The organism is Rhizobium albus, from assembly GCA_030160035.1.
Classification (GTDB): Bacteria; Pseudomonadota; Alphaproteobacteria; order Rhizobiales; family Rhizobiaceae; genus Georhizobium; species Georhizobium albus.
Genome location: BSNO01000003.1, coordinates 54,784 through 112,454 on the forward strand (window position 1 = coordinate 54,784; position 57,671 = coordinate 112,454).

Here is a 57,671-nt window from a genome sequence, read left to right on the forward strand (position 1 = left end):
TGTTTTGAGAGACGTTGATGTCTTATCCGGCCGCGAAGATCAATGAAGCGAAAGTTCATGCGCGATTTGGAGAACTGGACGGGCTGCAAGACCCCTGAGAACGTGCGGCTCAAGGGCCGGTTCGTGACGCTTGAGCCCTTCAGCGCGGCGTCCCATGGACAAGCGCTTTGGGATGCCTTGGGTGGTGCCGATGCGATCAACGACCGCCTCCACTACTTCCCGAACCCGGCCTATCATTCCGTCGCGGACTTCATCGGCTGGCTCGAAAGCGTGCAGGAAAACTGGCGCACGCTCGTGGCTGTCGATGCGGCGACGGGAAGCGTCCTCGGCATGGCAAGTTACATGCGCATCGATGCCGCGAACGGCTCGATCGAGGTGGGGGCAGTCGCCCATGGTGCGGCAATGGCGCGAACACCCGCAGCCACCGAACTGCACTATCTCATGGCGCGGCACGTCTTCGACGATCTTGGTTATCGGCGCTATGAATGGAAGTGCCACAACGACAATCAGCCCTCCAAGCGCGCGGCCGAGCGTCTCGGCTTCACATTCGAGGGCGTTTTTCGCCAGCACATGATCTCGAAGGGCAGGAACCGCGACACTGCATGGTATGCCATGATCGACAAGGAATGGCCGGTGATCGGTCGGGCCCTGGAAGCCTGGCTTAGTCCTGACAACTTTGATCCAACCGGACATCAGCGGCAGACGCTGGAAGACATACGCGCCGCTCTCATCGCGGGCGAAAGGACAGAACCTTGAACAAGTCGGACCGCAATTCGGCACTAGCCGCCGCCGCTTTCCTCGCATTCGTAGGCCTCGGCTTTTTCGTGATGCCGCCATTGATGATCCAGTTGTCGGAAATCTCGACCTGGTTGGCCTATGGCGTGGCGGTCGTGTTCGTCCTCGCCTTCTTTGCGATATTCTGGCTGCGTGCCCGGCAGCAGCGCCGCAACGAACGTTCGGGCCCAAGCCGCTAGACCTGGCCGCTAAAGGAACCCGACGAAATCAGGCGGCAAGTGCGGCCGTGAGCAACAGCGCGCCGATGACGAATACGCAGAGCGCGCCGAAAATCTCAATGCCGTTCGTCACCCGCACGGCGCTGCCGCTGCCGGAATAGCGGATCGCGACGTCTTTCGCGCCGACCGCGAGGCACGCAAGCACCGAAACGGTGATGGCGGTTCCGATCGACATGGCGAAGACCGAGAGAATGCCGCCGAGATAGAGGCCGTTTAAAAGCGCAAACGTCAGGACGATCAGAGCGCCGGAGCAGGGCCGCAGACCGACGGCCAGCACGGCGGACCAGGCCTCGCGCGTGGAAAGGCGCTCCTTTGCAAGCAGGGCCGGATCGGGCGCATGGGAATGACCGCAGACCGAGCACGCGTCGCCGACGGCATGTGCATGATCCTGATAATGGCTATGCGAACCGTGATCATGATGGTGATGACCATGATGATGGTCGTGATGCCCATGATCATGGTGATGATGGTCATGCTGGTGATGGCCTTGGGCGGGCGCAACCGCTGCGGCCGACAGCGTCGCCGGGCGTCGGCGGGCGGGGGCGAGCTTGCGGTAGAGCAGCCACGCGCCGAAGGCAGTGATGACGGCAAAGCTTGCGATTTCGAGACTGCGGGTCGCGTCCGTCATGGAAATCGCCGTGCCGCGCAGCACGAGATAGGTGAGTCCCACCACCAGAACCGCCATGACGCCCTGAAGCAGAGCCGACGCGAAGGACAGGAAGATGCCGCGACGCAGCGCAACCTCGTTGGCGACCATGTAAGCGGAAATGACCGCCTTGCCGTGCCCCGGTCCGGCCGCGTGGAAGACGCCATAGGCAAACGACAGGCCGATCAGGCCGGAGAGCTTCCACGGATCTTCCCGCATGTCGCGCAGCGCGCTCGTCAGCGAGCGATAGAAATCCTGCTGCAGCGCGTTGATCCAGCCGAAGAAGCCGCTCATGAAACCGCCGGTGTTGATCGATGGTTCGGCGGTGCCGATACCGAGCGGCGATTGCGCGAGCGCCGGCGCGATCAGCAGGCCTGCAGCAATGCACGCGAGGCACACAGGCAAGGCAATTCTGGTCGAGACCTTCAGCATGTCACCTCCAGCCGTGTCGCGAAGAGCTGCGAGATGTCGTAGCCCTCGGGATCGTTGAAGAAGGCTTCCGTCAGGCTGCCCTGCATTTCGGCAAGCACCTGATCGGGATCGGGCCGCACCACGGCGCTCTCGCATCCGCCGGCATTGCCCATGACGACCATGTCGCCGTCATTCGCGAAGTCGATCGCGGCATACATGGTCGGATCGTAGACGCCGAAGGTCAGCTTGCCATCGAGCGGCGCGTCTTCCTTGGGCTTCACCGCGAAGAACATCAGAAGCTGCCCATTCTCGAAATTGGCGAAGATACGATCTGGCGCCTGGACGCCGAGATCAACGCCATTTCGGTGAATGGCAGTGTAATAGTCGAAATCGCCCAGCGATTGGCGCACGGTTTCGCCGATCGCCTCCAACTCCTCCTGCTCGAGTTGGAGGTTGGAGTTCGCGTCGAATTCCAGCATCACGGTGGAGGAAAAGAACTCGTCGAAACGCCAGACATGGCGAAGCTCTTCCACCTTGTCATCGTCGCCGAGCATGACCTCGAGCCGTGCTTCGGCAAAGATGTGAGGATGAGCGCCGGCAGACGTCGGCAGGGCCAGCAGGCAGATCCCGGCAAACGCCAGGCGCGCCAATCCGCTTTTCCGTGTCGTTTTCATCGATGCCCCTGACACTGTCCCGAATCCCGATAGCCACCGCTTGCCTTGAAAAGGCGGCTGAAATTCGACCGTGGCACCGCAAGCTTTCGCGAAACAGGCCTCTCAGCCCTGATGCAGCTTCCTGAACCATGCGGTCTGATGGTCGACGAAGGCGCGAACTTTGGCCGGCAGATAGCGGCGGTGGGGATAGATCGCGTAGATGCCGCGATCGTCGATGCCGTTTTCCTCGAAGAGCGAGACGAGTTCGCCGCTGTCGAGCGCGGCCTTCGCCACGAAGTCCGGCAGCATCGTCACGCCAAGCCCGCCGATCGCGGCGCGCATGGCCATCATCGGGCTGTTGACCTCCATGCGGACATTCACGTTGACCGTGAACTGGCTGCCATCGGCGCGCTGGAACCGCCAGTTGCTGAGCGAGCGACCATTGGTGTCGAGAATGCAGGGCAGACGCGCGAGATCCGTCGGGTCGTTCAACGGTCCATGTTCTTCGATGAACGCGGGCGAGGCGCAAACGAGGATGCGGAAGGGCCCAAGCTTTCGGGCGATCAGTCCGGAATCCTCAAGCCGGGTGATGCGGATCGCGATGTCGAAGCCTTCCTCCACCAGATCGACGAATCGATCGTCGGCGACGACATCGAGCGTCAGGTCGGGATGATCGACGGCGAAATCGACCAGCGATGCGCCGATATCCGCGTCGGCGAAGGTGCGAGGGGCCGAAATCCGCAATCGGCCTTTCAGATCGCTGTTGTTCTCGCGAACCAGGTCCGCGAGGCTGTCGATTTCCTTCAGGATTTCAGACGCGCTCTTGTAATAGGTGTGACCCGCTTCGGTAAGGGAGAATTGCCGCGTCGTGCGGTTCAAGAGAAGGGCGCCGAGCTCGTCTTCCAACTCCCGGACATATTTTGAAAGCAGCGCCTTAGACCGGCCGATCTTGCGCGATGCTGCGGAAAAGCCCTCTGCCTCGACCACGTCTATGAAGGCTCGAATGCGCGTCAATGTATCCAATGTAAGGAGGTCCTTGCTTTAGTTCAGCCGCATATGTTGTCGGATACCGCGATCGCAAGAGGCAGAACGGCATTCTGGGGCCGAATGACGCTTACGTGTTCGACGCGATCCGATGAAAAACCTCTTGATTGTGACAGCGCGACTCACTATTTCCGGTGCTGCCCAAAGTCGCACGTGCCTGTGGGTGTCCGCCGAACCCTCGAATGGTGAGGAAATTCGGTAAGGTACCTGGAACTAACCCCTCCAGTCGCTTCTCCGGCCAACCGGAAAGAGCGAGGACATCTTGAAGCAACGACGGTGCGGGCCTTTCTGGTGTCTGCCGGCTGTCCAAATGCCGGGGTTACTGAAGAGGCACACCCTCATTGCCGAAAGTGCGGTTGGGTCACCCCCATCCAATCCAAGGCAGACAAAGTCCGAATCATCGCCCGGGCGGGCGCTGGTTCAGCCATTGCGTCGCAAGTCTTGCGGAACTGCGGTCCTCCATCGGCCGTCGTCCTTCGGGCTGGCGTCGTCCTTTGTCATCCGGCTTTTCAAGCCGGGCATGGAAATGGGAGCGACCCCGATGACCACTGACCGTATCCGCGATTTCCTCGCAACCCGACGTCCCGAAGGCCCTTGCCTCGTCGTCGATCTCGACATCGTGCGCGACAATTACCGCGCCTTCGAGAAGGCGTTGCCCGACAGCTCCATCTATTATGCCGTCAAGGCCAACCCCGCGCCCGAAATCCTGAAGCTTCTCGCTTCCATGGGCTCCAACTTCGATTGCGCCTCCGTGGCCGAAATCGAAATGGCCCTGGATGCTGGTGCAACCGCACGCCGTATCTCCTTCGGCAACACGATCAAGAAGGAGCGCGACGTGGCGCGTGCCCATGCGCTCGGCGTCAACCTCTTTGCTGTCGATAGCCATGAGGAAGTCGAGAAGGTCGCCCGTGCCGCCCCCGGCGCACGCGTGTTCTGCCGCGTCCTGACCGATGGCGAAGGCGCCGAATGGCCGCTGTCGCGCAAGTTCGGCTGCGTGCCGCAGATGGCCGTCGATGTGCTCGTCTACGCCCACCAGCTCGGTCTCGTCTCCTATGGCGTCTCGTTCCATGTCGGTTCGCAGATGACCAAGCTCGACGCCTGGGATGCAGCATTGTCGGACGCGCGCCGTGTGTTCGAAAAGCTCGCCCAGCAGGGCATCGAGCTCAAGATGGTCAATATGGGTGGCGGTTTCCCGACCAAGTACCTGAAGGACGTGCCGACGGCTGAAGCCTACGGCCAGGCGATCTTTGGTGCGCTGCGCAAGCATTTCGGCAACAACCTGCCGGAGACGATCATCGAGCCGGGTCGCGGCATGGTCGGCAATGCCGGCGTGATCAAGGCTGAAGTCGTGCTCGTCTCCAAGAAGGCCGACACCGATCAGCTGCGCTGGGTCTTCCTCGACATCGGCAAGTTTGGCGGGCTCGCCGAGACGATGGACGAGGCGATCCGCTACCCGATCCGCACGGCCCGCGACGCGGACGACATGGAAAACTGCGTGATCGCCGGCCCGACCTGCGATAGCGCCGACGTGCTCTATGAAAAGGCGCCTTATCCGCTGCCCGTCTCCCTGACGATCGGCGACGAGGTTCTGATCGAAGGCACCGGCGCGTACACGACGACCTACGCGTCCGTGGCCTTCAACGGCTTCGAACCGCTCCGATCCTACGTCATCTGACCGCCGGGGGCTGGGTTCCAGCCCTCGACAGGTCTGCCACTGGCTGCAGCGTTCGCTTGACGTGGACGCGCGGCTGCGTGCTCTCCATTCGTCCCGAAAGTCATGCCCATGACCACGCTGTCCCACCAGATCGACACCGCTAAAGCCGGCCTCGCCGCTGAGGATCTGATCACCATCCGCGCGGAAGCTGCGTATGAAATCGACGAGCGCAATGCGTTGCTTGCGCGCGCCATGGCGCCCGACTGGCGCACGAAGACGTCGGAGAAGCTGCGCCACGGCCGCCTTCCGGCCGCCGGCCTTGCGTTTGTCGCCAAGAACCGTGCGGGCCACATCCTCGGTACGGTGCGGCTTTGGGATATCCATGCCGGCATCGACCGGGAAGGCCGCGCCGTGCCGGCGCTTCTGCTCGGCCCGCTCGCTGTCGATCCATCGGCCAAGGCAGCCGGCATCGGCACGGGCCTGATGTTGCGCGCGATTGAAAAGGCGCGGCGCTACGGCCATGGCGCGATCCTGCTCGTTGGCGACGCGCCCTATTACGAGCGCTTTGGCTTCACGGGCGAAAAGACGGCGACGCTGATGCTGCCTGGCCCGTTCCAGCGCGACCGGTTCCTCGCGCTGGAACTCAAGCGCGGTCATCTGGACGGTGCTGCAGGCTTCGTCAGCGCTTCCGGCAGCAAGGCCTGAGAATATCTTACAATCGATAATGCGTAGGGCCGCTCCCTCCCGGGGCGGCTCTTTCGTTTTGGCGCTTCAGGCCGCGTTCATCAGGTCCCGCACGGCGGCAAGATCCTCCGCAAACAGGCGGCGCTCGCGCGCCGCGGTCTCCTTGTCCGGAATGCGCAGCAGGAAGGACGGGTGCACGGTGACGAACACGCGCAGCCCGCTCTCGGTCGTCACGATCTGCCGCCGGTTCTTCGTCACCGGCATCGTCTTGCCGGACAAGGCGGTGAGCGCTGTTGCGCCAAGCGCCACGGTGAGCTTGGGTTGGATCAGCGTCAGTTCCTGGTCGAGCCACCAGCGGCAGGCCTGTACTTCCCCCGAATTGGGCTTGGAGTGGATGCGCCGCTTGCCGCGCGGCTCGAACTTGAAGTGCTTCACCGCATTGGTGACATAGACGCGCTGACGATCGATGCCGACCTCTTCCAGCGTGGCGTTAAACATCTGTCCGGCCGGCCCGACGAAGGGTTTTCCCGCCAGATCCTCCTGGTCGCCAGGCTGCTCGCCGACGAAGACAACATCCGCATCGCGTGGACCCTCGCCAAAGACGGTCTGCGTCGCATCCTTCCAGAGCGGGCAACGTCGGCAGCCCTCGGCCTGTTTCTCCAGCGCATCGAGCGTCGCGGCGATCTCTTCCTCGGCCATGCCGCCCATCTTTTTCGGCTCCCAATACTGTTCCTGGATGCGGGCGTGGTGCGGCGCGGAGAGGGTCGGCGCGCGCGCCACCATCTCTTCCGCTGCCTTGCCGGCGCCGGCGATCATGCCAGGAATGAGCGGCGCCTCGGGCAGGTTCCGCCAGTATTTCTTCGGCATTTCGGCCTGCATGGCCTTCACCTTCAACCGGGCGGGATTGAAGATGGATGTGAAATAGGTGCGCCAGAGATCCTCGGCCGCATCGTCTGCGGGTGCATCTTCCTTGCTTGCGCCCGGCATGACCGTGATGTCCGCGCCGTCCCAGGAGATCGAGCGCCAGGGTGTCAGGATCGTCCATTTCATGCCGGTGAAGCGCGCCCGAAAGAACCCCGCTTCGCGTTCTGCGATATAATGCTCCGGCTCGAACCAGGCGACGAACCATTCTTCGCCCGCCACGTCGATCTTCCGGAAGCGCACGAAGGCATGCATCTTGTGGGCATCGCGCCGGATCGATTTTTCCATCCGTTCGAGCCGCTGGATGTCTGGGTCGGATGCGATGCGGAGCAGGTTTTTCTCGCGCGAAACCCTCAGGAGCAGCCGGTACATGAAGGAGAAGCGATCCGGATCGCGATGATGGATCACCTGTTCCAGCCGTTTGACAACCTCGCGCGGCACGGTGAATTCCGCACCGGCCGGCGGCTCGGGCAGAAGCGATGACGCATTCTCGAAAAGGTCTTCCGCCGTCTGCCCAACCACGCTGAACCGGACGTCGCCGGGCTTGACGCCGGCCAGCGCCAGCTGCCGCGCCGCATGGCGCCACCCGTCGAAATCCGTCTGATCGGCGAGGGTAACCGAGTACATGGTTAGAACAGCGACAACTGCGCCGGTTGCGGCGTCATGCGTGCTTTGAGCGAAGGACTATCGGTCAGTCCGCCCGGTTGCCAATCGAGCGCGGTGATGAACGGCCGAACCTTGTTGACCGACTGACAAAGCCGGCCGACATCCTCGAGCCTGAGCGTTCGATAGCGCCGCACCTGCAGGATCTTCGCCACGGCCTTGGTGCCGAGCCCCGGCACGCGCAGCAGCGATTCCCGATCGCCCCGGTTGACGTCGACTGGAAAACGCTGGCGATTGGCAAGCGCCCAAGCAAGCTTGGGGTCGACGGCGAGATCGAGCATCCCGTCGCTCTGGCCCGCCAGGATCTCGTTCTGCTCGAAGCCATAGAAGCGCATCAGCCAGTCGGCCTGGTACAGCCGATGCTCGCGCATCAGCGGCGGCTGGATGAGCGGCAGCGATGATTTCGCATCCGGTATCGGACTGAAGGCGGAGTAGTACACGCGCTTCAGATGATAGCTCGAATAGAGCCGGGCGCTGGTTTTCAGGATCGTGTCATCATTGGCGGCATCGGCGCCGATGATCATCTGCGTCGACTGCCCGCCCGGCGCAAAGCGTTCTTTTCTCTTGGTGCGCAGCGTCGGCTCGGATTTCTCCTCGATCTTCATCCGCAAATTGCCCATCGCCTTACGGATTTCCGCAGGACGCTTCTCCGGCGCTAGGCGCGAAACGCCGTCATCGGTCGGCAATTCCACATTGATCGACAGTCGGTCGGCAAAGCGACCCGCTTCCTCGAGCAGCAGCGGGTCGCAATCCGGAATGGTCTTCAAATGAATGTAGCCGGCAAAGCGGTGCGTCACGCGAAGCTGCCGTGCCACTTCGACCAACTGCATCATCGTTTCGTCCGGCGAACGGATGATCCCGGAGGAGAGGAACAGCCCCTCAATGTAGTTCCGCTTGTAGAAATCGAGCGTCAGGTAGACGACTTCCTGCACCGTGAAGCGGGCCCGACGCACATTCGACGACGACCGGTTGATGCAATAGGCGCAATCGTAAATGCAGAAATTCGTGAGCAGGATTTTCAGAAGCGAAATGCATCGCCCGTCCGGCGCATAGGAATGACAAATGCCGGCCCCGGTGGTCGACCCGATGCCACCCGTGGCGAGCGAGTTGCGCTTCGTCGAACCGGAGGAAGCACAAGAAGCGTCGTATTTCGCAGCGTCCGAAAGGATCGCCAGTTTTTCCATCGTCGATAGCTGAGCCATGCGTTCATGCTATGTTCGCAGGAGGCTGGCGTCTATGTCTTTTATTGTATAGATACCGAGGGATTTGGGAGCCCTGCCGATCGGTTCTCACGAAAGTCCAATCCACCTCATCCTGAGCCTGTCGAAGGACGAGGTGGCCCCGATCATGCCCGCCTCGTGGTTCGGCAGGCTCACCATGAGGGGCGCGAGAGATGCCGCCACGCCCTCGCCCTTCGACAGGCTCAGGATGAGGGCTGGGGGAGATCATGGAGGGCCGCAAGGCAGCGCCGCAATGTTCAAGCAGTGATATCCACCACGCCGCAATCGCCGGCCTCGGAGCCGAAAACAAGCTGGTGGCCATCGCGGCTCCAGTCGAGCGAGGAGAGGGCGCCCTTGCCGGGGCGGCGCAAGAGCACCTCCTTGCCGTCTTCCATGCGTGCAGCGAGGATCATGCCGTCATTGAAACCGATGGCGACCACATCCTGTGCAGGATGGCAGGCGACGACGGTGACGAGCGCGTCGCCCCGCGTGCCGAGTTCGAGCGGCGGCTTGCCCATCGGGCCATCCTTGCCGACGAAGGGCCACACGATCGCGGCCGGCGCGCCGGATGAGGCGAGCCATTTGCCCTTGAAGCTCCAGGATAGCGACTTCACCTTGGCGGGATAGCCGGACATTCGCATGTCGTGCAGGTCGGACATGCGCCAGCCATGCAGTGCCTGTTCCTGCATCGTGGTGACGAGATACTTGCCATCGGGCGAGAAGGTGATGCCCGTGTGGCTGCCCTTCCATTCAAGTTCCGCAGGCTTGGAATCCATGCCGGCCCAGACGAGGGTCACGCCGTTGTAGCGGGCAAGCGCCACCCTCAGGCCCTTCGGCGCGAAGGCTATGCCCTCGACCGTTCGCTCGCAGGCGATCTCCTTGAGCGTTCCGTCTGCCAGCCGCACATAGGCAGTGCGCCCGGAGGAAAAACCGATCACCCCTTGAGGCCCGGACGCGATCTGGCCAATCCATTTGCGACCGATCTCGGCGAGCGTCTCGATCTCGCCCGTGGCGGAGATGCGGCTTACCTTACCATCCTCGCCGCCCGTCAGAAGGGCCTTGGCGTCACCGGTAAGCGTCGCCACCAGCAGCCCGTCATGCGCTGCCACGGTCTTGTGGCCATGATAGAGCCGATGGACGGTGCCGTCCGCCATCGCGAAGGTCGGAATACCTGAAACGAAGCGCGCGGCGACGCAATACCCGTCAAGGTCGAGAGGAGCGACTGTCGGCATCCGTTCAGCCGGCCTGGCAGGCGAGGAAGGTGCGTTCCAACTTTTCGCGATCGAGCTCGCGGCCGATAAAGACGATGCGGCTCTCGCGCTTCTCGCCGTCCTTCCAGGCCCGCTGGTGATCGCCTTCGATCAGCATGTGGATTCCTTGGATGACATAGCGATCCTCGTCGCCCTCGAAGGCGATGATGCCCTTGAGCCTAAGGATGTTCGGTCCATCCATCTGGGTGATCTTCTCGATCCACGGGAAGAACTTCTTCGGGTCCATGGAACCCGCGCGCAGCGACACCGACTGCACCGTCGCATCGTGGATGTCGGATGCTTCGCCGTGGTGATGATGATCGTGCCCATGGTGGTCGTGCCCATGGTGCTCGTGTCCGTGGTGATCATGGTCATGATGGGCGTGATCGTGATGATCATGATCGCAGTCCGGGCCACAAACATGATCGTGGTCGTGATCATGGTCCTTTTGGTCGAGGAAGTGCGGGTCGCTCTCCAGCGCCCGCTGCAGATCGAACGCGGCGCGGTTGAGCACCTGGGTCACATCGATCTTGGCGCGCTCGGCGCGGTGGATGCGTGCTGAGGGATTGATGGCGCGCACCGTCGCCTCGATCTTGCGCAGTTCGGCTTCGTCGACGAGGTCGGTCTTGTTGAGGATGACGACGTCGGCAAAGGCGATCTGGTCTTCGGCCTCGCGCGAATCCTTGAGCCTCAGCGGCAGGTGCTTGGCGTCGACGAGCGCGACGACGGCGTCGAGCTGCGTCTTGGAACGCACGTCCTCGTCCATGAAGAAGGTCTGGGCGACCGGGGCCGGATCGGCAAGGCCGGTCGTTTCCACGATGATCGCGTCGAAGCGGCCGGGGCGGCGCATCAGGCCTTCCACGACACGGATCAGGTCGCCGCGCACCGTGCAGCAGACGCAGCCATTGTTCATTTCGTAGATCTCTTCGTCGCTCTCGACGATCAGATCGTTGTCGATGCCGATCTCGCCGAACTCGTTGACGATGACCGCGTATTTCTGGCCGTGGTTTTCCGACAGGATGCGGTTGAGGAGCGTGGTCTTGCCGGCACCGAGATAGCCCGTCAGCACAGTGACGGGGATCGGCTTGGCGTCGGTGGATGTGGCAGGGTTCGGGACGGATTGCGTCGCTGCGTCGCTCATGGCGGGAACCTTTCATTCGTTGCTCGGGATATAGGCCCTCCGAGCGGGCTCTGCCAAGGGTACCAGGACGGAAGTGCTGCCCCGGCGCCTTTCCTTTCCCGCCTTGCCATCTATCTCCCGCTCGTCTGGACAAGGGAGCACGGCGAGATGGCGGCATTGGTGGCGACGAGAGAGGCCGGATTGCAGCGCCTGGCGGAATTCGTCGATGACGCCGGCGAACGCTACGCCCGCGACCGCAACACCGATTTCGGCGATCCTGCGCGAAATGCCGTTTCGATGCTGTCGCCCTATCTGCGCCACCGCCTTGTCTCTGAAGAAGAAGTCGTGACGGCAGTTCTTGAACGGCATTCTGCGCGTGATGCCGAGAAGTTCATCCAGGAAGTTTACTGGCGCACATACTTCAAGGGTTGGCTGGAGCAGCGCCCGCAGGTCTGGCGCGACTATGAGACGGCGCGTGACCGATCCCTCGCCGCGCTCGCGGCGAATAAGGGGCTTGCCACCGCTTACAATCAGGCCGTTGCGGGCACCACCGGGATCGACGCTTTCGATGCTTTTGCTCTGGAACTGGTGGAAACCGGCTATCTCCACAACCACGCGCGCATGTGGTTCGCATCGATCTGGATTTTCACGCTCCGGCTGCCCTGGGAACTGGGAGCCGACTTCTTCATGCGCCATCTGATGGATGGCGACCCGGCCTCCAACACGCTCTCCTGGCGCTGGGTCGGGGGCCTGCACACCCGCGGCAAGAATTATCTCGCCACGCGCGACAACATTCGCCGATATACGAATGGGCGTTTCAACCCCAAGGGTCTCAACGAAAACGCGCCACCGCTCGATGGCCCGGAGCCGCCGCGCCCGTCGAAACTGCCGGTTGGTGGAAATCCCGCGGCCGTTCCGAGCGTCCTTCTTCTCCACGACGACGATTGCATCGCGCCACCCTTTGACGCGCTGCCGGACGACATTGTTGATGTAATTGCACTCGATGCATCCGCTGGACGTTCGCCAGGCGAGAAGGGCAATTTGGCAGCGGCATTCACGCGCGGCGCGCTTGTGGATGCCCTTGCCACTCATGCCGCTGGGCGCGATGGTTCGCTCGAGACGGATCCGGAGCGTATCGCTGCCCGCGTTGTGCAATCAGGCGCCCGCCAGGTCGTCGCGCCTCATGCTCCAGTCGGCCCGGTCAACGATGCCCTGAACCGCATCGCGAAAGCGCTGCAAAGCCAGGAGATCGCGATGGTCCGGCCGATCCGCGCCTATGACCGCGAAGCCTGGCCGCATGCGACGAAGGGCTTCTTTGCGTTGAAAACGGTCATCGCGGACATGCTAGCCTTGATGGCGAGGCGCAGCGTCTGATCTTTACGTCAGGCGGGCCGCGTCGAAGCGGTGGACGTCGTCCAGAAGCTCGATGAACTGCGCCGCCGCATGGTCGATGATGCGCCGACCCGTCTCGGCATCGGCGCTCGCAGCATCGCCCACCACGCCCTGCGGATTGAGATCGCTCGCCTTCCAGCCAAAGGCGTGCGGGCCGTAGGCGCGCAGATGGCGCATGTTTCCGGCCAATTCGCGCTGGAAGGATGGAAAATTCTCCGCCTTGTCCATCGCTACCGTTTCGGGTTTCAGCGCCAGGATCATCGACGTTTCGATCAGCCCGCCATGGATATCGAAGGGCTTGTCGGCTGGCGAGATCACACCTTCCGGCAGGGGAAACCGCGTCCAACTTGTCGCCACGGCAAGCATGTTGAAGCGCACCCTGGCTTCCGTGGCGATCACCGTCATCAGCGGCGCGTTGCCGCCATGGGCATTGAGCATCACGAATTTGCGGATACCCGCAGCATTGAGATCGGCGGCGATGCCGAGCCATCGCTCGATGGCTTCCTGATAGCCGAGCGTGCGCGTCCCCGCCACGTCCATGTGCTCGATCGAGTAACCGACCGGCTCGACGGGAAGCATGGTGACGGGAAGGCCATCCGGCAAAAGCGCCACGATGCGCTGCGCAAGCCCATCCGCGATGATCGTATCCGTCTCGAACGGCAGATGCGGCCCATGCTGTTCATGCGCCCCAAGCGGCAGAACGGCAATCCAGTCCGCACGATCGGCCGGCTCCGTTGCGCGACCTTCGATGTCACGCAGATCGGCGCTGAGGAAACGCTCGGGAAGGGCCCCAGGGGTGCCCCCAGGAGTGCCCAAAGGAATGCCAACAGGAATGCCCATTGTCTCGCCTTCGCGCCTTGATAACATAAGCCGGCAAAAGAATGCCTGCTCGCTTGCCCTGCAATAAAGGGCCAAAGGGAGAGGATGCAAGCGGCTGAGGGGAGATCGCCGAAGATGGCGAAGAAGGACAAGCCTGAAAAGGGCAAGAAAAAGCGCGACCAGGAGACAGTGGCCGATGGCACGCTGTCGACCACATTGATCCAGACGGCCCGCGCCATGCGCACCTTGCTCGCCCGCGATCTCGTCGACCACGGTCTCTATGCCGGGCAGGAAATGGTGATCCTGTCGCTGGCGGAAGCCGACGGGAAATCGCCGGGCGTCATCGCTGCCGAACTCGGTGTGCGGGCACCGACCATCACCAAGACGGTCAATCGCTTGATGGCGCAGGGTTTTGTGGAAAAGCGCGACAATGGAAGCGACGGCCGCCGCACCGAAATTACCCTGACTGCGCGCGGCCAGGAGACGCTGGCCTCGATCAGGCAGGCGACGGCGGGTGTCGAGCAGGCTCTTTTGGCGGGCCTTAGCGGCAAGGAGACCCGCCAGCTGGCAAAGCTTCTGAAGAAGCTGGAGGAAAACATCTCTGAGACGACTGCGCCGCAGGCTTGATCGCCACGCGAGTGCAACGCCATTGTCGCCGCGCGTTCAATCTGTTTATTTAAACGCTTTAAATCATGTCACAGGGGTGGAGACCGGTTGGCCCAGAAGATCAAACTCTCGACGATCGCTGAATCGCTGGGCGTATCGACGGCAACCGTTTCGCTTGCCTTGCGCGACAGTCCCCTCGTCGCCGACACGACGCGCGAGAAGATCAAGGACCAGGCCCGCGCGCTCGGCTACATCTACAACCGCCGTGCGGCGAGCCTGCGCACATCGCGCTCCGGGATCATCGGCGTCGTCGTCCACGACATCATGAACCCGTTCTACGCGGAAATTCTGCGCGCCATCGAAAGCGAGCTCGATCGCAACCGTCAGACCTTCATCCTGTCGAACCACTACGACTCGGTCGAAAAGCAGCGCACCTTCCTGGAAACGCTGCTGCAGCTCGGCAGCGATGGCGTGATCATGTCGCCTGCCATCGGCACCCCGCGTGACGATCTGCTGCTAGCGGAAAACAATGGCATGCCGACGATCCTCATTGCGCGCTCGGTGCCGGATATCGACGTGCCGACCTTCCGCGGCGACGATGCCTACGGGATCGCGCTTGCCACGAACCATCTCATCGGCCTCGGTCATCGCGTCATCGCCATGATCGGCGGCACGGACCAGACCTCGACCGGCCGCGACCGCTATCAGGGCTATGTAGATGCGTTGAAGAAGGCCGGCATCGAAGTAGATCCGGTGCTGCGCATACCCGGTCCGCGCACGAAGCAGGGCGGCTTCGAAGCGGCGGTGAATTTCCTCTCAATGCCGCAAAAACCCACTGCCGCCGTCTGCTGGAACGACCTCGTCGCCATCGGCCTGATGAATGGCATCCAGCGCGCTGGTCTCGTTCCGGGGCGCGATATCTCGGTCACTGGCTATGACGATCTCGAGGAAGCATCGATCGCAACGCCGGCGCTGACGACCGTCTGGAACGGCCAGTCCGAGGTTGGGCGCATGGCGGCGCGTGCACTGCTCGACAAGCTAGCCGGCAGCCATGCCGAAGATTACCTCCACCTCATCAAGCCGGAAATGCGCATCCGGCAATCGACGGCTCCTCTCCATCCACGCTGACATCAGACAAGAAGGAACCTGGTCCATGACACGGTCCGCCCATCGCATCCTCGTGCCCTCGCACATGCTCGATCACCTGAAGGCGCGCGTCTCCGAGCGGTTCGATGTCGTCTATGCCGACAGGATCGACGGGATCTCGGACGAGGAAGCGGCAAGCCTCGACGGGTTCGCAGGCTGGGGCCGGATCGACCGCAAACTGATCGACCGGATGGCGAACTTGAAGATCATCGCTTCCTACGGCGTCGGCTACGACACGATCGATGCCGCCTATGCCGCAGAGAAAGGGATCGTCGTCACCCACACGCCGGATGTGCTGTCCGAAGAGGTAGCCGACGTGACGATCGGGCTTCTCCTCAACACGCTGCGCGAACTGCCGCGTGCAGAAGCCTATCTGCGCGAAGGCCGGTGGGCGAAGGAGGGTCCGTTCCACCTGTCACCGCTCACGCTTCGCGGCCGTCATGTCGGCATCTATGGCCTCGGCCGTATCGGGCTCGAAATCGCCAAGCGTCTGGAAGGCTTCGGTGTCGAGATCAGCTATCACGCCCGCTCGCAAAAGACGGGTGTGCGCTACGGCTACGCACCGACGCTGAAGGTTCTGGCCGAAGCCGTCGACACGCTGGTGATCGCGGTGCCCGGCGGGCCGGAAACGGAGAAATCGGTGGATGCGGAGATCCTCAGGGCGCTCGGCGCAAAGGGCGTCGTCATCAATATTGGCCGCGGCTCGGTGATCGATGAGGATGCGTTGATTGCGGCGCTTCAAGACAAGACGATCGCTGCCGCCGGCCTCGACGTCTTTGCCCATGAACCGAACGTGCCGGATGCGCTTCTTGCGCTGCCGAACGTTTCGGTGCTGCCGCACATCGCATCGGGCTCGGTCGCGACGCGCAACGCCATGGCCGATCTCGTCGCCGACAATCTCATTGCCTGGTTCGATGAGGGCAGGGCGCTGACGCCAGTGCCGGAATGCGCCGACGTTGCTGCCAGCGCGTCAGCGAAAAACGATTAAGCCGAAACCTTGAGCCGGTGCGCGCCGGAAAGCCGTGCGCGCACAGCCTCGCCGAATGCCCGGAAGATCGCGCCGGATGGCTGGTCCGTGCGGAACCAATATTCCGGATGCCACTGCACGCCCACCGCAAAGGCCTTGGCGTCGATGACCGAAACGGCCTCGATCGTGCCGTCGTCGGCCACCGCTTCGACCGTCAGCCGGGGCGCCAGCGCACTGATTGCCTGCCGGTGCAGCGAATTGACCGATACGGCACCGGCACCGACGATACCGGCCAGGCACGAGCCTTCTTTCACTTGCACCGGGTGGCGCACCGCAAAGGCCTCGTCCGCGATCTCTGTCACCGGCTTGCGGTGGTCCATGCGCTCCGGCAGCGTCTGGATCTCGGTGGCGAGCGTTCCGCCGAGCGCGACGTTGAGCTCCTGAATGCCCCGGCAGATCGCGAGCAGCGGCAGGCCCCGGTCGATGGCACCGCGAATGAGCGCAAGGCTTACCGTGTCACGTGCGGGATCGAACGGCCCGTGCTCCGGCGTTTCCCTCTCACCATAGAGGCTCGGATGCACATTGGTGCGCGAACCGGTGATCAGCACGCCGTCGACCCGGTCGAGCACGGTCTCCACATCGATATGGGCGTCGAGCGCGGGCACGATGAGGGGGATCACGCCGGCGCCTTCTGCCGCCGCCGATATGTACTGGTTCGGCGAGGCATGCCAGTCATAGCCTTCGAAATGGCGGTTGTCGGCCGGCACGGCAACGATGGGCATCATGGTGCGGATCTGTCTCGCTGAAATTCGGATGATTGACGATTGGCGCGAATTTTTCTTTGGCGCAAGAGCCTTGTCCGGGCAAGCATAACGGGTACAACGAAAGCCACGCGCGCAAGGCCGGTTTGGCCGTTTTGAGTACGGAGAAGACATGGAACGGCGCCGGTTCATCCAGATTGCAGCACTGACGGGCGGTGTCAGCTTTGCCGCACCCGCGATTGCGCAGACTATGCCGTCGGTGCGCTGGCGATGTGTATCGGGCTTCCCGGCAACGCTCGAAACGCTGTTCGGTGCTGCGCAGATGCTGGCCGATGCGGTAGCCGAAGCAACGGGCGGTCGTTTCGAAATCACCGTCGAAGAGGCCAGTTCGCCTGCGCTGGAACAACTGGATGCGCTTTCGGCCGGCTCGGTCGAGATGCTCCACACCGCGCCCCATTATTTCTCGGAGCGCGATACGGCTTTTGCTTTCGGTTCGGGTCTGCCTTTCGGGCTCAACCAGCGCCTGACCAATGCCTGGCTGCTGGAAGGCGGCGGGCTCGACATCTTCAATTCCTATCTTGGCGGAAGGTCCATAGTGGCGTTTCCAGCCGGAAACACCGGTGCGCAGATGGGCGGCTGGTTCAATCGCGAGATCAATGCGCTGGCGGACCTCGCCGGTATCCGCTTCCGCATCGGTGGTTTCGGGCGTCGCATCGTCCAGGACATCGGCGTCATTCCGCAGGACACACCGCCGGAAGGACTAGTCGCGGCTTTCGAAGCCAATGAGATCGACGCCGCGGAATTTGCCGGTCCTGCCGAGGACACCGTGCTCGGCCTGCCGCGGGTGGCACGCTATCTCTATTATCCGGGTTGGTGGGAAGGCGGCGTGGCGTTGATGGCGATGATCAATCTCGACGCTTTCAATGCCTTGCCGGCTGAATACCAAGTCGCTCTTCGCCACGCATCGGCGGTGGTGAACACGCGGATCATGGCCCGCTACGACATCCTCAACCCGCCGGCACTGGCGGCACTCGAGAATGCGGGCACCATCGTCCGGCCCTACAGCAACGACATCATGGACGCCTGCTTCTCGGCCGCCGAACAGGCTTACCGCACCTTTTCGCGCGAGAATGAAGCCTTCGCGGAGCTCTGGGAGAGCTATTCCGCTTATCGCCGCACTGCCTATTCCTGGATGCGCCGATCGGATTACGCGTTCGACACCTACATGATGATCCTCGACCGCGGCGGCCGCCTCTGATGGCCGACATCGACCTTTCAACCGCATCGCGCCTGAAGGCTGCGCAGCTGTTCGATCTCTCAGGCCGCGTCGCGATCGTGACCGGTGGCACGAGCGGGCTCGGGCGCGACATCGCAGCAGCGTTGCTTGCCAATGGCGCTCGCGTTCTCGTTGCAGGTCGTCATGCGGCGGAAGTGGACAGCGCGCCCTGCAGGCTGGGGGCCTGTCAGAGCGTTCTCGAAGTGGCGCGGGCAGACATCACGGACCCGCAAGATGTCACCGCGATGTTTGAGCGATGCGAGGCCCGCTTCGGCCCGGCCACCATCCTCGTCAACGCCGCCGGGATCGGCCTCCGCAAGCCGGCTCTGGAGACGGCGGCGTCGGAATGGACCGATATCGCCGCCATCAATACGCAGGCAACCTTCGCGGTGAGCCAAGAGGCCGCGCGGCGCATGATCGATGCCGGCACCGGCGGTTCGATCATCGGCCTGTCGAGCTTCCTTGCCGAAAAAGCGGTGCGCAACACCATCGCCTATGCGGCGTCCAAGGCCGCGCTTGAACAGATGACCCGATGCCTCGCGCTTGAATGGGCGCGTCATGGCATCCGGGTGAACGCGATCGCACCCGGCTGGTTTCCAACGCCCATGACGGAGCCTTTCCTCGGCGGCCGTGCAGGTGCCGTGCTGGCGGAAACGAACCCCATGCGGCGGCTCGGGCGGGATACTGATCTCGCTGGAGCAGTGCTCCTTCTCGCTTCAGACGCTGGCAGCTACATTACTGGCACGACGATCACCGTCGATGGCGGCCAATCCATCACCTAATCTTGCTTGCGCCTCTCGGCGCTCAGGCGATGCTTCCTGTCGTTCGATAACGTGTCTGCGACAGGAAGTTGCACCGCTGCAGCGCACAATCGAAAGCGTTTGACCCCAGGCCTTCTAGCTTCACAATGCAGGATTAAGGCGTGTCGCAGGAGGGCGGCACGCTGGGGAGGACCTGAATGACGCTGCATGATGTGTCGCTCGACGACAAATACGACCTGACCAAATCGCGCATCTTCGTCACGGGGACCCAGGCGATCGTTCGGGTTCTTCTGACCCGCAAGGAGCTCGACCGGCGGGCTGGGCTGAATACGGGCGGCTTCGTCTCGGGCTATCGCGGATCGCCGCTCGGAGGCCTCGATCAGCAGCTGTTCGGCGCAAACCGCCTCCTGCAGGCAAACGACATTGTCTTTCAGCCGGGTCTCAACGAAGAGCTAGCCGCCACGGCAATCTGGGGCACGCAGCAGACTGAACTCGATGGGTTCGGGAAGCACGACGGCGTCTTCGCGCTCTGGTACGGCAAGGGTCCGGGCGTCGATCGTTCCGGCGACGTGTTCCGGCATGCCAATCTCGCCGGTTCGTCGCGCCATGGCGGCGTTCTGGCGCTGATGGGCGACGACCACACCGCCGAAAGCTCCACCAATGCGCACCAGACCGAATTCCAGTTCGTCGACACGATGATCCCGATCCTCAATCCCGCCGGCGTGCAGGAGATGATCGACTACGGCGTCATCGGCTACGAACTGTCACGCTTTGCCGGCACATGGACGGCGCTGAAATGCGTGAAGGACAATGTGGAATCCACCGCTTCCGTCGAAGCGGGGCTCGACCGCTTCCAGGTCGTGATCCCAGACTTCGACATGCCGCCCGGTGGCCTCAACATTCGCAGCAATGATCTCGACTTCCTCAGCCAGGAAGAGCGGATGCACCAGTACAAGCGTGCCGCCGCCGCAGCCTTCATCCGCGCCAACCGTCTCAACCGCGTCGTCTTCTCCGGCGGACGGGATGCCAGCCTCGGCATCGTGACGGTCGGCAAATCCTATCTCGATGTGCGCCAGGCGCTTGCCGATCTCGGCATCGACGAGCGGGAGTCGGCGCGGCTCGGCATCCGCCTCATGAAGGTCGCGGCACCCTGGCCCTTCGACCGCGAAGACATCGTCGATTTCGCCCAAGGGCTTAAAACGCTGATCGTGGTGGAAGAGAAGCGCTCGCTCATCGAGAGCCAAATTCGTGAAGCGCTCTATGGAACCGCGCACCAGCCGGTCATCGTCGGCAAAAGGGACGAGCGCGGCGACTGGCTTCTGCCAATAAAAGGCGCGCTCGATCCGAACGACATCGCGATTGCGATCGGTGAGCGCGTGCAGAGTACGATCGGCTTCAACGAGGCGGTTGCAGGGCGGCTGTCGCGGCTCAAACAGAGGCAGGCGATGCTCGCCGAAACCGGCGACGTTGCGGTGCGGCGTCCGCATTTCTGTTCCGGCTGTCCGCACAATTCCTCCACCAAGGTTCCCAAAGGCGCCGTTGCGGCAGCCGGGATCGGCTGCCACTTCATGGCGCTCTGGATGGACCGCGACACGGCAGGCTTCACGCAGATGGGCGGGGAGGGCGCGCAGTGGGTAGGCCAGGCGCCGTTCACGAAGCGCTGCCATATCTTCCAGAATCTGGGGGATGGCACCTACAACCATTCCGGCGTGCTGGCGCTTCGCTTCGCCGTCGCGGCTAAGGCCAACATTACCTACAAGATCCTCTATAACGACGCCGTCGCGATGACCGGCGGCCAGTCGCATGAAGGTGGCCTGAGTGTCGATGCCATCGCAAGGCAAGTGCGCGCCGAAGGCGTCGAGCGCATCGCCGTCGTCACCGACGAGCCCTACAAATATCCGCCATCGGTGAAGTTTCCGGACGGCACCACGATCGATCATCGCGGCGATCTCGATCGCGTGCAGCGGGAACTCGCGGCCCTGCCGGGCGTGACGGTGCTCCTCTATGATCAAACGTGCGCTGCCGAGAAGCGCCGCCGCCGCAAGCGCGGGCTTTATCCCGATCCCGACAAGCGCGTGATCATCAACGAGCTGGTCTGCGAAGGCTGCGGCGATTGCGGCGTCAAGTCCAACTGCGTGTCCGTACAGCCGGTCGAGACGCCCTTTGGGCGCAAGCGCCGGATCGACCAGTCGAACTGCAACAAAGACTTCTCCTGCCTCGACGGCTTCTGCCCGTCTTTCGTCACAGTTCACGGCGCGAAGTTGAAGAAGGCAGAGGGCGGCGCCAAGGCGCTTGGCGATCCGCTGGCCAACGTTCCCGAGCCCAGCACCTTCGCGCTCGATGAGAATGGCTGGGCTGGCATCGTCACGGGCATCGGCGGAACCGGCGTGGTCACCATCGGCGCGATCCTCGGCATGGCTGCCCATCTTGAGGGCAAGGGCTGCGGCATGATCGACATGGCTGGCCTTGCGCAAAAGGGCGGTGCCGTTTTCAGCCATGTCCGCATCGCCCAATCGCCCGAAGCCATCTCGGCGATCCGGGTGTCCGCCGGCAAGGCCGACCTCGTTCTGGGTTGCGATCTGGTGGTGACCGGTTCGCGCAAGGTTCTCGCGGCAATCAGCGAGAACCGGACGCATGTCGTCGCCAACACCGCCGAGGTGATGCCGGGCGATTTCACCCGCGATGCCGACTTCAGCCTGCCGACGGAGCGGCTGAAGCGAGCGATCAGGCAGGCGGCCGGCGACGCGAAGACCGTTCTGGTCGATGCATCATCGGCTGCGAACGGCCTGTTCGCCAACGGGCTCGCAACCAACATGCTGATGCTGGGCCTTGCCTACCAGCAAGGCGGTATCCCGCTTTCCGCGCACGCACTGGAACGAGCGATCCAGCTGAATGGTCAGGCAGTGGACATGAACATTGCCGCGTTCCGCTGGGGCAGGGCGCTTGCCCATGATCCCGCGCTGGCTGCACGCCTCAACACGGCCGCGAAGCCAGAGACCGAGGATGATCTCGCCTCCGACATTTCGCGGCGGGAGCAATTTCTCGTCGACTATCAAGACCAGGCCTATGCGGCGCGCTTCCGCAAACGGATCGACCAGGTGGCGGCGGCAGAAGCCGCGATCGCGGGCGCGCCCGGCGACGTCACCCGCCAGGCGGCCGCGTCGCTCTTTCGCCTGATGGCGATCAAGGATGAGTATGAAGTCGCCCGTCTTTACACCGATAGAAGCTTCGAGCGGCAACTGGCCGGGCAATTCGCGAGCTTTGAGCGGCTGGAGTTTCATCTGGCGCCGCCGCTGATGCCCGGTCCGAAGTCCGGCGACGGCCATCCTGCCAAGCGCAGCTTCGGACCCTGGATGATGTCGGCGTTCAGGCTCCTTGCCCGGCTTCGCGGGTTGCGTGGTTCGGCCATCAATGTCTTCGGCTGGACGGAAGAACGCAAGCGCGAACGCAAGATGCTTGTCGACTTCGAGGCGGAAATCGACCACGTCGCGACGAAGCTGACCCAGTCGAACCTTGCGGCGGCGGCGGAACTTCTTGCCTGGCCGCAGGCTGTACGTGGCTACGGGCATGTCCGAGAGGAAAGCATCCGAAAGACTGCTCCACGTGCCGCTTCTTTGCGCACAGCTTTCGACAGAAAAGGGGAAGCATTCCCGATGGCTGCGGAGTAGAGATATGTCAGGCCCGCGCAAGGTGTCCTGCGCTATTGCTCGGGGTGATTAGCCCTCAATTCTCGCTGGGATTGCGCAAGCGTTCCTTAAGCCTTGGCTGTTAGAGATTGCGCATGTGGAACGCAGAACGGCCTGAAACGGCAAAGAGCGAAGAGCGGTTGCCCACGGACGTCTATCTCTCGTTCGTGCGTTCGCTATACGGAAATCGCTCGACCACCGTCGCCGGCATAGCAACGCATATCGTCGTATCGCTGGCGATCTACACCAAGGTCGGCGATCCGATGTTCATCGCCTTCGCGGCGATGTTCGCCGCGGTCGGTGCCGGCCGCGTCGCGCTGATGCGCGTCTTCGACACGGTCGATTTCACCGGCGCAGACCACGCCTTCATTTGGAAGTGGGAATTCCGCTACATCGTCGGCACCGCGATCGTCTCGCTCGTGCTCGGCTCGATGGCGGCATACAGCTCGTTTGCGGTACGGGAATATCTCGCCGAAATCGCGTCGATCGCGCTTGGCCTGGCGGCGATGATTTCCGTGGTCGGCCGCAATTACGGCTCGCGCATCACCGTCAACCTGATGTCGCTCCTGCTGTTCGGGCCGATCGCCGTTGGCCTGATCATGACAGGCGATCCATATCGCGCGCTTCTTGCCGTCCTCGTCATCCCGCTGGTCCTGACGACACGGTCCATGGCGAACGGCGTGCGCGACTTCCTCTACCAGACCGTTCTCGGCAAGCGCGCCGTTCTCGTCATGGCCGAACGGCTCGACATGGCGCTCAACAACATGTCCCACGGCCTCGTCATGCTCGACGAGGAACGTCGGATTGTCCTGGCCAACCGCAAGGTCGCGCGCCTCTTCAATCTCAAGGGACCCGAAGTGGTCCATGACCGCAAGCTATCGGTGGTTTTCCGCCATGCCGTCCGCAGCGGTGCGATCACGCGTGAACTGTCCAATCAGATACTGAACAGCATCGACGAACTCTATGACGGCCACCGATCCCGCTGTCTGATCAAGGTTTCCGACGATCTCTATCTGGAGTTTTCCGCCCGGCGCCGCTCCGGCGGCGATGGCGTTGTCCTGATCTTCGAAAACGTCACCGCCCGCATCAAGGCCGATGAGAAGATCAACTATCTGGCCCGCTATGACAGCCTCACCGGCCTTCCGAACCGTTACCATTTCGCCGATCTCGTGCGCGACCAGCTTGCCGGCATGGACGGCTCCGACATGGTGGCGCTGGTCGTCATCGACATCGACGATTTCAAGCACGTCAACGACACGCTCGGGCACGTCGCCGGTGACCGCCTTCTGTGCGAACTGTCCTCTCGGCTCAAGCTCGTCGAGCCGCATCGCATCATTTCCTCGCGCTTCGGCGGCGACGAATTCGTCCTCCTTATCCGGGATGCCGATACCGCAACCGATGTCTCGCGGGTGATGGGCGCGATCTTCGATGCCCTCTCGGGTGTCTATATCGTCCAGGGCAACAAGCTGTTTGCCAGCGTCAGCGCCGGTCTCGTGCTGGCACGCCGGTCGGGCTTCGTGCTCGACGAACTGCAGATCAAGGCCGATCTGGCGCTGCATGAGTCGAAGAAGCGCGACAAGAACACCTGGACCGTCTTCGCCGAATCCATGGACGAGAAATATCGCCTGCGTCAGATCCTGAAGAAGGATCTGAGACTGGCGATCGAGCAGCGCTCGCTGACGCTCGTCTACCAGCCGATGTTCAGCGCCGACGGACTGCGCCTCGCCCGCTGCGAAGCATTGTCGCGCTGGCAGCATCCGACGCTCGGCCCCATCTCGCCGGGCGACTACATCCCGCTCGCCGAAGAAATGGGCATCGTTCCGCTCATCACCGATTTCATGCTGCAGACGGCCTGTCGCGACGCCGCAAGCTGGCCGGGCAATCTTGCCGTCTCGGTCAACCTGTCGGCGCTCGATCTGCGCAACCGCGATATTGTGCGTCTCGTCACCGACGCGCTCGGGTCATCCGGGCTTGCGCCGGAGCGGCTCGAGGTCGAAGTGACCGAAAGCGCCTTCGTGGAGGACGCCGTCGCCGCCCGCGATATCCTCAACGAGCTGCGGATGCTTGGCGTCACCATCGCCATCGACGATTTCGGCACCGGCTATTCGAACCTTTCCTACCTGAACAGCCTGCCGGTCACGAAGGTGAAGATCGATCGATCCTTCGTGCGCGACGTGACGGAGAGCTCGAAGAACTTCAAGCTTCTGAGCGGCATCGTCTATCTCGCCCGCGAGATGGATCTGGAAGTCACCGTCGAAGGCGTCGAGACCGAGGAGCAGTTGCGCATGGTCTGCGCAACGGGCCATGTCGACCTCATTCAAGGCTTCATTTTCGGCAAGCCGCTGCCCCAGAGCAGCATCCGCGAGCTTGCAGCGAAGTCCGTTGCGGACACAAAGCCCGCTTCCACGGTCGTGCCAAAAGGCTCCACCTCGGCATCCCGCATTCGTCGCTAAGTCGCCCGGTCACTTGCCGACTTCGGCAGCCGCGTAATCCCGTCCGTTAACCATAATCCTGAAGCCTAGGCATCAACGCACTACTTAGCGTTGCCAGTCCGCGCATTTTGATTAAGACTTTATTTAAAGGCGGATCGTGCGAGGGCAACATGGCCGAAGATTTCCAGACAAGGATGCGGCTGGCGGAACAATACCTGCAACTTATGGACGAGATCGAGTATCGCCGGGTTGATACGGCAGAAGATCTCGAAGATGTCGGGATGCTGCGCGCTAAAGCTTACCGCGCACATAAGGTGATGGACCGAAAAGGGCCGATCATCGATGAAATCGATCACCACAGCCACGCTCATGTCTTTGCGATTTACTATCGGGAGCAGATGATTTCGACGATTCGACTTCATCATGTGGTTTCGGAGCATCGCTACGGCACCTCGGTCGATATCTTTCCGGACATCCTCAACCCGCTGCTTGACCAGGGCATGTCCTTCATCGATCCCGTGCGCCATGCCAGTGATCCCGAATTGATGGGCGAATTGCCGCTGCCGTTCCTGACGCTGCGTCTCGGCGCGATGGCGACCGAGTACTTCAACACCAATTACTGCCTGGCACCCGTGAAACGGGCGCACTACGCCTTCTACCGACGTTATTTTGGCGCGACGCAGCTGGCTGAAGAGCGGATGCACGAAGGCATTCTCTATCCAGTCGGCCTGTTTGCCGGACGCCTGGTCACCAGCAACACGCGTCTCATGGATCGCTATCCCTATTTCCGCTCGACACCGCGCGAGCGGGAGCTGCTGTTTGCGCCTGCCGAGCAGCTCGGCGTGACGCCTCTGACGGTACGTCCGACCGCGCGGTTCGCGCTGGCCGAAGCGCGCAGAAGCGCCGCCGCCTGAGTTCATTTGCCGTATCATCGCATGCTCCTGCCCCGCTTGCCGAAAGCGGGGAAGGGGCCGCATGGCGCATTGCTCTTCGATCACGCATTGTGTATGCCGTGCCCAATAAGCCTGATGGAGAGTTAGACCCATGTCCGAAGAAAAGTCCGGCCCGCTCGAAATGGGCGCCGAGATGGATTACTCCGAGCACGATCGCACCTATGCGTTCTTCCTGTCAGCCACCAAATGGGGCACCGTCTTTTGTGTGGCGCTGCTCATTGCCATGGCCTTCGGTTTCTTCACCACGGCCGGCTTCTTCTCAGCCACGATACTCTTCATCGTCCTGAACATCGGCGCGTTTTTCCTGCTGCGCTAGGTTGGGTCGCCATGGCCGCTCGTGAGGGCGGCGCTATTTGAGCGTGCGAACGCACCGGCGGGACCGTGGGTGCATCGTGCGCGGTCGAGAGGGAGGTTTGAGTGGCCAAGCTGCTGTTTATCGCGAAGGAAAAGGCACCCGGCGAAAGCCGCGTCGCCGGCTCGCCTGATACCGTTAAGAAACTGGTCGCCGCCGGCCTCGAAGTCGTTGTCGAGGCCGATGCCGGCAGCCAGTCGCGCATTCCGGATGCAGAGTTCGAAAAGGCCGGCGCGACGATCGGCACCGCTGCCGATGCCGCGCGCGCCGATGTCGTCTTGAAGGTGCGCCGCCCTGATGCCGAGGAAGCCGCCGGCTACAAGTCGGGCGCCGTCGTCATCGCCATCATGGATCCTTACGGCCATAATGACCTGATCGCCGATCTCGGCTCCAAGGGCCTCACCACCTTCGCCATGGAACTGATGCCGCGCATCACCCGTGCGCAGTCGATGGACGTCCTGTCGTCGCAGGCGAACCTTGCCGGCTATCAGGCCGTCATCGACGCGGCGGCCGCTTTCGACCGCGCCATGCCGATGATGATGACCGCCGCCGGCACCGTGCCGGCCGCTAAGGTCTTCGTCATGGGAGCAGGGGTTGCCGGTCTTCAGGCGATCGCAACCGCCAAGCGTCTCGGAGCGGCCGTTTCGGCAACCGACGTGCGCCCGGCTTCCAAGGAGCAGGTCGCATCGCTCGGCGGCAAGTTCATCGCCGTCGAAGACGAAGAGTTCAAGGCGGCCGAAACCGCCGGCGGGTACGCCAAGGAAATGTCCAAGGAGTACCAGGCGAAGCAGGCGGCGCTCGTTGCCGATCACATCGCCAAGCAGGACATCGTGATTACAACGGCGCTGATCCCGGGCCGTCCGGCGCCGCGCCTAGTGACCGCAGACATGCTTGCTTCCATGCGGCCCGGTTCGATCCTGGTGGATCTCGCGGTCGAGCGCGGCGGCAACGTTGAAGGCGCGGTAGCGGGCGAGGTCGTCGACAAGAACGGCGTTCGCATCATCGGTTACAACAACGTGCCGGGCCGCATCGCAGCTAGCGCATCGCTGCTCTACGCCAAGAACCTTCTCACGTTCCTCCAGACGATGATCAAGGATGGCGACATCGCGATCAATTTCGACGATGAGCTCGTGAAGGCCACCGCGCTGACGCATGGTGGCAAGGTCATTCATCCGAATTTTGGTGGCGGCACGGCAGCTCCGGCTTCGACGCCGGCAGCAGAACCGCAGGCAACCGAGGCGGTCGCCGCAACAAACAAGGGAGACGCTTGATATGGCCACTCCAGCACTCGAACAGGCGCTCGACGATCTCGACCGGGCCGCTCAGGGCGTGCGCGATGCGGCCGGCTCCGGCATCCTCGACGCTGCGGGCGCCGCAGCGCACGGTGCGACCGGCGGCGCGATCGATCCCTTCGTCTTCCAGCTCGCCGTTTTCCTTCTCGCGATCTTCGTCGGCTACTACGTCGTCTGGTCGGTGACGCCTGCGCTTCACACTCCACTGATGTCCGTGACCAACGCGATCTCGTCGGTCATTGTCGTCGGCGCACTGCTCGCAGTCGGTATTTCCACCAGTGGCATCGCCACGGGTTTTGGCTTCGTTGCGCTGATCCTGGCATCGGTCAACATCTTCGGCGGCTTCCTCGTCACCCAGCGCATGCTGGCCATGTACAAGAAAAAAGAGAAGTGAGGGGCTGATCCATGTCTGAGAGTTTCGCAGCCGTCCTCTATCTCGTGTCCGCAGTGCTGTTCATCCTGGCACTGCGCGGCCTTTCCCATCCAACGACCAGCCGCCAGGGCAACACGTTCGGCATGGTGGGCATGGGCCTCGCCATCCTGACCACGCTCGTTCTGGCGGCGCCGTCCTTCGGTGGCTTCATGCTGATCGTGCTCGGCCTCGCCATCGGCGGTGGTGCCGGCGCCGTGATCGCCCAGCGCATTCCAATGACGGCGATGCCGCAGCTCGTTGCCGCCTTCCACTCGCTGGTCGGCCTCGCAGCCGTGCTCGTCGCTGCCGCAGCACTTTACGCGCCGGAATCCTTCGGCATCGGCCTCGTCGGCTCGATCGGTGCAACCGCGCTCGTTGAAATGTCGCTCGGCGTCGCCATCGGTGCGATCACCTTCACCGGCTCGATCATCGCCTTCCTGAAGCTCGATGGCCGCATGTCCGGCAAGCCGATCATGCTGCCCGGCCGTCACGTCATCAATGCGGGTCTCGCCGCGACGATCCTGATCCTGATCGCGATCCTGGTCGGAACGGAAAGCCATTTCGTCTTCTGGCTGATCGTCGTCGCGTCGCTGGCGCTCGGCGTGCTCATCATCATCCCGATCGGCGGCGCGGACATGCCCGTCGTCGTGTCGATGCTGAACTCCTATTCCGGTTGGGCCGCAGCGGGTATCGGCTTCACGCTCGGCAACCTTGCGCTCATCATCACTGGTGCGCTCGTCGGTTCGTCCGGTGCGATCCTGTCCTACATCATGTGTAAGGGCATGAATCGATCCTTCGTCTCGGTCATTCTCGGCGGCTTCGGCGGCGAGCAGGCTGCCGGCGGTGCAGACGACATCGACCGCACCATCAAGCAGGGCTCGGCAGACGATGCCGCTTTCCTCATGGCGAATGCCGGCAAGGTCATCATTGTGCCCGGTTACGGCATGGCGGTCGCCCAGGCTCAGCATGCGCTGCGCGAACTGGCCGACTCGCTGAAGGAAAAGGGCGTCGAGGTGAAATACGCCATTCACCCGGTTGCCGGCCGCATGCCCGGACACATGAACGTGCTCCTCGCTGAGGCCAGCGTGCCCTACGACGAAGTCTTCGAGCTCGAGGACATCAACTCGGAATTCGCCCAGGCTGACGTCGTCTACGTCATCGGCGCGAACGACGTGACCAACCCGGCCGCGCGTGACGACCCGTCCTCGCCGATCTTCGGCATGCCGATCCTCGACGTGGACAAGGCCAAGACCTGTCTCTTCGTCAAGCGCTCGCTCGGCTCTGGCTATGCCGGCATCGACAACACGCTGTTCTACAAGGATGGCACGATGATGCTGCTGGCCGACGCCAAGAAGATGACGGAAGACATCGTCAAGGCGTTGCACGAACACTGATCATCGCTTCCAGTTCGCTTAATCAGAAAGGCCCGCCCGGGATATCCGGGCGGGCCTTTTTGTTGGATCGAAACGGAGCGGCCGTTCGAGGGCGGCGTCAGATACCCTGGGTGCGGCTGAGACCATCTTTCGCCGGCTGGTAGTTCGGATCGAGCTGTGCTGCGCGGGCATAGGACCGCCGAGCGCGCTCGTTCTCGCCACGCTGCTCGTAGATCAGCGCCTGGTTTGCCCAGGACTCCGCCACATTGTCGTCGAGCTGGATCGCCCGGTTGAAGTCCGTGAAGGCGTTGTCCTGGTCGCCGACAGCGAAATAGGACAGGCCGCGACCGTTATAGGGCTCCGGTGAGCGCGGCGAGATCGAGATCGATCGCGAGAAGTCCTCGATCGCTTCGACATGGTTGCCGCGGCGCTGCTGGATGAGTCCGCGATTGTGATAGGCGCGGGCGTCGGTGGAGTTGAGCTGGATGGCGCGGTTATAGTCCGCATAGGCTTCATTGAGCATGCCAGCCTGGCGGTAGATGTTGCCGCGCCCGACATAGGCAGCGTCGTAATTCGGGTTGATCTGGACCGCAGCATTGTAGTCGGCGATGGCCTGTTCGCGATTGCCGAGGTTGCGGTGGATGAGCGCCCGGTTGGCATAGGCCTGGTAGAAGCGCGGATTGAGTGCGAGCGCCTGGTCGAAATCGGCAATGGCCAGTTCGAACTGCCCACCGCGGCCATAGGCTGAGCCGCGCACATTGTACGCTTCAGGATCGCGCGGATTGTTCTGGATGACCTGCGTGAGCGACGCGATGTTCTGCTCGCTGCCCTGCGCGGCGTCGAGCCGGATCATATCCGCGTTCGGCATGCCGGCAGACTGGCAGCTTGCAAGGACGATTGCGCTGAGGAGCGTGCCGGCAAGCGCAGCCCGACGACGCGCGGTGCGGGATTGGAACGAAAGTGATGCGATGGCCAATGTCAGGATCCCTTGTCGATCGGTAGAGCCGGCAATCGAATCGCCGCGTTGATCAGCTAGCGAAGAAGCCCGGCAACATTACGGTCTACTGGCAAAAAGAAAAGGCGGGTGCGAAGTTTCGCGCCCGCCCATCAAAATCTCTATCCCGGCAAAAAGATCCGGGCGTGCCGAAGCACCTTATCCGCGTGTCGGAGCGGCGCGGCCGCCGAGCAGGCCTTCGCGCTGAGCGCGCTTGCGAGCAAGCTTGCGCACGCGGCGAACGGCTTCGGCCTTTTCGCGGGCACGCTTCTGCGACGGCTTCTCATAGAAGTCGCGCATCTTCATTTCACGGAAGATGCCTTCGCGCTGCATCTTCTTCTTCAGCGCTCGCAGCGCCTGATCAACATTGTTATCGCGGACAAGAACCTGCACGTTAATCCCGTTCCTTCGTTCCAAATCGGTGGCTGACGTTACTGCACGTCGTCGCATGACATTTCGTTCGCGCAGCGAGCCACCGAACGATCGGCGTGGTACCTAGCAGAAAGGATTTCGGTCGTCCAGTTGGAAAAGCACCGAAATGCAGGCGTTCCGTCACTTTTCATGGAGTACGGCGCGGGCCGTCGCTGCCATGAATTTGCACGATCGGCCATCTAGCTCTACGCGTCGTTCAAGGTCGCAAAAGGACCATTGTCGACCTTTTCAATTTGACATGGCTTGGTTAGGTCCAGTGCCGATGATGCGCCACAGGCCGGGGAGCATGCATGCGCAAATATTCCATCTTCGCGATCGCCCGGGAGGCCATGCGCGGCCATAAGGGCTGGGACAGGCAGTGGTCTTCCCCCGAGCCGCGGTCGTCCTATGACGTGGTGATCGTGGGCGCAGGCGGGCATGGGCTGGGCACGGCCTATTACCTCGCCAAGGAACACGGCATCAAGAACATTGCCGTGATCGAGAAGGGCTGGCTCGGCGGCGGCAATACCGGCCGCAACACCACCATCATCCGCTCCAACTATCTCTATGACGAAAGCGCGGGCCTCTATAACCACGCGCTGAACCTGTGGGAGAACCTGTCGCAGGAACTGAACTACAACGTCATGTATTCCGCGCGCGGCGTCATGATGCTGCAGCACAATGTTCATGACGTGCAGTCGGCCAAGCGCCACATCCATGCCAACCGGCTGAACGGCATCGACAATGAATGGCTGGAGCCCGATGCGGCGAAGGCCTTCTGTCCGCCACTCAATATATCGAGCAGCGCGCGCTACCCGGTCATGGGCGCCGCCCTGCAGCGCCGTGGCGGCGTTGCCCGGCACGATGCCGTGGCCTGGGGCTACGCCCGTGCAGCAGCCGACATGGGCGTCCACATCATCCAGAACTGCGAAGTGACGGGCATTCGCCGCGGCGCGAATGGAGACGTGACCGGCGTCGATACCGCACGCGGCTTCATCGGTGCGAAAAAGGTCGGCGTCGTCGCCGCCGGCCATACCTCCGTCCTGATGGACATGGCCGGTATCCGCATGCCGCTCGAAAGCTTCCCGCTGCAGGCGCTGGTGTCGGAACCGGTGAAGCCGATCTTCCCATGCGTCGTCATGTCGAACACGGTGCATGCCTACATCTCCCAATCCGACAAGGGCGAACTGGTCATCGGGGCCGGCACCGACCAGTACACATCCTATTCCCAGACCGGCGGTCTCCACATCATCCAGCACACGCTCGACGCGATCTGCGAGATGTTTCCGATCTTCAGCCGCATGAAGATGCTGCGCTCCTGGGGCGGTATCGTGGATGTGACGCCGGACCGGTCGCCGATCCTCGCCAAGACGCCGGTCAAGGGCCTCTACGTCAATTGCGGCTGGGGCACGGGTGGCTTCAAGGCGACGCCGGGCTCTGCGCATGTCTTCGCCCACACGATCGCCAACGACGCGCCGCACAAGATCAACGAGGGCTTCACGCTGGAGCGGTTCCGCACCGGCCGGCTGATCGACGAGGCCGCCGCGGCGGCTGTCGCGCACTGAGACGAGAGGCCTGAGACAGAAATGCTGCTGATCCGCTGCCCCTATTGCGACGAAAGCCGCCCGGAAATCGAGTTCCGCCATGCTGGCGAGGCCCACATCGTGCGCTCGGACAAGATGGCCGATCTCACGCCTGACGAGTTCGAGCGCTATTTCTTCCTGCGCGATAACCGAAAGGGCGACGTCTATGAGCGCTGGCGCCACATTCATGGCTGCGGGCGCTTCCTCAATGCCGTGCGCAATACGGTGACCGATCGCTTCCTCATGACCTACAAGGCCGGCGAGCCGCGACCCGCGCTTCCCGATCCGCAGGCGCAAGCAGCAGCCACGGAAGGAAACGGCCAATGAGCGGCAACGCGTATCAGGGCGGTGCAAACCGTCTACCGGGGAAGGGCCGTTTGACGCCTGCCAAGACCGTGCGCTTTTCCTTCGATGGCCGCATTCTGACGGGGCTCGAGGGCGACACGCTCGCCTCCGCACTCATCGCCAACGGCATCCACCTCATGGGCCGGTCGTTTAAATATCACCGCCCGCGCGGCGTGCTCTCGGCCGGCGCCGAAGAGCCGAATGCGCTGATGCAGGTGTCACGCGATTCGGCTCGCTACCAGCCGAATGTCCGTGCCTCGGTGCAGGAAATCTTCGACGGGCTCAGGGCCTCTTCGCAGAACCGCTATCCGTCGCTCGCCTGCGATGTCGGAGCCGTCAACGACGCGCTGTCGCCGCTCTTTTCGGCCGGGTTTTACTACAAGACATTCATGTGGCCGCGCACAGCCTGGAACAAGCTCTACGAGCCGGTCATCCGCCGGGCAGCTGGGCTTGGTGAGTCACCGAAAGAGGCCGATCCCGACCATTACGCGCAGCGCTATGCCCATTGCGATGTCCTCGTCGTGGGCGGCGGCCTGGCAGGCCTGTCGGCAGCGCTTGCGGCGGCGGAGTCGGGCGCAAGTGTCATCATCTGCGACGAGCAGCCCGAAATGGGCGGCGCTTTGCATTTCGACACCAGCATCGCCGTCAACGGCGAGACCGGTTTCGACTGGGCGCAGAAAACCGCAGCCCGTCTCGCCTTCATGGACAATGTCCGTGTTCTGACACGCACGACGGCGTTCGGCTATTACGCACAGAATTTCGTCGGCCTGACCGAACGCGTGACCGACCATCTTGCGCTTCCATCGCCGGACCAGCCGCGCGAACGGCTCTGGCAGGTCCGCGCCAAGCGCGTGGTTCTGGCAACGGGCGCCATCGAGCGGCACATGGTCTTTCCGGGCAACGATCGCCCGGGCATCATGCTGGCCTCGGCAGCGCGCATCTTCCTCAACCATTACGGCGTCGCCATCGGCGCGAAAGTGGCTGTCTACACGGCTTGCGACAGCGCCTATGAAGCGGCCTTCGACCTGCAGGATGCGGGCGTTCGCATCCCCGTGATCGTCGAAGCCCGCGACAGGCCGGGCGGAACGCTTCTCGAGGAGGCTCGCACGCGCGGCATCGAGGTTCTGACCCGCCATGCCATCGCCTCGACCAAAGGCAGGCTGCGCGTCTCGTCCATCGCGGTTGTTCCGGCCGGTGCATCGGGCAAGGGCCGCGATATCGAGGTGGACGCGCTGATCATTTCTGCCGGCTGGACGCCATCGGTGCATCTTTTCTCGCAGTCTCGCGGCAAGGTGGCCTGGGATGCGGAAAGCGGCCGGTTCCTGCCGGGTGTCAATGCGCAGGATTGCGTGTCGATCGGCGCCTGCGCCGGGACCGACGATCCCGTGGCGCTTGTCGAACAGGCTGTCGAGGCCGGTCTTGATGCCGCCAACGGAGCCGGCTCCGAGATGTCGGGACGTCCGGTCATCGATATCGATCATGAAGGCAGCGATGCCGGCTCTTGGTCGGCAGGCCTTGTTGGCGCCGTCGGGGCGCCAGAGTCCGGCAAGGCCTTCGTCGATTTCCAGAACGACGTCACTGCCAAGGATATCCGGCTCGCGGTGCGTGAGGGCATGCATTCGATCGAGCACGTCAAGCGCTTCACCACCAACGGCATGGCGACCGACCAGGGCAAGACCTCCAACATGCACGGCCTGGCGATCGCCGCCGAAACGCTCGGCAAGCCGATCCCGCAAGTGGGCCTGACCACGTTTCGCGCGCCCTACACACCGGTGACGTTCGGAACCATTGTCGGCCAGAGCCGCGGCGTGCTGTTCGATCCAGCCCGCAAGACGCCGCTCCACGCATGCCTGGAAACGAATGGTGCCGTCTTCGAGGATGTCGGCCAGTGGAAGCGCGCCTGGTACTTTCCACGCGCGGGCGAAACCATGCATGCCGCCGTCTCGCGCGAATGCCGCACGGTGCGCGAAGTTGCCGGCCTCTTCGATGCGTCCACGCTCGGCAAGATCGAAGTGGTCGGACCCGATGCGGCAGCCTTCCTCAATCTTCTCTACACAAACGCCTGGGACAAGCTGGAGCCAGGCCGGTGCAAATACGGCATCATGCTGCGCGAAGACGGCTTCATCTACGATGACGGCGTGGTCGGACGGCTTGCTGCCGACCGCTTCCACGTCACGACGACCACGGGCGGCGCGCCGAGGGTCCTCCACCATATGGAAGACTATCTCCAGACGGAGTTCCCGCATCTCGATGTCTGGCTGACCTCCATTACCGAGCAATGGGCCGTCATCGCCGTGCAGGGGCCCCAGGCCCGCGACATCATCGCGCCGTTTGTTGACGGCATCGACATATCCGATGATGCCATGCCGCACATGTCGGTACGCGAGGGCAAAATCTGTGGCGTTCCGACCCGGCTCTTCCGCATGTCGTTTACCGGCGAGCGCGGCTTCGAAATCAACGTCCCTGCCGATTACGGCCAGTCGGTGTTCGAGGCCCTGTGGGAGCGCGCCGAGGCGATGGACGCCTGCCTCTACGGCACCGAGGCGATGCACGTGCTGCGCGCCGAAAAGGGCTACATCATCGTCGGCCAGGACACCGATGGCACCGTGACGCCGGACGATGCGGGTCTCAGCTGGGCGGTGGCGAAGAAGAAGCCCGATTTCGTCGGCATCGCCGGTCTGAAGCGTGCCGACCTGCAGCGGCCGGATCGCAAGCAACTGGTCGGGCTGAAGACGAAAGATCCAACCCTCGTGCTGGAGGAAGGCGCGCAGATCGTTGCCGATCCAAACGAGAAGATCCCGATGACGATGATCGGGCACGTCACCTCGTCCTACTGGTCGGAGAATTGCGGCCGGTCGATTGCCATGGCGGTCGTCGCCGGAGGCCGGAGCCGGATGGGCGAGACGCTCTATGTGCCGATGCCCGACAGGACGATCGAGGTTGAAGTCACCGACACCGTGTTCTTCGACAAGCAAGGAGAACGGCTCAATGGATAGCCCCGTCGGCGTCGAACGCCTCCATCCCTTGCACGGCCGGCGCGGCGGTGGAGCCGCCGTCGGATTGACACCGGCGCAAGCGGCGGTGCGGATTTCGCTGCGCGCCAAGCCGGACGCGGTCTCCGCACTGTCCGGCGGCCTCGGCCTCGACCTGCCGACGCGCCCGAAAACGGCGGTGGTCAACGCCGACGGCACGCGCTCGGCGCTATGGCTCGGCCCGGACGAATGGCTTGTCATCGACGACGGCGAACATGGCGGCTCTGCCGATCTCGTGAAAGCGCTCGCCGATACCGGCGTGCTGCATTCTGCCGTCGATGTCTCCCACCGCCAGACAGCGATCATGGTCACTGGCGAGGCGGCTGCCGAAACGCTTGCAGCTGGTTGTCCGCAGGATCTGTCGCTGAAGGCGTTTCCGGTCAATGCCTGCTCGCGCACCGTGCTCGGCAAGATCGAAATCGTGCTCTGGCGCATGGCCGACGACATGTTCCGCGTCGAGTGCTGGCGCTCCTATTCCGACTACGCCTTCGCTTTCCTGAGTGAAGCCGCCCGGGACGCGAAGGCCTGAGCGATCTATTCGAGCGCGTCCAAGGCGGCCGGATCCATCTGAATGAGCGTCAGCCAGTCGGCGGTGAGTGCCGGTTTCATCTCGCCCTCGATCTCGACCGTCACCTGATAGCGCAGCATCATCATCTGGTGGCCGCGTCGGCGGGCTTCGGAGAGAACGAAGCGGCCGCGGATGCGCTTCCCGGCCTTCACAGGCGCCATGAAGCGCAATTTCTCGAAGCCGTAATTCACGCTGAGTTGCTGGTCCTCGACGGCCGGAATGCAGTCGTAATTCATCGCCGAGAGCAGCGAGACGGTGAGAAAGCCATGCGCGATCGTGCCGCCGAACGGACCTTCTGCCGCCGCGCGCTCCGGGTCCACATGGATGAACTGGTGGTCGTTCGTCGCTGCGGCGAAGCGGTCGATCATGGGCTGGTCGACCGTGATCCAGTCGGACAGTCCAATCTCCGTTCCGACCTGAGCGACGAGATCTTCGAGCGAAATCGTCGTGGCCAATTCGCTGGGGTCAGTGGTCGGCATTTTCCATGATCCGTTGCATGCGCTCGGCGGCTGCGCGCAATTTGGCCGCCAGCTCCTCGCGCTGATAATCCATGCGGTAGAGCGGCCCGGCGATCGCCAGGCCGAACCGCCGCGTTCCATGCACCAATGGCACGCCGATGCCCATGACATCGGGCGTGAATTCCGCTCGGTCCTCGGTCCATCCGCGCGCCACCGCGGCGTCCAGTTCTTCCATCAGTTTGCCGGCATCGGTGAAGGTCGTGGCCTGATGGCGCACGAAATCGACCTGTTCGAGGATGCGAGCCCGCTCCTGCTGGTCGTAGGAGGTAAGGATCGCCTTGCCGGTGGAAGTCGTATAAAGCGGGCGCCGCTCGCCGCAGCGGGCGAAATAGCGGATGGGCGAGGCCGCCTCGACCACGTCGATATAGAGCACCTCGGCGCCCTGCCTGGAGGCGAGCAGCACCGTCTCGCCGGCTGAGCGCGCCAGATCCTCCATCTCGCCATGGATGCGCTGGAGGAAGACGTCGCCCTCCATGATCGATGTCGCGATTTCATGGAGCCGTGGCGTCGGGTAGTATCCGCCGCGCTGTCGGGTCTCATAAATCAGCCCGCGGGCGAGCAGCGTCTCTATCAGGTTGAAGACACTGGATTTCGGCATGCCGAGCTCGTCGGCGATGATCGTCAGTGTCAGCGGACGCTTGTCGCGCGCGAAAAGCTCGAACAGATCAAGTGCATTGTCCACCTGTCGCACACGCATGCGATCCCTCCCAAATCCCACTTTGTTCATATACGTGAACCTTCTTCTTGCCAATTGAATTCCGTTGACAGGGCGAATCCGCTTCAATAGCGTTGAAGTCGAGGGCAGGGAGGCTCTCGGCCGGAACCGTGTGGGAGGAACATGACGGAAGCCGCCATTCTGTCCGCGCGCGGACTCACCAAGGAATTCAAGGGATTCGTTGCGGTCAACAAGGTTGACCTCGACGTGCGTCGTGGCTCGATCCATGCGTTGATCGGACCGAACGGGGCGGGCAAGACGACCTGCTTCAATCTTTTGACCAAGTTCCTGCAGCCGACATCGGGCGCAATCACCTACAACGGTCGCGACATCACGGGCCTGTCCGCAGCCGACATCGCCCGGCTCGGTCTCGTGCGTTCGTTTCAGATTTCCGCAGTGTTCCCGAACCTGACAGTCCTGGAGAATGTCCGCATCGCCCTGCAGCGGCGGCGCGGCGATTCCTATGACTTCTGGCGATCGGAACGGGTGCTGCGCGAATATGACGATGAAGCGCGCTCGCACATCGCCGATGTGGGTCTGACCGCATTCACCGACGAACGCGCTGGCGAACTGTCCTACGGCCGCAAGCGTGCGCTCGAAATCGCGACGACGCTGGCGCTCAACCCGGAAATGCTGCTGCTCGACGAGCCCATGGCCGGCATGACTCAGGAAGACGTGGAGCGCATCTCGGCGCTGATCCGCCGGATTGCGACCAACCGCACCATCCTGATGGTCGAGCACAATCTGTCGGTGGTCGCCAATCTGTCGGACCACATCACCGTTCTGGCGCGCGGCGAGGTGCTGGCGCAGGGCGATTACGCCACGGTTTCGAAAGACCCCAAGGTCATCGACGCTTATATCGGAGCGGGACATGGTTGAGCCAACGACGATGGAGCGGCCGATTGCCACCAAGGCCCCGATCAAGCCGCTGCTCGAGGTCAAGAACCTGCAGGGCTGGTACGGCGAAAGCCACGTGCTTCACGGCATCAACTTTTCCGTCGGAGAAGGCGAGGTCATCACGCTGCTCGGCCGCAATGGCGCCGGCAAGACCACGACGATGAAAGCCGTGATGGGCATCCTGGCCAAGCGCACCGGGTCGGTGACCTTCGAAGGCAATGAACTGATCAAGCTGCCGGCCCGCAAAATCGCCAAGGCAGGCATCGCCTATTGCCCGGAAGAACGCGGCATCTTTTCCAGCCTCTCGGTGCAGGAAAACCTGATGCTGCCGCCGAAAGTGCGCGAGGGCGGTCTGTCGCTCGACACGATCTTCGAACTCTTCCCCAACCTGAAGGAACGTCTGTCCAGCCAGGGCACGAAGCTTTCGGGTGGGGAGCAGCAGATGCTCGCAATCGCGCGTATTCTGCGAACGGGTGCCAAGACGCTGCTTCTGGACGAGCCAACGGAGGGGCTTGCGCCGGTGATTGTGCAGCAGATCGGACGCACCATCGCAAAGCTGAAGAGCCAGGGCTTTACCATCGTTCTGGTGGAGCAGAATTTCCGGTTCGCCGCTTCAGTCGCGGACCGGCACTACATCGTCGAGCAGGGTCGTGTGGTGGACACGATCCAGAACGCCGAACTCGACGCCAACATCGACAAACTGCATCGCTATCTCGGCGTTTAGAATGCAATCGGCACGAAAACGTGCCTTTCTCGGGAGGAGAACAGCAATGATGAAGAAACTCGCACTGGCCACTTCGGCATTTGCCATGCTGGCCGCAACGCCGGGCCTCGCCCAGGACGTGAGCGTCAAGCTCGGCGTTCTGAACGACCGGTCGGGCGTCTATGCCGACCTGTCGGGCGAAGGCTCGGTCATCGCTGCGCAGATGGCGGTCGAGGATTTCGGCGCCGAGGAAAAGGGCATCACGGTCGAGATCGTTTCGGCCGACCACCAGAACAAGCCGGACGTCGCATCCAACATCGCGCGCCAATGGTACAGCGAAGAAGATGTCGACGCGATCTTCGACGTGCCGACCTCTTCGGCCGCGCTCGCCGTGCATGAGATCACCCGCGAGATGGACAAGATCTTCATGAACTCCGGCGCCGCCACGTCGGACCTGACCGGCTCGGCCTGCTCGCCGAACACCGTTCACTGGACCTATGACACATGGGCGCTGGCCAACGGCACCGGCGGCGCGATGGTGGAGCAGGGCGGCGACAGCTGGTTCTTCATCACCGCCGACTACGCGTTTGGTCATGCGCTCGAGCGCGACACGACGGCCTTCGTCGAAAAGTCCGGCGGCACGGTCGTCGGCTCCGTACGCCACCCGTTCCCGGGCAGCGACTTCTCGTCGTTCCTGCTGCAGGCCCAGGCTTCCGGCGCCAAGGTCGTCGGTCTTGCCAATGCCGGTGGCGATACGATCAACGCCGTGAAGCAGGCGTCCGAGTTCGGCATCACCCAGGCTGGCCAGTCGCTTGCCGGTCTGCTCGTGTTCCTGACCGACGTGCATTCGCTCGGCCTGCAGACCGCGCAGGGCCTCGTCCTGACGGAAAGCTTCTACTGGGATCTGAACGACCAGACGCGCGAATGGTCGGCCCGCTTCGAGGAGCAGGCAGGCGACAAGCCGACGATGGTTCAGGCCGGCGTCTATGGCTCGGTCCTGCACTACCTCAAGGCCGTCGAAGCCACCGGCACGGATGAAACCGCAGCCGTCATGGAATGGATGAAGGCGAACCCGACCGACGATCCGCTCTTCGGTCAGGGCGAGATCCGCGAAGACGGTCGCAAGATCCACGACATGTATCTGTTCCGCGTGAAGGCGCCCGACCAGTCGGAAGGTCCGTGGGATTACTACGAACTGCTTGAGACCATTCCGGCCGACCAGGCATTCCGCCCACTCGCCGATGGCGGCTGCTCGCTCGTCGAGGAAGCTGCCGCGCAGTAATTGCGCCTCAGGCACGAACCGCGTCGCCTTTGGGCGGCGCGGCTTCCTTGAGAATTCCGTCGTCATTTCCGGAACCAGCCAGCCATGTTCGAGCTTTTGGGCATACCGCCGCAGGCACTTTTCGGGCAGCTCTTGCTCGGCCTGATCAACGGATCCTTCTACGCCATGCTGAGCCTTGGCCTGGCAGTGATCTTCGGCCTGTTGAACATCATCAATTTCACCCACGGCGCGCAGTACATGATGGGCGCCTTCGTGACCTGGATGCTGCTGACCTATTTCGGCATCAACTACTGGGCCGCCCTCATCCTGGTGCCGCTGATCGTCGGCGCGACCGGCATCGTCATCGAACGGCTGATGATCTCGAGGCTCTACCATCTCGACCATCTCTACGGCCTGCTTCTGACCTTCGGCCTCGCGCTCATCATCCAGGGCCTTTTCCGCAATCAGTACGGCGTATCGGGCATACCCTATGCGGCGCCTGAGCTTCTGCAGGGCGGGCATAATCTCGGCTTCATGTATCTGCCGAATTCCCGCCTCTGGGTCATCGTCGCCTCTCTCGTCGTCTGCCTCGGCACCTGGTTCATGATCGAGAAGACGAAGCTTGGCGCTTATCTGCGCGCCGCGACAGAAAACCCCACGCTGGTCGGCGCGTTCGGCATCAACGTGCCGCGCATGATCACGCTCACCTACGGCTTCGGCGTCGGCCTTGCCGCGCTCGCCGGCGTGCTCGCCGCACCGATCTATTCGGTCAATCCGAACATGGGCGAGCAGCTGATCATCGTCGTCTTCGCCGTCGTCGTCATCGGCGGCATGGGCTCGATCCTCGGCGCCATCATCACGGGGTTCGGCCTCGGGCTGGTGGAGGGTCTCACCCGGGTCTTTTACCCGGAAGGCTCCGCCGTCGTGATCTTCGTCATCATGGCCATCGTTCTGCTCGTTAAGCCGGCAGGCCTCTTCGGAAGGACCGCCTGACATGACCACGACCGATACCGTCAGCCACGTCTCGGCGCAGCCGCGCGACAAGGCCATGGGCATGCCGCGCCATCACATGATGATCTTCATCGCGCTGTTCGCCGCGATGCTGGTGGCACCCTTCGTGCTCTACCCCGTCTTCCTCATGAAGGTGATGTGCTTCGCGCTTTTTGCCGCTGCCTTCAACCTGCTGCTGGGCTTTGGCGGTCTCTTGTCCTTCGGCCACGCCGCCTATTTCGGCATGGCGAGTTATGTCTCCGCTCACGCCGCAAAGGTCTGGGGGCTGACACCCGAGCTCGCGATCCTCTCGGGCACGCTGGTCGCAATGGTGTTGGGCGCCGTGATCGGCTCGCTCGCCATCCGCCGCCAGGGCATCTATTTCGCCATGGTGACCCTCGCCTTCGCGCAGATGGTCTACTTCTTCGCCCTGCAGGCGCCGTTCACCGGGGGGGAGGATGGGATCCAGGCCGTACCGCGCGGCGATCTTTTCGGCATTCTGAGCACGCGTCCCGACCGCACTTTCTATTATGTCGTTCTGGCCATCACCTTCGGCGGTGTGCTCGCGATCTATCGTATCATCCATTCGCCGTTCGGGCAGGTGCTGAAGGCGATCCGCGAGAACGAGCCGCGCTCCATCTCGCTCGGCTATCACGTCAATCGCTACAAGCTGGCAGTCTTCGTCATCTCCGCGACTTTCGCCGGGATGGCAGGCGCCACCAAGGCGCTCGTGTTCCAGCTTGCGTCGCTGACCGATGTCTACTGGACGATGTCTGGCGAGGTCGTTCTGATGACGCTCCTTGGTGGCATGGGCACGGTCTTCGGGCCGCTGCTCGGTGCCGGCATCATCGTCGCCATGCAGAACTACTTCGCATCGTTCGGCGCCTGGGTGCTGATCATGCAGGGCATCATCTTCGTGCTGGCGGTGCTTCTTTTCCGTGAAGGAATCATCGGCGTGCTGGCCCGCTGGATCAAGAAACCGCTCTGAGCGCACCCCTTCATCCATCGCTTTTTGTATGACACCGGTGTCTCGACGGGCGCCGGTGTTACATTTCTGCGACATCGATCTCGGATTGCAAACTTCCTCTCCCGAAATGCAGGGATGGTTGGAACCTCGTAACGTTTTGATGGTTGAATTTCCGTGGCTGCGGCCACAGAAGCAAGTCCTGCCGCGAACCGGTCGGAGCTCAAAGTCCCTTCTGCCAAGGCAGGTTCAGGACAGGGTTTGCTTAATGAGTATCGTCCAGATTTCCGACATCAACCACTCGCACGAGAACAACAAAATGTCCGCAAGCCAAACTAGCGAGAACGTCGCTCAGAGCCTTCGTCCGGTTGTCATGGTCGTCGTCGCTGCCAAGATCATCATCGCGTCATTCCTGTTCGCCAACGTCGCAGGCGTGATCCCGACACCGGCAACTGCCTACGAGAACACAGCCGTTCATCTTTCCGTTGAACCGAACTAAGCGAAATAGCCTCGGCTCCAATAGCCGATAAGATAAGAAGCTGAAATGCGCCGGCCTGAATTGATGCCGGCGCAATAGTTTAAAAGCGTCTCGGAAATATCCGATCTTTTCAAGCCGCAGTTGTCAACTCATCGACCTGCGGCGATTTCTGAACCAGCAAGCCTGCATGCAGCATGAAGTCTTCGAACGCGGCTCGTGCGGTCGCCGCCTGCGTGCCGCCGCTCATGCCAGCCCGACATGCTTTATGCGCCGCCGCATGGCGCTGGTCTTTGCGCCAGCCCGGCATTGCTTCCAGATACGACAGTGCGGCTGCAGGGCTCTTGATGGCCTGGATGAAGCCGAGGCCGGCAAAGACGTGCACGGTGTGATCAAAGCTGGACGATGCCATCGAAGGCTCCTTTGGATGCGCGGGCTGCCGCCGCGATGTCGTGGTGTTTGCCGGGTTTGGTTGAGGTCGTTGCCCCGATTGTCCGCGCGGCAGCAAGAAATGCCTCGCGCGCTTTTGTGGCAGGAACGAAGCCATCGATCGCATCGCGGCAGGCCTGAACCGCTCGGCGATACGTCGAATGTGTCGTGATGGGCCAGCCGCCCATCAGGCATTCCAGCGCCTCGAAAGCGCTGTCGACGCGGCGTGGCGGCCGGCCGGGTAGGGTGACCCAAACGGGCGAAAACGGACGAGCACTCATTTCTCGTACAGCTCCTGTCAGATGGGCTGGGCGCCCTTGGTGCGCCCGCGGAGCTTTGAGAACGAGGAGCGGCTCGCAGTGTTCCACCGGCCGATGATGTTTCCTGAGAAAGCAGATCGCGATGACATGCCATGGCTGACCGGCACGGCGACCGTCACAATCAGGTGGAAGATGTGGAACCGTTCTCGGCGGCGCGGGTTATTCGGCAGGTTCAAACATGGAGTACCATAATGAAAAAGACTGCTTCTTTCGTCGCACTCTCGATGTTCGGCTTTGTCGCCGCCGCTTCGGCTCAAGCTCCAGCCGGCCTGATCGAAATCGAATCCGACAGCCAGATGGTCAGCGAGTTCAATCTGACGGTCGAGCAGCTGGAAGACATGAACATCCTGGACGCTGCCGGCGAGACGATCGGCGAAGTCGAAGAAGTGCTCGGCACCGATGACGGTACGCCGACGGCATTTTCGGCTGAAGTCGGCGGTTTCCTGGGTGTCGGCGACACCGATGTCGTCATCCCGTTCGACCAGGTAACGCTCGATGGCGACAACCTTCAGGTCGACATGACCCAGGAGCAGGTTGAAGCTCTGGACCGCTGGGAAGACTAATCCTTCCTCGGCGTGTCTGATTTAAGGCCCGTATTCGAAAGGATGCGGGCCTTTTTGCACGGGACATGAGCCCAAAAATCCCGTGGGTCGCGGCTGTCGGGGCTGGGGGGCCTGAATAACGAACCGCGACCCTGGCCCCGGTTGAGACAAGGGGCCGAGAACCTTGTAGCCAGCGCTGCGCTCCACCGCACCTATCAAATATCGCAGATTGCTCTTAACGCCGTGCCAACCACACGGCGCGATTCGACCGTTTGATCGGTGGAGCTGCGCGTGACCACCGGGGGCGGTTGGTCACGCGCAGCTCCCGTCCTCCCCAGAAGGACGTCAGGTCAACGTAAAGCACTGATTGGGTGTTAGAAATGGACCTCAGTCCAAGCATCCACCGGCGAACGTCTACGTCGTGCGAGCCCAAGGAATGACTGCCAGCATAACCACACAACCGCCGGCAGATGGGCCCGCTCGGCGAAGCTCTTCATCAGCCATCGTATTGACGTCGGTGTAGAGGGGGCGCTTGTAATCTTCTCCTTTTCGGCAAGAAATAGTGTCGACCTTTAACGATGCGGTAAGCGAAAGCCGTCGAAGTTGGTCATGCGGGCAAGACTGATCTTGAGGGGCCATGAGCGCCAATGACCGCGATGATCATCTTCTGGCAGATCTGACTTGTGGTCATCCTTATCTTGACGTTGGGCGGTGCTCATCGAAGATGAGCCTGTGACAGCTTCTGCCCCGCTGTAGGTTGGGGACCTCTCATGAAATTTCTGTCGCACGCTTCGATTCGAGCAAAAATTCTGACGCTCGTTGTCGCGCTGGCCGTGACCTCTGTGGGCGGCGCCGCGTTCATGGCTTATGAAGCCAATTCCTCGAGCGCCACTTTCCTGGAATTCATCGAGGCAGACATCGAAGCGACGTCGATGGTCTCCCGCGCGACAAGAAATCTTCAGTCTGTCGCTTACCGCTCCTACCAGGCACTCGATAGCGAACCTGGTTCACCAGCGCATGCAGTCGCTTTGGAAAGCTATCAAGGCAACACCGAGCAGATGGTGGAACGGCTTTCGCGGGCGATTGAACTGATGCCCGCGGAAGCGACAGCGCTTTCGTCGCTTCGCGATCGCGCTACGCAGATCGTCGAGGGCACGGGCAACGCCATTGATATCGATGTTTCCGGCGATAACGGCGCAGCCCGCGCGGTCATGATCGAGACTGATCTCCTCATTGACGACCTGACGACCGATCTCCGCGTCTGGAGCGAAAGCATGTCGGACATCGTCAAGGAGAAGAGCACGGCACTCAAATCCGAAAGTGACCGGCTGGCCCTGATCAGTCTTGGTGCCCTCATCGCGCTTTCCGTGGTGATGGCAATAATCTCCTTGATCGTCTCCACACTGGGTATCACGCGTCCCATCGCGGCGTTGAATGAGCGCATGCAGTCACTGGCGGAAGGCGATCGTCAAGCAACGGTGCCGGGGCTCAGCCGTGGCGACGAGATCGGCAAAATGGCCGATGCTGTCGAGGCTTTCCGGCAGGCTGCCATTGAGAAGGTTCGTCTTGAAGATGAGGCGATCCAGGCACGAGGCATGAGTGAGACTGAACGGCTGGAACGCGAGCGCCTCAAGGCCAAGGAGGCTGCAAAAATCCAGGCAGTGGTCGACGCTCTCGCCGAAGGGCTTGGCAAGCTCGCCGACGGAGACCTCAGTCATCAGCTGGATCGGCCCTTTGCCGGCGAAATGGACAAGCTGCGCGCCGACTTCAACAACGCCGTCAGTAAGCTCAATGCAGCGATGGTGTCGGTGACGGAGAATGCCCGCGCCATCCATTCAGGCTCCGAAGAAATCCGGGTCGCAGCGGATGATTTGTCGCGACGCACGGAACAGCAGGCGGCTTCAGTCGAGGAAACCGCTGCTGCGCTTGAAGAGATCACCACCACGGTTGCGGACAGCACAAAGCGTGCTGAAGAAGCCAGCCAGCTTGTGGCGAAGACACGCGTCGAAGCTGAGCGGTCGGGTGACGTCGTCAACAAGGCGATCGTCGCGATGAGCGAGATCGAGAAGTCCTCGATCGAGATCTCCAACATCATAGGTCTGATCGATGATATCGCGTTCCAGACCAATCTGCTGGCACTCAATGCTGGCGTCGAAGCTGCAAGAGCTGGCGACGCCGGTCGAGGCTTTGCGGTTGTGGCTCAGGAGGTGCGTGAACTCGCTCAACGCTCGGCCCGTGCGGCAACCGAGATCAAGGTTCTGATCAACGCCTCCGGTCAGCAGGTCAAATCGGGTGTGGCGCTGGTCGGCGAGACCGGACAGGCACTGTCGACGATCGTGCAGGAGGTCCAGGAGATCAACACGCATGTTTCGGCGATTGCCGAGAGCGCGCGGGAACAGTCGCTTGGCTTGAAGGAAATCAATACAGCCCTAAACAGCATCGACCAAGGCACACAGCAGAACGCTGCTATGGTCGAGCAATCGACCGCCGCCAGCCATAGCCTGGCTCAAGAGGCAGTCGCGCTCAATGAGTTGATGACGCAGTTCAAGATCGTCGCCGGCTACCAGAGCCAATCCATGCCGGTGACAAAGGGGCCTGCTGTCGCAACTGACCGCGCAAGGTCTGTGGACTCACCCGCCCGGAAGCTCGGCCGGAAACTCGCGAGCGCATTCGGTGGTGGATCCAGCGCCGCTGCGGTCGCTCAGTCGCATGAGAGCTGGGAGGAGTTCTGATGTCCGGCTCGATCAACGTTGGAGCTCTGACGCTTCTCCGGAGATCATCACCTTCTACTTCGGCGTGAAGCAGTACTGCGTGGAGACACTTGCAATCAGGTCAGAGCTTCTGCCGAGACACACCAAAATTAACAGCGCCTGTCAGTAGCTTGGGGTAGATATTGAGGGGCTGCTTGCGGACGCCCGGAGATCTGAAAACAATGCGGTTATCCGCCTGCGGATGACCGCACTTGAAAGTGCTTGGTTGGATCAAAATGCGACCAAGCGGTGCGGCTGAAGTGGTCGGCACAGGTTTTTCGTCTCGTAGTTCAGAACACTTGCATCCGGCCCGTCTGATGAAGCCAATTCGCGCATCACGTGATCGCGAAGTGTCCGAAAGTTTGAACCGCATCTCAAATGGTTCAAACCGAAGAGCCGGTGAAGAACAGAACGAGAAGATAAGCCAGCACCGCGATTACCAAGCTACGAAACGCGATCGATACAAAGCGGTATTTCGCCGAGGCGATAGACGCCAGAGTGTCGGCATTGGTGACATATTCACCGAAAAGGTAATCGCCGTCATTGGCGTCGGCCGCCGCCTGAAACCGCGTGCGCTGGACAGGCCATGTTCCCCAGAAGAGGGACGTCGAGACGGCGCTGCGACGTGGCAACACGACCAGGATGGCGGAGACGAGAGCGACAGTCACACCGACTGCGAGTACAAAGGAAGCAAAAAGCAGTGGAAGATCGGCCATTGTATAGCGTGTGAGGGCAAAAGCTGCCCGCACATCGGCTGAAGAAACAAGAAAGGCGATCATGAAGGTGAAGATATAAGCCGCTTTCTGGTCGGATATCTTGATCTGGTCATAGAAGACGTCATTCACTTTACGGATGTGATCGAAATATTCCTGCTTCATGCTCAGTTTGGCTGCGGCGTCCGCATCCGAGAAGACAACTACTGTTTCTGGTGCTTCGCCTTCCATGGAAACCATCGCCTCGCTGCATTCCGATCACAGCCTATCGCATATTGTCAGCAAGCATTACAGCACCAGTTGACTTTATCATCCGCTGATTTCACTGCTTTTTTTCGGAAGAGGGGAAAACAGTGATGTCGCGTCTACTTGTGGGTGCTTGCGCAGCCGCAATGGCTGCGTGTGTGGGTGCATCCGCGCTGGCCCAGCCGGTGTCGCGCCAGGGAGCGTCTGCCGGCGCCGTCATCGCGCGCAAATCCGGCGAAGAAGTCCAGTTCATCGATGTCAGCTCGTGGCAGGCCGTCGAGCTGGCGCAGGATCTGCTGCCGGGCGATGTGCTGCGCACCAATGCGACGGGCCAGCTCGCTGTCCTGTTCGCCGACCAGACGCAGATGCGGCTTGCGCGCAACACGTCGCTGGTGGTCAAGTCGCTCGGCAGCGGCGCCGATAGCGCTTTCGGGTTGCAGGCCGGCACCATCTGGGGTCGTGCCCAGCGTGGCGGCCTTGGGCTGACGGTCGATACGCCCGCCGCTTCGGCGGCCATCCGCGGCACGGACTGGAGCCTTGCCGTTGGTGCGGACGGACGCACGACGCTGATCGTGCTCGAAGGATTGGTGGAACTTTCCAACGAATTTGGCAGCGTTTCGGTTGCCGAGGGCGAGGCCGCCACTGCCGCGATCGGGCAGGCGCCGACCAAGATCGTCATCGTCGATCCGGACGATCGCGAGCAGATGCTGTTCTATCTTTCGCTGCGCGGCGCTTTCACCTTTCTCCCAGCCTCCCCGCTGGCGAGCCCGGAGATGCGCCAAGCGCGGGCGCGCATCGGCGCAATCCCACCGGAGCGGCGATCGACGGATGACTGGCTGACACTCGCGGAGGCTGCACTTTCCTATGACGGCAGGCAGGCCGCGCGGGCCGCCCTCGCTCAACTGGATCGCCAGACGCTGACGCCGGCTGAGAGGGCGCGCTACGACCTGATCGAGGCGCTGAACGCTGGCGCCGAGAAGCGCTACGAGGAAGCCGCGCGCCTTTTCGCTGCGGCAGAGGCTTCACTCGATCCGCGTCGGCGCACGATCGCCCGCTTCGGCGGCTACTACGCCCGGGCGCTTGCCGATCCCGACCGCGTCGAAGATGTGCCGGCCGAGGGCAAAGGGCCCTATGGTGCGATTGCCGCTGCCCTGACCGCCGGTTTCCTGGACGATATTCCTGCTGCAATCGAGGTGCTGAAGCGGGCGGAACGCACTTTTCCGGACAATCCGACCTTGCCGGCCCTGCGGGCGCAACTGGCGACCCTCATCGACGATCGCGCGCAGGTGGAGGAGGCGGTTGCCCGGGCGCTTGCGCTCGATCCGGATGACCCGACAGCGCTCGAGGCGCGGGCGGGCTTCAAGGCCGGCACGCAGAGCGACCTTGAAGGTGCGCTTGCCGATCTCGAGCGCGCAGTTGCTATTGCGCCGGGTGCAACCTCGGCCTGGAACGGGCTAGGCCTGGTCCAGTCCGCGCGCGGCGACAACAGACGCGCCGAAGCGGCGCTGCTGCGTTCGATTGCCCTCGATCCTCAGGATCCAGTATCGCACGCCAATCTCGGCATTCTCTATCTTGACCAGGGCCGCATTGCCGAGGCGAAGACGGCGATCGATGCAGCCGTCGCAGCCGATCCCTCCTTCAGCATCGGCCTCGTGGCGCGCGGCCGCTATCATATGCAGACCGGCGAGCTGGACAAGGCGGTAACCGATCTGCTGGCCGGAACCACCGACAATCCCGCCTATTCGCAAGGCCTGCTCCTGCTTGCCGCCGCGCACTTCGAAAACGGCGACATCGATGCCGGCATGCAAGCGCTGGAGAATGCCGACAGGCTCGATCCGAATGATCCGGTGACTGCAGCGCTCGCGACACGGGTCTCGATCGACGACTATCGCGCAGGCGACGCAATCCGAAATGCCCAGGAATTTCTCGCCCGCGGCCGGGCGCGCGGCGGCGACTTCGCGTCGATGCAGGCCAACCAGAGCGCCGGCTCGACCCTGAACAGCGCCTTTCGCCTGCAAGGGCTGAATGCCTGGGGCCGGTACTATGGAGAAGCTGTCTTCCAGCCGTTTTCGTCGAGCGGCTACATCGACCAGGCTGTCGGCGGCAGCGTCAATCCCTATGCCAACGCGCTGACGCCGGGCACGAACGCGATCGAGCCGAGCGGCAATGCCGGCAGCTTCTCAGCCTTTTTCCAGGGCCTTCTGCTCGACCCACTGCCGCTCGCCAGCCGCTCGCGCGGCATCGAGGTGTTGCGCCGCCCGTTCCTCGAAGGCGCCATCGCGCTCGGCGGTATTGAAGGCGATGGCGAGAGCGACCTCCCAGGTGAGGCGGAGCTGCAGGGCACGACGAATACTCCGATCCCCATGAGCTTCTACGGCACCCTGAGCCGATCGAGCTTCCCGGGCAGCCGCCCTGAGTTCGGGATCGACGATGCGTTCCGGTACGACATCGAGCAGATCGGTGGAACAGTCTATCTCACGGCGACGCCAACGCCTTACGATCGCGTCGTTATCTACGGCACGGTGAGCGATGGCGACACATCCTTCCTGTCGCTCCCCGACCCCGGAAATCCGCTGGCGCCTTTTGCGACCTTCGAAAGCGAGGATGTGGCCGTGCGCCAGGTCAATTCCGGCATCGCCTGGAGCCATGACATCGATTACCGCAACGTCGTGACGGGTGGACTTCTGTTCAGCGATCTTAACGGCGAGAGCCAGACCATTCTCTCTGCCGACCCTATCGGTCCTGGCCTGCCGCCGCTTGTTCGGCGGACCGTCACGGGTGATCTCGAGGAACGAAGCCTCGTCGCAGCGCTCGCTCATGCCGTCGAACTCGGCGCATCGACGGTCCGCTACGGCATCGAAGCCGGTGTCACCTCCGAGTTTAGCCGCAGCGAGACGGTAGACGAGCTCTTCGGCATCCCGATCCTGGCGCCTGCTGTCGTGGAAGACGTCGATACCGATATCGGCCGTGCCTATGTCGATGTGATCTACGATGTCAGCGATGCTTTCTTGATCGAAGGAGCGCTCTTCGGCTCCTACATCAATGGCGGAGATATCGATGAGACCCGGCTGGAGCCGAGGCTGGGACTCTCTTACACGCCGGCGACCGGCCAGTGGCTGCGGGCCGGCTTCCTGCGCGAGGGTCTGCAGAACGGCATCCCGACGCTTTCGCCTATCGGCGTTGCCGGCCTCCAGTCGATACAGAAGCCGCTCGATACAGAGGGATACGCCGACACCTTCATTGCGCGCTGGGACGCGGAGTGGACGCCCCGTTTCTTCACCTCGCTCGATTACCAGCATCAGGAACTGAACGATCTTTCGATTGCCGTTCCGGCAACGGTCGTTCCGATCGCCTTGTCCGACGGCCGGATCGACCGGGCTTCCATCACCGCAAACTTCCTCATCGCTGACGGGCTCGGCGCCTTTGCGAGCTTCGCTTATGCGGAGTCCGAAAACGGTGATCCAACCTCGGCTGGCCTTGGCGGCCCGCTACCCTATGTGCCCGAAACCACGGCGCAGATCGGTTTCACATATGTTCATCCGTCAAATGTGCGGCTGACGCTGGCCGCCAGCCACATCGGCGAGAGGGCAGGTGAGCCCGGCGCCGGCACCCTGGCCGACTATTGGACCGCAGATGCCAGCCTGTCTTGGGAGCCGTTCGACAAGCGCTTCGAACTCGATCTCCAGGCCTACAACCTATTCGACAAGGAGTTCGAGGTCAGCAACGACACCCCGGGTTATGGCCGCACCTTTGTCGGCAAGCTCAAGGTCCGGTTCTGAAGGTGCGCTTCTCTGATCTGCGCAGCCGCGTCCGCATCAATCCCGTGAAGTCGGAAAACGTGGCGATGCGCAAGCGTCGGCGCGGGCTCGTCGCGCTCATGATGACCGCAGCACTGGTTCTTTCGCTCCTGTCGCTGACGTCGGGATGGCGCCTTCTCGATCTCCGGATCTACGACTACCTCTCGACGATTGTTCTGCCCGGGCTTCCGGAGAACGGTCCGATCATCGTGGCGATCGACGAGCCGTCTCTGTCGGAGATCGCTCAGCAATGGCCATGGCCGCGTTCGCTGCATGCGCAGCTCGTGGAGGCGCTGCGGGATGCGGGGGCATCGGCGATCGGCCTCGACATCATCTTCGCCGAACCCTCCACGCCGCAAGCCGATGAGCAATTGGCCGCCGCCATGGGATCGGACACGGTGCTCGCAGGCGATTACACGGTGCTGACCACCCCGCAGGCGGACCAGGAGATCAGGGTCGAGCCGCTGGCCGGGCTTCTGGCTGGCGGCGCGCTGACAGGCATCGCCTCCATCGGGCTCGACGGCGACGGCATGATGCGCCGCATTCCGTCCTATCCGGATGGCTTCGCCAGGCGGCTGGCGGACGCAGTTGGGCATGACACCGACCCAGCGCAGGGCGAGCGCCTGCTGCGCGTCTTCGGACCGGCGCGCACCTATCCAACGGTTTCCTATTACCAGGCGCTCGATCCGGACAGCTTCCTGCCCGCCGATTTCTTCCGCGGGCGGCCGGTCATCGTCGGCCTCAGCCTGCAGAACACGCCGACCGTCGGCGAGGGCGGAGCAGGGGCCGACGCCTATGCGACGTCCCACACGGTGCGGAGCAACCGCCTGGTGCCGGGCGCCGAAATCCAGGCGACGATCTATGACAATATCGTTCACAAGCTCGGCGTACGTCCGGCCTCGTCCCCGGCCGTGATCGCGGTCATCGTCTTGGCAGCGCTCGCCGCAGGCCTCCTGGTGCGCCGCGGGACGGGCTGGAAGACGCTTGCAACGGTCACGATCGCTGCGATCGGCCTGTTCGGTGCGAGCATCGCGCTGATTTATCTCGTGAGTTTCTACATTTCGCCCACCGGCGCGCTTTCGGCACTGGTCGTTGTGACGGGCGGGCAGGGGCTCGTTGACTTCGCCGAGGAGCGCCGCACGCGCCTTCACATCATCCGCGCCTTTTCCCAATATCTCGCCCCGGCGCTCGTCGAGCGGCTGGCGCGCGACCCGTCGCTGCTGAAGCTCGGCGGCGAACGGCGCACGATCTCGATCCTCTTTTGCGATGTGCGTGGCTTCACCAGCATCGCCGAGCGCATGAAGGACAGGCCGGATGAGCTCACCGCCCTGATCAACAGGCTCCTCACGCCGCTGTCCGACATCGTGCTCGCCTTAGGAGGTACGATCGACAAATATATCGGTGATTGCATCATGGCCTTCTGGAACGCGCCTCTGGACGACCAGGATCACGCCTTCCATGCGGTTTCAGCGGCTCTGTCGATGCTCGACGCCATCGAGCGGTTGAACGCGGAACTGGCGGAAGAGGCGGCGGATGGCGAACCTCCGCCGGTCTTGCGAATCGGGATCGGGATCAACACCGGCGACGCCATCGTCGGCAATATGGGCTCAGACCGTCGCTTCGACTATTCCGCGCTCGGTGACGCCGTGAACCTCGCCTCACGCCTTGAATCGGCCTCCAAGACCTATGACGTCCCGCTGCTGATCGGCGAGACGACAGCAGCTATGATCGGCGAGCGCTTGCCTCTGCGCGAAGTCGACCGGATTTCGGTCAAAGGTCGCAGCGCAATCTCCCCTGTTTTTACAGCGGAGAATTTTATCGGCGCAGTTCAATATATGAAGACCCCTGGCCGGATCTTTCCATCTAGCGACGGCTGAGGAACCCTGTCCAGATACAACATTGACGATAAGGGCAGGGAGCAATTCGGCTCTTCGAACGCGAGCGTCGCGACGTAGAAATTGCTCGTGTCGCTGCCGCCGGGCAGGCAAGGCCCAGCCGGCGGCAGGAGAGGTCGAGATCAGACCTGGCCGTAGCCGCCGGCAGTCGGCGTGATCACGGTGACCGCTTCGCCAGCTTGAAGCACCGTCTGGTCGCAACCTTTTAGAACGTCGACGGTGCCGTCGAGACGGCGAACCTCTGTGCGGCCGAGCTCGCCTTCGCCGCCGCCTGCAATGCCCTGCGGGTGGACGTGTCGGTGCGACGACAGGATCGCGCAGTCCATGGTCTGGAGAAAGCGCAGCGTACGCGTCGTACCGTTGCCGGCCGCAAACGCGCCCTTGCCGCCCGAACCGTCGCGAAGCGTGAAGTTCTCCAGCATCACGGGGAAACGCATCTCCAGGATTTCCGGGTCAGTCAGACGGGAGTTTGTCATGTGGACGTGCACGCCCGACGTTCCGGCAAAGCCGCGGCCATCGTTCATGCGGCCAGCCGGCGAGCCCGAGCAGATCGTCTCGTAATACTGGTACTCGTTGTTGCCGAAGGTCAGGTTGTTCATCGTGCCCTGGCTGTTGGCGATCGCCCCCAGCGCGCCGAAGATGGCATTGGTCACATGCTGCGAGGTCTCGACATTGCCGGCAACGACGGCGCGCGGATAGGCCGGCTTCAGCATGCAGCCCTCGGGGATGACGATGCGGATCGGCCGCAGGCAGCCGGCATTCATCGGGATCGGCGCTTCCACCATCACACGGAAGCAATAGAGGACGGCTGCGCGCGCCACCGGCTCCGGGGCGTTGAAGTTGTTGGCGATCGCGTCCGAGGTGCCGGTGAAGTCCACGGTGGCGGTCCGCGCCTCGCGATCGACCGTGATCTTCACCTTAATGACCTGGCCGGTGTCAGTCGAATACTCGTAGGCGCAATCCTCCAGGCGCCCGATAAGCCGCGCGACTTCTTCTGCCGCATTGTCCTGCACGTGGCCCATATAGGCCTGCACCACGTCCAGCCCAAACTCCTCGACGATCTTATGAAGCTCGGCCGCACCGCGCTCGTTGGCGGCGATCTGCGCCTTGAGGTCGGCGATGTTCTGGACCGGGTTGCGAACCGGGTAGGGGTGGTTGGTCAGGAGTTCGTGGAGTTCCTTTTCCCGGAACTGTCCTTCAGCGACCAGCTGGAAATTGTCGATGAGGACGCCTTCCTCGTCGACGGTGGTCGCAAGCGGCGTCATCGAGCCAGGCGCCGTGCCACCGACATCGGCATGGTGCCCGCGCGAGGCAACCCAGAACAGAATCTCCTTGCGATCATCGCTGAAGACGGGGCTCACCACCGTGATGTCAGGCAGGTGAGTGCCTCCGTTATAGGGAGCATTGAGCGCAAAGACGTCGCCGGGGCGGATGTTGCCTTCGTTCAGGCGGATGATGGTCTCAACCGAGCGATCCATGGAGCCGAGATGCACCGGCATATGCGGCGCGTTGGCGACCAGCGCACCCGAGGCATCGAAGACGGCGCAGGAGAAGTCGAGCCGCTCCTTGATGTTGACGGAATGCGCCGTGTTCTGGAGCGCGACACCCATCTGCTCGGCGATGTTCATGAAAAGGTTGTTGAAGACCTCGAGCAGGATCGGGTCTGCCTGTTTCGTGCCGATCGCCTGATTTCGCGCGAGCTTCTCGTGGCGGGTGAGCACAATGTTGTCGGCAGCCGTCAGCCTTGCGGTCCAGCCCGGCTCGACAACAATCGTCTGGTTGGCCTCGATGATGAGGGCAGGGCCCTTGATGCGGTCGCCGGCCTGAATGCCCTCGCGGCGGAAGACGCCTGCCTGTCGCCACTCGCCGCCGGAGAAGATGCGGCCGGTGACGTCGGACGAAGCGTCGTGGCCCACGCCGTCATCTTTCTCGCCCTCGATTGCATCGCTCCCGGCCTGCCAGCCTTCGACCTCGACGGCTTCGACTGTGATAGGTTTATCGGATGTGATGAAGCCGAACTGCGCCTTGTGCATGGCCTCAAAACCGCTTTGTGCCTTGCCAAGGTCGCCGTCGAAGGCAACATCGAGCGTGTTGTCGGTGCCGGCGTAGCGTAGATGCAGTTTCGTGCGCGTGGTGACCGTGTCGGCAGCGATGCCCTGTTCGGCAAGTTCGGTGGCGACGGCGCCGGCAAGGTCCGCCTCGAGGCCGGAGATTGCGGCGCGGCTGGCTTCGGCGAGCGGCTGCATCAGCCCCTGTTGGCGGCTCGCCGTGACGGTTGCGAGGCCCATTCCGTATGCTGAAAGCAGGCCCGACAGCGGGTGGATTAGGATCGATTCCATGCCGAGCGAATCGGCGACGAGGCAGGCGTGCTGGCCGCCGGCTCCGCCAAACGAGTTCAACACGTAGCGGGTGACGTCGTAGCCGCGCTGAACGGAGATCTTCTTGATCGCGTTCGCCATGTTCTCGACAGCGATCTTCAGGAATCCCTCGGCGATCTCTTCCGGCGAGCGGCCTTCGCCGACGCTCTCCGCGATCTCGCCGAACTTTTTGGCGACCATGTCGCGGTCGAGTGGCTTGTCCTGGTCTGGGCCAAAGATCGCCGGGAAGAAGTCCGGGTTGAGCTTGCCCAGCATGACGTTCGCATCTGTCACTGTGAGCGGCCCGCCGCGGCGGTAGCAGGCGGGGCCGGGATCGGCACCGGCCGAATCCGGGCCGACGCGGAAGCGACCGGGCTCGGCATGCAGGATCGACCCGCCACCGGCAGCGACTGTATGGATGCGCATCATCGGCGCGCGGATGCGCACGCCGGCGACTTCCGTATCGAAGGCGCGCTCATATTCGCCTGCCGCATGCGCAACGTCCGTGGAGGTGCCGCCCATGTCGAAGCCGATGACGCGGGGAAAACCTGCCTGTTCGGCGGTCTTGACCATGCCGACGACGCCGCCTGCCGGGCCGGACAGAATTGCATCCTTGCCCCGGAAACGGTCGGCAGCGGTGAGGCCACCGGACGACATCATGAACTGAAGCGTCGGGCCGGGCTCGCCGGGCGGCGTAGCGCCGAGGATACGGGCGACGCGCGAGACATAGCGGCCGAGGATGGGCGAGAGATAGGCGTCGACGACGGTCGTATCGCCGCGACCGACGAGCTTGATCAGCGGCGAAACTTCGTGGCTGACGGAAACCTGCTCGAAGCCCAGACCTCGGACCAGTTCGGCCAGCGCCGCCTCATGGACCGGGTTCTGCCAGGCATGCATCAGCACAATCGCAACGGCGCCGATGCCGTGGGCCTTCGCCTTCTCGAGGTCCGCACGGATCGGGTCGAGCTCAATTGCGTGCTCAACCGACCCGTCGGCCATCAAGCGTTCAGGCACCTCGATGACGCGCTCGTAGAGCTGTTCGGGGAGGATGATTTCCTTGGCGAAGATGTCCGGCCGCGCCTGGTAGGCGATGCGCAGTTGGTCGCGGAAGCCTTCGGTGATGAGGAGCAGCGTGCGTTCGCCCTTGCGCTCGAGCAGCGCATTGGTGGCGACCGTCGTTCCCATACGGACGGTGCCGATGGCCGCGGAGGGCAGATCGGCTTGAGTGGCAGCGCCGACCAGGCGTCGGATGCCTTCGATCGCCGCGTCTTCATAGGCTTCCGGATTTTCCGACAGAAGCTTCATGGGCTGCAGAGAGCCGTCGGGAGCGCGACCGATGACGTCGGTAAACGTGCCGCCGCGATCGATCCAGAAATCCCACCGGCCCGTGTCGTCGATGCCGTTCGCCATGATGCAGTCCTCCGTCCATGTCCCCGAGTTCGACCAGTCTTCTGCCGGACGCTGACAAATCGTTGACAAATTGCGAATGAGCCGTCAACCTTTCATTTGGACGCCGAGATACGGCGCCGCAAGCGTCCTGCCGGAACCAGGTCTGCATTGCCAAAAAAGGGGAATACGATAATGACGCAACACCATCGCGCCGGCCTGCTGGCCGCAGCCTTCGCCACTCTTCTCGCCGCTCCCGCCATGGGCCAAAAC

Annotated in this window: 49 protein-coding genes (1 of these 49 running past the window's edge); 32 read left to right on the plus strand and 17 right to left on the minus strand. The window is 62.6% G+C overall.

What is annotated here, in order from left to right:
- The first annotated feature begins 57 nt into the window (after window positions 1-57).
- Window positions 58-756 (plus strand): GNAT family N-acetyltransferase, encoded by a 699-nt coding sequence (locus QQL76_RS08095; protein ID WP_499207196.1) that lies wholly within the window; start codon window positions 58-60, stop codon window positions 754-756.
- The gene (locus QQL76_RS08100) at window positions 753-974 is read left to right on the plus strand and encodes a hypothetical protein (protein WP_499207197.1); all 222 of its coding nucleotides are present in this window, start codon (window positions 753-755) and stop codon (window positions 972-974) included. Before QQL76_RS08095 ends, QQL76_RS08100 begins: the two co-directional genes overlap by 4 nt.
- A gap of 28 nt (window positions 975-1,002) precedes the next feature.
- On the opposite strand, the gene QQL76_RS08105 is transcribed toward QQL76_RS08100, so the two are convergent.
- The 3 genes from QQL76_RS08105 to QQL76_RS08115 form a co-directional block, all read right to left on the minus strand.
- A complete protein-coding gene (locus QQL76_RS08105; protein WP_499207198.1) occupies window positions 1,003-2,091 on the minus strand; it encodes a nickel/cobalt transporter in 1,089 nt (362 codons plus the stop codon).
- Window positions 2,085-2,744, minus strand: coding sequence for a DUF1007 family protein (locus QQL76_RS08110; protein ID WP_499207199.1), 660 nt, complete (start codon window positions 2,742-2,744; stop codon window positions 2,085-2,087). Before QQL76_RS08110 ends, QQL76_RS08105 begins: the two co-directional genes overlap by 7 nt.
- 102 nt (window positions 2,745-2,846) lie before the next feature.
- On the minus strand, window positions 2,847-3,746 hold the full coding sequence (locus QQL76_RS08115) for a LysR family transcriptional regulator (protein ID WP_499207200.1): 900 nt from the start codon (window positions 3,744-3,746) through the stop codon (window positions 2,847-2,849).
- Between the two features lie 562 nt (window positions 3,747-4,308).
- Here QQL76_RS08115 and odc2 point away from each other — a divergent pair.
- Window positions 4,309-5,442 carry a type III PLP-dependent enzyme gene (odc2, locus tag QQL76_RS08120; RefSeq protein WP_499207201.1) on the plus strand — a complete coding sequence of 378 codons (1,134 nt, stop codon included), beginning with the start codon at window positions 4,309-4,311 and terminating at the stop codon, window positions 5,440-5,442.
- Between the two features lie 117 nt (window positions 5,443-5,559).
- Window positions 5,560-6,126 carry a GNAT family N-acetyltransferase gene (locus QQL76_RS08125; protein ID WP_499208333.1) on the plus strand — a complete coding sequence of 189 codons (567 nt, stop codon included), beginning with the start codon at window positions 5,560-5,562 and terminating at the stop codon, window positions 6,124-6,126.
- Between the two features lie 66 nt (window positions 6,127-6,192).
- Here the strand turns inward: QQL76_RS08125 and QQL76_RS08130 are convergent, their stop codons facing one another.
- The 4 genes from QQL76_RS08130 to QQL76_RS08145 form a co-directional block, all read right to left on the minus strand.
- Window positions 6,193-7,653, minus strand: a complete 1,461-nt coding sequence (locus QQL76_RS08130) for a UdgX family uracil-DNA binding protein (RefSeq protein WP_499207202.1) — start codon at window positions 7,651-7,653, stop codon at window positions 6,193-6,195.
- 2 nt (window positions 7,654-7,655) lie between these two features.
- Window positions 7,656-8,891 carry a putative DNA modification/repair radical SAM protein gene (locus tag QQL76_RS08135; protein ID WP_499207203.1) on the minus strand — a complete coding sequence of 412 codons (1,236 nt, stop codon included), beginning with the start codon at window positions 8,889-8,891 and terminating at the stop codon, window positions 7,656-7,658.
- 275 nt (window positions 8,892-9,166) lie between these two features.
- Entirely contained in the window at window positions 9,167-10,141 is a 975-nt protein-coding gene (locus QQL76_RS08140; RefSeq protein ID WP_499207204.1) for a WD40 repeat domain-containing protein, read from the minus strand.
- 4 nt (window positions 10,142-10,145) lie between these two features.
- Window positions 10,146-11,300 carry a CobW family GTP-binding protein gene (locus tag QQL76_RS08145; protein ID WP_499207205.1) on the minus strand — a complete coding sequence of 385 codons (1,155 nt, stop codon included), beginning with the start codon at window positions 11,298-11,300 and terminating at the stop codon, window positions 10,146-10,148.
- A 147-nt stretch (window positions 11,301-11,447) separates the two neighbouring features.
- Between QQL76_RS08145 and QQL76_RS08150 the strand changes: the two genes are divergently transcribed.
- A complete protein-coding gene (locus QQL76_RS08150) occupies window positions 11,448-12,653 on the plus strand; it encodes a cryptochrome/DNA photolyase family protein (RefSeq protein WP_499207206.1) in 1,206 nt (401 codons plus the stop codon).
- A 3-nt stretch (window positions 12,654-12,656) separates the two neighbouring features.
- Here QQL76_RS08150 and QQL76_RS08155 read toward each other — a convergent pair whose 3' ends face one another.
- A complete protein-coding gene (locus tag QQL76_RS08155) occupies window positions 12,657-13,511 on the minus strand; it encodes a creatininase family protein (protein WP_499207207.1) in 855 nt (284 codons plus the stop codon).
- Window positions 13,512-13,625: 114 nt separating this feature from the next.
- Here QQL76_RS08155 and QQL76_RS08160 point away from each other — a divergent pair, with 114 nt between their 5' ends.
- The 3 genes from QQL76_RS08160 to QQL76_RS08170 all read left to right on the plus strand — a co-directional run bounded on the left by QQL76_RS08160 (window position 13,626) and on the right by QQL76_RS08170 (window position 16,230).
- Window positions 13,626-14,117 carry a MarR family winged helix-turn-helix transcriptional regulator gene (locus tag QQL76_RS08160; protein ID WP_499207208.1) on the plus strand — a complete coding sequence of 164 codons (492 nt, stop codon included), beginning with the start codon at window positions 13,626-13,628 and terminating at the stop codon, window positions 14,115-14,117.
- Between the two features lie 87 nt (window positions 14,118-14,204).
- On the plus strand, window positions 14,205-15,224 hold the full coding sequence (locus QQL76_RS08165) for a LacI family DNA-binding transcriptional regulator (RefSeq protein WP_499207209.1): 1,020 nt from the start codon (window positions 14,205-14,207) through the stop codon (window positions 15,222-15,224).
- Between the two features lie 25 nt (window positions 15,225-15,249).
- A complete protein-coding gene (locus tag QQL76_RS08170; RefSeq protein ID WP_499207210.1) occupies window positions 15,250-16,230 on the plus strand; it encodes a 2-hydroxyacid dehydrogenase in 981 nt (326 codons plus the stop codon).
- On the opposite strand, the gene QQL76_RS08175 is transcribed toward QQL76_RS08170, so the two are convergent.
- Complete coding sequence (locus QQL76_RS08175; protein ID WP_499207211.1) at window positions 16,227-16,994, minus strand: gamma-glutamyl-gamma-aminobutyrate hydrolase family protein; 768 nt, start codon at window positions 16,992-16,994, stop codon at window positions 16,227-16,229. The two genes, QQL76_RS08170 and QQL76_RS08175, sit on opposite strands and share 4 nt — an antisense overlap.
- 148 nt (window positions 16,995-17,142) lie before the next feature.
- On the opposite strand from QQL76_RS08175, the gene QQL76_RS08180 reads away from it, so the two are divergent.
- The 9 genes from QQL76_RS08180 to QQL76_RS08220 all read left to right on the plus strand — a co-directional run bounded on the left by QQL76_RS08180 (window position 17,143) and on the right by QQL76_RS08220 (window position 29,528).
- Entirely contained in the window at window positions 17,143-18,228 is a 1,086-nt protein-coding gene (locus QQL76_RS08180; protein WP_499207212.1) for a TRAP transporter substrate-binding protein, read from the plus strand.
- Window positions 18,228-19,028: an SDR family NAD(P)-dependent oxidoreductase gene (locus tag QQL76_RS08185; protein ID WP_499207213.1), complete on the plus strand. Its 801-nt coding sequence runs from the start codon at window positions 18,228-18,230 to the stop codon at window positions 19,026-19,028. The genes QQL76_RS08180 and QQL76_RS08185 overlap by 1 nt, the downstream gene beginning before the upstream one ends.
- 176 nt (window positions 19,029-19,204) lie before the next feature.
- Window positions 19,205-22,675: an indolepyruvate ferredoxin oxidoreductase family protein gene (locus QQL76_RS08190; RefSeq protein WP_499207214.1), complete on the plus strand. Its 3,471-nt coding sequence runs from the start codon at window positions 19,205-19,207 to the stop codon at window positions 22,673-22,675.
- 113 nt (window positions 22,676-22,788) lie between these two features.
- Window positions 22,789-25,146 (plus strand): putative bifunctional diguanylate cyclase/phosphodiesterase, encoded by a 2,358-nt coding sequence (locus QQL76_RS08195; protein ID WP_499207215.1) that lies wholly within the window; start codon window positions 22,789-22,791, stop codon window positions 25,144-25,146.
- Window positions 25,147-25,295: 149 nt separating this feature from the next.
- Window positions 25,296-26,039, plus strand: a complete 744-nt coding sequence (locus tag QQL76_RS08200; protein WP_126011929.1) for an N-acyl amino acid synthase FeeM domain-containing protein — start codon at window positions 25,296-25,298, stop codon at window positions 26,037-26,039.
- Window positions 26,040-26,169: 130 nt separating this feature from the next.
- Window positions 26,170-26,394, plus strand: a complete 225-nt coding sequence (locus QQL76_RS08205) for an aa3-type cytochrome c oxidase subunit IV (RefSeq protein WP_126011927.1) — start codon at window positions 26,170-26,172, stop codon at window positions 26,392-26,394.
- Window positions 26,395-26,495: 101 nt separating this feature from the next.
- The gene (locus QQL76_RS08210; RefSeq protein WP_499207216.1) at window positions 26,496-27,701 is read left to right on the plus strand and encodes an NAD(P) transhydrogenase subunit alpha; all 1,206 of its coding nucleotides are present in this window, start codon (window positions 26,496-26,498) and stop codon (window positions 27,699-27,701) included.
- A gap of 1 nt (window position 27,702) precedes the next feature.
- Window positions 27,703-28,116 carry an NAD(P) transhydrogenase subunit alpha part 2 gene (locus QQL76_RS08215; RefSeq protein WP_499207217.1) on the plus strand — a complete coding sequence of 138 codons (414 nt, stop codon included), beginning with the start codon at window positions 27,703-27,705 and terminating at the stop codon, window positions 28,114-28,116.
- 11 nt (window positions 28,117-28,127) lie between these two features.
- The gene (locus QQL76_RS08220; protein ID WP_499207218.1) at window positions 28,128-29,528 is read left to right on the plus strand and encodes an NAD(P)(+) transhydrogenase (Re/Si-specific) subunit beta; all 1,401 of its coding nucleotides are present in this window, start codon (window positions 28,128-28,130) and stop codon (window positions 29,526-29,528) included.
- A 97-nt stretch (window positions 29,529-29,625) separates the two neighbouring features.
- On the opposite strand, the gene QQL76_RS08225 is transcribed toward QQL76_RS08220, so the two are convergent.
- On the minus strand, window positions 29,626-30,489 hold the full coding sequence (locus QQL76_RS08225; RefSeq protein ID WP_499208334.1) for a tetratricopeptide repeat protein: 864 nt from the start codon (window positions 30,487-30,489) through the stop codon (window positions 29,626-29,628).
- A 171-nt stretch (window positions 30,490-30,660) separates the two neighbouring features.
- A complete protein-coding gene (gene rpsU, locus QQL76_RS08230) occupies window positions 30,661-30,951 on the minus strand; it encodes a 30S ribosomal protein S21 (RefSeq protein WP_499207219.1) in 291 nt (96 codons plus the stop codon).
- 272 nt (window positions 30,952-31,223) lie between these two features.
- On the opposite strand from rpsU, the gene QQL76_RS08235 reads away from it, so the two are divergent.
- From QQL76_RS08235 to QQL76_RS08250, 4 genes are read left to right on the plus strand one after another with little or no spacing between them, the layout of a single operon-like run.
- The gene (locus tag QQL76_RS08235; RefSeq protein WP_499207220.1) at window positions 31,224-32,477 is read left to right on the plus strand and encodes a sarcosine oxidase subunit beta family protein; all 1,254 of its coding nucleotides are present in this window, start codon (window positions 31,224-31,226) and stop codon (window positions 32,475-32,477) included.
- A gap of 21 nt (window positions 32,478-32,498) precedes the next feature.
- Complete coding sequence (locus QQL76_RS08240; protein ID WP_499207221.1) at window positions 32,499-32,822, plus strand: sarcosine oxidase subunit delta; 324 nt, start codon at window positions 32,499-32,501, stop codon at window positions 32,820-32,822.
- The gene (locus QQL76_RS08245; protein ID WP_499207222.1) at window positions 32,819-35,836 is read left to right on the plus strand and encodes a sarcosine oxidase subunit alpha; all 3,018 of its coding nucleotides are present in this window, start codon (window positions 32,819-32,821) and stop codon (window positions 35,834-35,836) included. Before QQL76_RS08240 ends, QQL76_RS08245 begins: the two co-directional genes overlap by 4 nt.
- Window positions 35,829-36,401, plus strand: coding sequence for a sarcosine oxidase subunit gamma (locus QQL76_RS08250; protein ID WP_499207223.1), 573 nt, complete (start codon window positions 35,829-35,831; stop codon window positions 36,399-36,401). The genes QQL76_RS08245 and QQL76_RS08250 overlap by 8 nt, the downstream gene beginning before the upstream one ends.
- Before the next feature lie 5 nt (window positions 36,402-36,406).
- On the opposite strand, the gene QQL76_RS08255 is transcribed toward QQL76_RS08250, so the two are convergent.
- A complete protein-coding gene (locus QQL76_RS08255) occupies window positions 36,407-36,895 on the minus strand; it encodes a MaoC family dehydratase (RefSeq protein WP_499208335.1) in 489 nt (162 codons plus the stop codon).
- 10 nt (window positions 36,896-36,905) lie between these two features.
- Window positions 36,906-37,655 (minus strand): IclR family transcriptional regulator, encoded by a 750-nt coding sequence (locus QQL76_RS08260; protein WP_499207224.1) that lies wholly within the window; start codon window positions 37,653-37,655, stop codon window positions 36,906-36,908.
- Window positions 37,656-37,796: 141 nt separating this feature from the next.
- Between QQL76_RS08260 and QQL76_RS08265 the strand changes: the two genes are divergently transcribed.
- The 6 genes from QQL76_RS08265 (at window position 37,797) to QQL76_RS08290 (ending at window position 42,987) form a co-directional block, all read left to right on the plus strand.
- Window positions 37,797-38,552, plus strand: coding sequence for an ABC transporter ATP-binding protein (locus tag QQL76_RS08265; RefSeq protein WP_499207225.1), 756 nt, complete (start codon window positions 37,797-37,799; stop codon window positions 38,550-38,552).
- Complete coding sequence (locus QQL76_RS08270) at window positions 38,545-39,294, plus strand: ABC transporter ATP-binding protein (RefSeq protein ID WP_499207226.1); 750 nt, start codon at window positions 38,545-38,547, stop codon at window positions 39,292-39,294. Before QQL76_RS08265 ends, QQL76_RS08270 begins: the two co-directional genes overlap by 8 nt.
- Before the next feature lie 46 nt (window positions 39,295-39,340).
- Entirely contained in the window at window positions 39,341-40,555 is a 1,215-nt protein-coding gene (locus QQL76_RS08275) for an ABC transporter substrate-binding protein (protein ID WP_126011903.1), read from the plus strand.
- Window positions 40,556-40,639: 84 nt separating this feature from the next.
- Entirely contained in the window at window positions 40,640-41,527 is an 888-nt protein-coding gene (locus tag QQL76_RS08280; RefSeq protein WP_404862837.1) for a branched-chain amino acid ABC transporter permease, read from the plus strand.
- Window position 41,528: 1 nt separating this feature from the next.
- The gene (locus QQL76_RS08285; RefSeq protein WP_499207227.1) at window positions 41,529-42,512 is read left to right on the plus strand and encodes a branched-chain amino acid ABC transporter permease; all 984 of its coding nucleotides are present in this window, start codon (window positions 41,529-41,531) and stop codon (window positions 42,510-42,512) included.
- Between the two features lie 244 nt (window positions 42,513-42,756).
- Window positions 42,757-42,987 carry a hypothetical protein gene (locus tag QQL76_RS08290; protein WP_499207228.1) on the plus strand — a complete coding sequence of 77 codons (231 nt, stop codon included), beginning with the start codon at window positions 42,757-42,759 and terminating at the stop codon, window positions 42,985-42,987.
- A 109-nt stretch (window positions 42,988-43,096) separates the two neighbouring features.
- Here QQL76_RS08290 and QQL76_RS08295 read toward each other — a convergent pair whose 3' ends face one another.
- Window positions 43,097-43,375, minus strand: a complete 279-nt coding sequence (locus QQL76_RS08295) for a DUF982 domain-containing protein (protein WP_499207229.1) — start codon at window positions 43,373-43,375, stop codon at window positions 43,097-43,099.
- Entirely contained in the window at window positions 43,356-43,673 is a 318-nt protein-coding gene (locus tag QQL76_RS08300; RefSeq protein ID WP_499207230.1) for a DUF982 domain-containing protein, read from the minus strand. The genes QQL76_RS08295 and QQL76_RS08300 overlap by 20 nt, the downstream gene beginning before the upstream one ends.
- A 230-nt stretch (window positions 43,674-43,903) precedes the next feature.
- Here QQL76_RS08300 and QQL76_RS08305 point away from each other — a divergent pair, with 230 nt between their 5' ends.
- Together QQL76_RS08305 and QQL76_RS08310 are read left to right on the plus strand one after the other, a co-directional pair.
- Window positions 43,904-44,275 (plus strand): PRC-barrel domain-containing protein, encoded by a 372-nt coding sequence (locus tag QQL76_RS08305; RefSeq protein WP_499207231.1) that lies wholly within the window; start codon window positions 43,904-43,906, stop codon window positions 44,273-44,275.
- Between the two features lie 749 nt (window positions 44,276-45,024).
- Window positions 45,025-46,986, plus strand: a complete 1,962-nt coding sequence (locus QQL76_RS08310) for a methyl-accepting chemotaxis protein (protein WP_499207232.1) — start codon at window positions 45,025-45,027, stop codon at window positions 46,984-46,986.
- A gap of 401 nt (window positions 46,987-47,387) precedes the next feature.
- On the opposite strand, the gene QQL76_RS08315 is transcribed toward QQL76_RS08310, so the two are convergent.
- Window positions 47,388-47,948 carry a Pycsar system effector family protein gene (locus QQL76_RS08315; protein ID WP_499207233.1) on the minus strand — a complete coding sequence of 187 codons (561 nt, stop codon included), beginning with the start codon at window positions 47,946-47,948 and terminating at the stop codon, window positions 47,388-47,390.
- A 125-nt stretch (window positions 47,949-48,073) separates the two neighbouring features.
- On the opposite strand from QQL76_RS08315, the gene QQL76_RS08320 reads away from it, so the two are divergent.
- Window positions 48,074-51,742, plus strand: a complete 3,669-nt coding sequence (locus QQL76_RS08320; protein ID WP_499207234.1) for a FecR domain-containing protein — start codon at window positions 48,074-48,076, stop codon at window positions 51,740-51,742.
- 65 nt (window positions 51,743-51,807) lie between these two features.
- Window positions 51,808-53,637: a CHASE2 domain-containing protein gene (locus QQL76_RS08325; RefSeq protein ID WP_499208336.1), complete on the plus strand. Its 1,830-nt coding sequence runs from the start codon at window positions 51,808-51,810 to the stop codon at window positions 53,635-53,637.
- Between the two features lie 140 nt (window positions 53,638-53,777).
- On the opposite strand, the gene QQL76_RS08330 is transcribed toward QQL76_RS08325, so the two are convergent.
- The gene (locus tag QQL76_RS08330; protein ID WP_499207235.1) at window positions 53,778-57,422 is read right to left on the minus strand and encodes a hydantoinase/oxoprolinase family protein; all 3,645 of its coding nucleotides are present in this window, start codon (window positions 57,420-57,422) and stop codon (window positions 53,778-53,780) included.
- A gap of 171 nt (window positions 57,423-57,593) precedes the next feature.
- On the opposite strand from QQL76_RS08330, the gene QQL76_RS08335 reads away from it, so the two are divergent.
- Window positions 57,594-57,671, plus strand: the 5' portion of a protein-coding gene (locus QQL76_RS08335; RefSeq protein ID WP_499207236.1) for a TRAP transporter substrate-binding protein. Its footprint extends 903 nt past the window's final position; the window shows 78 of its 981 coding nt (coding positions 1-78); the start codon lies at window positions 57,594-57,596; its stop codon lies off the right edge, out of view.

Coding starts and splice junctions, on each gene's coding strand:
- QQL76_RS08325 (WP_499208336.1), top strand. CDS start 51,808: ATGCGCAAGCGTCGGCGCGGGCTCGTCGCGCTCATGATGACCGCAGCA.
- QQL76_RS08160 (WP_499207208.1), top strand. CDS start 13,626: ATGGCGAAGAAGGACAAGCCTGAAAAGGGCAAGAAAAAGCGCGACCAG.
- QQL76_RS08200 (WP_126011929.1), top strand. CDS start 25,296: ATGGCCGAAGATTTCCAGACAAGGATGCGGCTGGCGGAACAATACCTG.
- QQL76_RS08130 (WP_499207202.1), bottom strand. CDS start 7,653: ATGTACTCGGTTACCCTCGCCGATCAGACGGATTTCGACGGGTGGCGC.
- QQL76_RS08275 (WP_126011903.1), top strand. CDS start 39,341: ATGATGAAGAAACTCGCACTGGCCACTTCGGCATTTGCCATGCTGGCC.
- QQL76_RS08155 (WP_499207207.1), bottom strand. CDS start 13,511: ATGGGCATTCCTGTTGGCATTCCTTTGGGCACTCCTGGGGGCACCCCT.
- QQL76_RS08300 (WP_499207230.1), bottom strand. CDS start 43,673: ATGAGTGCTCGTCCGTTTTCGCCCGTTTGGGTCACCCTACCCGGCCGG.
- QQL76_RS08315 (WP_499207233.1), bottom strand. CDS start 47,948: ATGGAAGGCGAAGCACCAGAAACAGTAGTTGTCTTCTCGGATGCGGAC.
- QQL76_RS08180 (WP_499207212.1), top strand. CDS start 17,143: ATGGAACGGCGCCGGTTCATCCAGATTGCAGCACTGACGGGCGGTGTC.
- QQL76_RS08095 (WP_499207196.1), top strand. CDS start 58: ATGCGCGATTTGGAGAACTGGACGGGCTGCAAGACCCCTGAGAACGTG.
- QQL76_RS08285 (WP_499207227.1), top strand. CDS start 41,529: ATGACCACGACCGATACCGTCAGCCACGTCTCGGCGCAGCCGCGCGAC.
- QQL76_RS08235 (WP_499207220.1), top strand. CDS start 31,224: ATGCGCAAATATTCCATCTTCGCGATCGCCCGGGAGGCCATGCGCGGC.
- QQL76_RS08185 (WP_499207213.1), top strand. CDS start 18,228: ATGGCCGACATCGACCTTTCAACCGCATCGCGCCTGAAGGCTGCGCAG.
- QQL76_RS08150 (WP_499207206.1), top strand. CDS start 11,448: ATGGCGGCATTGGTGGCGACGAGAGAGGCCGGATTGCAGCGCCTGGCG.
- QQL76_RS08245 (WP_499207222.1), top strand. CDS start 32,819: ATGAGCGGCAACGCGTATCAGGGCGGTGCAAACCGTCTACCGGGGAAG.
- QQL76_RS08280 (WP_404862837.1), top strand. CDS start 40,640: ATGTTCGAGCTTTTGGGCATACCGCCGCAGGCACTTTTCGGGCAGCTC.
- QQL76_RS08215 (WP_499207217.1), top strand. CDS start 27,703: ATGGCCACTCCAGCACTCGAACAGGCGCTCGACGATCTCGACCGGGCC.
- QQL76_RS08305 (WP_499207231.1), top strand. CDS start 43,904: ATGAAAAAGACTGCTTCTTTCGTCGCACTCTCGATGTTCGGCTTTGTC.
- QQL76_RS08260 (WP_499207224.1), bottom strand. CDS start 37,655: ATGCGTGTGCGACAGGTGGACAATGCACTTGATCTGTTCGAGCTTTTC.
- QQL76_RS08205 (WP_126011927.1), top strand. CDS start 26,170: ATGTCCGAAGAAAAGTCCGGCCCGCTCGAAATGGGCGCCGAGATGGAT.
- QQL76_RS08310 (WP_499207232.1), top strand. CDS start 45,025: ATGAAATTTCTGTCGCACGCTTCGATTCGAGCAAAAATTCTGACGCTC.
- QQL76_RS08175 (WP_499207211.1), bottom strand. CDS start 16,994: ATGATGCCCATCGTTGCCGTGCCGGCCGACAACCGCCATTTCGAAGGC.
- rpsU (WP_499207219.1), bottom strand. CDS start 30,951: ATGCGACGACGTGCAGTAACGTCAGCCACCGATTTGGAACGAAGGAAC.
- odc2 (WP_499207201.1), top strand. CDS start 4,309: ATGACCACTGACCGTATCCGCGATTTCCTCGCAACCCGACGTCCCGAA.
- QQL76_RS08190 (WP_499207214.1), top strand. CDS start 19,205: ATGACGCTGCATGATGTGTCGCTCGACGACAAATACGACCTGACCAAA.
- QQL76_RS08220 (WP_499207218.1), top strand. CDS start 28,128: ATGTCTGAGAGTTTCGCAGCCGTCCTCTATCTCGTGTCCGCAGTGCTG.
- QQL76_RS08135 (WP_499207203.1), bottom strand. CDS start 8,891: ATGGCTCAGCTATCGACGATGGAAAAACTGGCGATCCTTTCGGACGCT.
- QQL76_RS08270 (WP_499207226.1), top strand. CDS start 38,545: ATGGTTGAGCCAACGACGATGGAGCGGCCGATTGCCACCAAGGCCCCG.
- QQL76_RS08170 (WP_499207210.1), top strand. CDS start 15,250: ATGACACGGTCCGCCCATCGCATCCTCGTGCCCTCGCACATGCTCGAT.
- QQL76_RS08330 (WP_499207235.1), bottom strand. CDS start 57,422: ATGGCGAACGGCATCGACGACACGGGCCGGTGGGATTTCTGGATCGAT.
- QQL76_RS08295 (WP_499207229.1), bottom strand. CDS start 43,375: ATGGCATCGTCCAGCTTTGATCACACCGTGCACGTCTTTGCCGGCCTC.
- QQL76_RS08240 (WP_499207221.1), top strand. CDS start 32,499: ATGCTGCTGATCCGCTGCCCCTATTGCGACGAAAGCCGCCCGGAAATC.
- QQL76_RS08105 (WP_499207198.1), bottom strand. CDS start 2,091: ATGCTGAAGGTCTCGACCAGAATTGCCTTGCCTGTGTGCCTCGCGTGC.
- QQL76_RS08195 (WP_499207215.1), top strand. CDS start 22,789: ATGTGGAACGCAGAACGGCCTGAAACGGCAAAGAGCGAAGAGCGGTTG.
- QQL76_RS08145 (WP_499207205.1), bottom strand. CDS start 11,300: ATGAGCGACGCAGCGACGCAATCCGTCCCGAACCCTGCCACATCCACC.
- QQL76_RS08250 (WP_499207223.1), top strand. CDS start 35,829: ATGGATAGCCCCGTCGGCGTCGAACGCCTCCATCCCTTGCACGGCCGG.
- QQL76_RS08320 (WP_499207234.1), top strand. CDS start 48,074: ATGTCGCGTCTACTTGTGGGTGCTTGCGCAGCCGCAATGGCTGCGTGT.
- QQL76_RS08265 (WP_499207225.1), top strand. CDS start 37,797: ATGACGGAAGCCGCCATTCTGTCCGCGCGCGGACTCACCAAGGAATTC.
- QQL76_RS08140 (WP_499207204.1), bottom strand. CDS start 10,141: ATGCCGACAGTCGCTCCTCTCGACCTTGACGGGTATTGCGTCGCCGCG.
- QQL76_RS08290 (WP_499207228.1), top strand. CDS start 42,757: ATGAGTATCGTCCAGATTTCCGACATCAACCACTCGCACGAGAACAAC.
- QQL76_RS08110 (WP_499207199.1), bottom strand. CDS start 2,744: ATGAAAACGACACGGAAAAGCGGATTGGCGCGCCTGGCGTTTGCCGGG.